The 57,671-nt window shown below is 29.0% G+C and carries 64 protein-coding genes and 4 tRNA genes (2 of these 68 cut by a window edge); 19 read left to right on the top strand and 49 right to left on the bottom strand.

The window, feature by feature from the left end; translation table 11 throughout:
• The 33 genes from ACTT90_RS03245 to ACTT90_RS03085 form a co-directional block, all read right to left on the bottom strand.
• Positions 1-191: part of an undecaprenyl diphosphate synthase family protein coding region (locus ACTT90_RS03245; protein ID WP_440937413.1), annotated on the bottom strand (this coding region is incomplete at its 3' end). 68 nt of the annotated region lie to the left of the window's left edge; the window shows 191 of its 259 annotated nt.
• Positions 188-739: a ribosome recycling factor gene (frr, locus tag ACTT90_RS03240; protein ID WP_440937412.1), complete on the bottom strand. Its 552-nt coding sequence runs from the start codon at positions 737-739 to the stop codon at positions 188-190. The genes ACTT90_RS03245 and frr, both read right to left, overlap by 4 nt.
• Positions 739-1,590, bottom strand: coding sequence for a translation elongation factor Ts (gene tsf / locus ACTT90_RS03235; protein ID WP_440937411.1), 852 nt, complete (start codon positions 1,588-1,590; stop codon positions 739-741). Before tsf ends, frr begins: the two co-directional genes overlap by 1 nt.
• A 1-nt stretch (position 1,591) precedes the next feature.
• Positions 1,592-2,395, bottom strand: coding sequence for a 30S ribosomal protein S2 (gene rpsB / locus ACTT90_RS03230; protein WP_440937410.1), 804 nt, complete (start codon positions 2,393-2,395; stop codon positions 1,592-1,594).
• 127 nt (positions 2,396-2,522) lie between these two features.
• A complete protein-coding gene (dnaE, locus tag ACTT90_RS03225; RefSeq protein ID WP_440937409.1) occupies positions 2,523-5,942 on the bottom strand; it encodes a DNA polymerase III subunit alpha in 3,420 nt (1,139 codons plus the stop codon).
• Positions 5,929-6,612, bottom strand: a complete 684-nt coding sequence (locus ACTT90_RS03220; protein ID WP_440937408.1) for an ABC transporter ATP-binding protein — start codon at positions 6,610-6,612, stop codon at positions 5,929-5,931. The genes dnaE and ACTT90_RS03220 overlap by 14 nt, the downstream gene beginning before the upstream one ends.
• A complete protein-coding gene (locus ACTT90_RS03215) occupies positions 6,605-7,837 on the bottom strand; it encodes a lipoprotein-releasing ABC transporter permease subunit (RefSeq protein WP_440937407.1) in 1,233 nt (410 codons plus the stop codon). The genes ACTT90_RS03220 and ACTT90_RS03215 overlap by 8 nt, the downstream gene beginning before the upstream one ends.
• Positions 7,834-9,168 (bottom strand): proline--tRNA ligase, encoded by a 1,335-nt coding sequence (gene proS, locus ACTT90_RS03210; RefSeq protein WP_440937406.1) that lies wholly within the window; start codon positions 9,166-9,168, stop codon positions 7,834-7,836. The genes ACTT90_RS03215 and proS overlap by 4 nt, the downstream gene beginning before the upstream one ends.
• A 1-nt stretch (position 9,169) precedes the next feature.
• Positions 9,170-9,415 (bottom strand): DUF1467 family protein, encoded by a 246-nt coding sequence (locus ACTT90_RS03205; protein ID WP_440937405.1) that lies wholly within the window; start codon positions 9,413-9,415, stop codon positions 9,170-9,172.
• The gene (locus ACTT90_RS03200) at positions 9,415-11,073 is read right to left on the bottom strand and encodes a ribonuclease J (RefSeq protein WP_440937404.1); all 1,659 of its coding nucleotides are present in this window, start codon (positions 11,071-11,073) and stop codon (positions 9,415-9,417) included. The genes ACTT90_RS03205 and ACTT90_RS03200 overlap by 1 nt, the downstream gene beginning before the upstream one ends.
• A gap of 1 nt (position 11,074) precedes the next feature.
• Positions 11,075-11,815: a type III pantothenate kinase gene (locus ACTT90_RS03195; RefSeq protein WP_440937403.1), complete on the bottom strand. Its 741-nt coding sequence runs from the start codon at positions 11,813-11,815 to the stop codon at positions 11,075-11,077.
• Between the two features lies 1 nt (position 11,816).
• Positions 11,817-12,350 (bottom strand): biotin--[acetyl-CoA-carboxylase] ligase, encoded by a 534-nt coding sequence (locus tag ACTT90_RS03190; RefSeq protein WP_440937402.1) that lies wholly within the window; start codon positions 12,348-12,350, stop codon positions 11,817-11,819.
• Positions 12,350-13,768 carry an NADH-quinone oxidoreductase subunit NuoN gene (gene nuoN, locus ACTT90_RS03185; RefSeq protein WP_440937401.1) on the bottom strand — a complete coding sequence of 473 codons (1,419 nt, stop codon included), beginning with the start codon at positions 13,766-13,768 and terminating at the stop codon, positions 12,350-12,352. Before nuoN ends, ACTT90_RS03190 begins: the two co-directional genes overlap by 1 nt.
• A 1-nt stretch (position 13,769) precedes the next feature.
• Positions 13,770-15,245, bottom strand: coding sequence for an NADH-quinone oxidoreductase subunit M (locus tag ACTT90_RS03180; RefSeq protein WP_440937400.1), 1,476 nt, complete (start codon positions 15,243-15,245; stop codon positions 13,770-13,772).
• A 3-nt stretch (positions 15,246-15,248) separates the two neighbouring features.
• Positions 15,249-17,159 (bottom strand): NADH-quinone oxidoreductase subunit L, encoded by a 1,911-nt coding sequence (gene nuoL, locus ACTT90_RS03175; protein ID WP_440937399.1) that lies wholly within the window; start codon positions 17,157-17,159, stop codon positions 15,249-15,251.
• Between the two features lie 4 nt (positions 17,160-17,163).
• A complete protein-coding gene (nuoK, locus tag ACTT90_RS03170; RefSeq protein WP_014953148.1) occupies positions 17,164-17,475 on the bottom strand; it encodes an NADH-quinone oxidoreductase subunit NuoK in 312 nt (103 codons plus the stop codon).
• Positions 17,468-18,100, bottom strand: coding sequence for an NADH-quinone oxidoreductase subunit J (locus tag ACTT90_RS03165; protein ID WP_440937398.1), 633 nt, complete (start codon positions 18,098-18,100; stop codon positions 17,468-17,470). Before ACTT90_RS03165 ends, nuoK begins: the two co-directional genes overlap by 8 nt.
• 1 nt (position 18,101) lies before the next feature.
• Positions 18,102-18,587, bottom strand: a complete 486-nt coding sequence (gene nuoI, locus ACTT90_RS03160; protein ID WP_440937397.1) for an NADH-quinone oxidoreductase subunit NuoI — start codon at positions 18,585-18,587, stop codon at positions 18,102-18,104.
• A gap of 2 nt (positions 18,588-18,589) precedes the next feature.
• Positions 18,590-19,588: an NADH-quinone oxidoreductase subunit NuoH gene (gene nuoH, locus ACTT90_RS03155; RefSeq protein ID WP_440937396.1), complete on the bottom strand. Its 999-nt coding sequence runs from the start codon at positions 19,586-19,588 to the stop codon at positions 18,590-18,592.
• 3 nt (positions 19,589-19,591) lie between these two features.
• On the bottom strand, positions 19,592-21,631 hold the full coding sequence (gene nuoG / locus ACTT90_RS03150) for an NADH-quinone oxidoreductase subunit NuoG (RefSeq protein WP_440937395.1): 2,040 nt from the start codon (positions 21,629-21,631) through the stop codon (positions 19,592-19,594).
• Positions 21,624-22,955, bottom strand: a complete 1,332-nt coding sequence (gene nuoF, locus ACTT90_RS03145; protein WP_440937394.1) for an NADH-quinone oxidoreductase subunit NuoF — start codon at positions 22,953-22,955, stop codon at positions 21,624-21,626. Before nuoF ends, nuoG begins: the two co-directional genes overlap by 8 nt.
• Entirely contained in the window at positions 22,948-23,556 is a 609-nt protein-coding gene (gene nuoE / locus ACTT90_RS03140) for an NADH-quinone oxidoreductase subunit NuoE (RefSeq protein ID WP_440937393.1), read from the bottom strand. Before nuoE ends, nuoF begins: the two co-directional genes overlap by 8 nt.
• The gene (locus ACTT90_RS03135) at positions 23,553-24,728 is read right to left on the bottom strand and encodes an NADH-quinone oxidoreductase subunit D (RefSeq protein WP_440937392.1); all 1,176 of its coding nucleotides are present in this window, start codon (positions 24,726-24,728) and stop codon (positions 23,553-23,555) included. The genes nuoE and ACTT90_RS03135 overlap by 4 nt, the downstream gene beginning before the upstream one ends.
• Positions 24,712-25,317, bottom strand: a complete 606-nt coding sequence (locus ACTT90_RS03130; RefSeq protein WP_440937391.1) for an NADH-quinone oxidoreductase subunit C — start codon at positions 25,315-25,317, stop codon at positions 24,712-24,714. Before ACTT90_RS03130 ends, ACTT90_RS03135 begins: the two co-directional genes overlap by 17 nt.
• A complete protein-coding gene (locus ACTT90_RS03125; protein ID WP_440937390.1) occupies positions 25,317-25,832 on the bottom strand; it encodes a NuoB/complex I 20 kDa subunit family protein in 516 nt (171 codons plus the stop codon). Before ACTT90_RS03125 ends, ACTT90_RS03130 begins: the two co-directional genes overlap by 1 nt.
• 3 nt (positions 25,833-25,835) lie before the next feature.
• A complete protein-coding gene (locus ACTT90_RS03120; RefSeq protein WP_014953138.1) occupies positions 25,836-26,204 on the bottom strand; it encodes an NADH-quinone oxidoreductase subunit A in 369 nt (122 codons plus the stop codon).
• A gap of 110 nt (positions 26,205-26,314) precedes the next feature.
• Positions 26,315-26,391 (bottom strand) — tRNA-Asp (locus ACTT90_RS03115).
• Between the two features lie 13 nt (positions 26,392-26,404).
• A tRNA-Val gene (locus ACTT90_RS03110) sits at positions 26,405-26,480 on the bottom strand.
• A gap of 48 nt (positions 26,481-26,528) precedes the next feature.
• Entirely contained in the window at positions 26,529-28,907 is a 2,379-nt protein-coding gene (lon, locus tag ACTT90_RS03105; protein WP_440937389.1) for an endopeptidase La, read from the bottom strand.
• 57 nt (positions 28,908-28,964) lie between these two features.
• Entirely contained in the window at positions 28,965-30,233 is a 1,269-nt protein-coding gene (gene clpX, locus ACTT90_RS03100) for an ATP-dependent Clp protease ATP-binding subunit ClpX (protein WP_440937388.1), read from the bottom strand.
• A 91-nt stretch (positions 30,234-30,324) separates the two neighbouring features.
• The gene (gene clpP, locus ACTT90_RS03095) at positions 30,325-30,936 is read right to left on the bottom strand and encodes an ATP-dependent Clp endopeptidase proteolytic subunit ClpP (protein ID WP_440937387.1); all 612 of its coding nucleotides are present in this window, start codon (positions 30,934-30,936) and stop codon (positions 30,325-30,327) included.
• A 32-nt stretch (positions 30,937-30,968) separates the two neighbouring features.
• Positions 30,969-32,402 carry a trigger factor gene (gene tig, locus ACTT90_RS03090; RefSeq protein ID WP_440937386.1) on the bottom strand — a complete coding sequence of 478 codons (1,434 nt, stop codon included), beginning with the start codon at positions 32,400-32,402 and terminating at the stop codon, positions 30,969-30,971.
• Positions 32,403-32,411: 9 nt separating this feature from the next.
• Positions 32,412-32,496, bottom strand: a tRNA-Leu gene (locus ACTT90_RS03085).
• Between the two features lie 103 nt (positions 32,497-32,599).
• On the opposite strand from ACTT90_RS03085, the gene ACTT90_RS03080 reads away from it, so the two are divergent.
• The 3 genes from ACTT90_RS03080 to ACTT90_RS03070 are packed head-to-tail and all read left to right on the top strand — an operon-like array spanning position 32,600 to position 33,432.
• Positions 32,600-32,851, top strand: a complete 252-nt coding sequence (locus tag ACTT90_RS03080; protein ID WP_014953133.1) for a DUF1289 domain-containing protein — start codon at positions 32,600-32,602, stop codon at positions 32,849-32,851.
• Positions 32,844-33,014 carry a hypothetical protein gene (locus tag ACTT90_RS03075; protein WP_014953132.1) on the top strand — a complete coding sequence of 57 codons (171 nt, stop codon included), beginning with the start codon at positions 32,844-32,846 and terminating at the stop codon, positions 33,012-33,014. The genes ACTT90_RS03080 and ACTT90_RS03075 overlap by 8 nt, the downstream gene beginning before the upstream one ends.
• 43 nt (positions 33,015-33,057) lie before the next feature.
• A complete protein-coding gene (locus ACTT90_RS03070) occupies positions 33,058-33,432 on the top strand; it encodes a hypothetical protein (RefSeq protein ID WP_440930173.1) in 375 nt (124 codons plus the stop codon).
• Here the strand turns inward: ACTT90_RS03070 and ACTT90_RS03065 are convergent.
• Both ACTT90_RS03065 and ACTT90_RS03060 read right to left on the bottom strand, forming a co-directional pair.
• Positions 33,429-33,554 carry a hypothetical protein gene (locus tag ACTT90_RS03065; protein ID WP_014953130.1) on the bottom strand — a complete coding sequence of 42 codons (126 nt, stop codon included), beginning with the start codon at positions 33,552-33,554 and terminating at the stop codon, positions 33,429-33,431. The two genes, ACTT90_RS03070 and ACTT90_RS03065, sit on opposite strands and share 4 nt — an antisense overlap.
• Before the next feature lie 4 nt (positions 33,555-33,558).
• Positions 33,559-34,116 carry a histidine phosphatase family protein gene (locus ACTT90_RS03060; RefSeq protein ID WP_440937385.1) on the bottom strand — a complete coding sequence of 186 codons (558 nt, stop codon included), beginning with the start codon at positions 34,114-34,116 and terminating at the stop codon, positions 33,559-33,561.
• A gap of 2 nt (positions 34,117-34,118) precedes the next feature.
• On the opposite strand from ACTT90_RS03060, the gene ACTT90_RS03055 reads away from it, so the two are divergent.
• Entirely contained in the window at positions 34,119-34,799 is a 681-nt protein-coding gene (locus tag ACTT90_RS03055) for a uracil-DNA glycosylase (RefSeq protein WP_440937384.1), read from the top strand.
• On the opposite strand, the gene ACTT90_RS03050 is transcribed toward ACTT90_RS03055, so the two are convergent.
• Entirely contained in the window at positions 34,789-35,211 is a 423-nt protein-coding gene (locus ACTT90_RS03050) for a YbgC/FadM family acyl-CoA thioesterase (protein ID WP_440937383.1), read from the bottom strand. The genes ACTT90_RS03055 and ACTT90_RS03050 overlap by 11 nt on opposite strands.
• A 56-nt stretch (positions 35,212-35,267) precedes the next feature.
• Between ACTT90_RS03050 and ACTT90_RS03045 the strand changes: the two genes are divergently transcribed.
• Positions 35,268-35,408, top strand: coding sequence for a hypothetical protein (locus ACTT90_RS03045; protein ID WP_440937382.1), 141 nt, complete (start codon positions 35,268-35,270; stop codon positions 35,406-35,408).
• Between the two features lies 1 nt (position 35,409).
• On the opposite strand, the gene ACTT90_RS03040 is transcribed toward ACTT90_RS03045, so the two are convergent.
• From ACTT90_RS03040 to ACTT90_RS03015, 6 genes are all read right to left on the bottom strand, one after another.
• Positions 35,410-36,060 (bottom strand): DUF3047 domain-containing protein, encoded by a 651-nt coding sequence (locus ACTT90_RS03040; RefSeq protein ID WP_440937381.1) that lies wholly within the window; start codon positions 36,058-36,060, stop codon positions 35,410-35,412.
• 210 nt (positions 36,061-36,270) lie between these two features.
• Positions 36,271-37,275 carry an alcohol dehydrogenase catalytic domain-containing protein gene (locus tag ACTT90_RS03035; RefSeq protein WP_440937380.1) on the bottom strand — a complete coding sequence of 335 codons (1,005 nt, stop codon included), beginning with the start codon at positions 37,273-37,275 and terminating at the stop codon, positions 36,271-36,273.
• Between the two features lies 1 nt (position 37,276).
• Complete coding sequence (locus ACTT90_RS03030; RefSeq protein WP_440937379.1) at positions 37,277-38,731, bottom strand: cytosine permease; 1,455 nt, start codon at positions 38,729-38,731, stop codon at positions 37,277-37,279.
• Between the two features lie 21 nt (positions 38,732-38,752).
• On the bottom strand, positions 38,753-40,087 hold the full coding sequence (locus ACTT90_RS03025; protein WP_440937378.1) for a TRAP transporter large permease: 1,335 nt from the start codon (positions 40,085-40,087) through the stop codon (positions 38,753-38,755).
• Positions 40,088-40,702 carry a TRAP transporter small permease subunit gene (locus ACTT90_RS03020; RefSeq protein ID WP_440937377.1) on the bottom strand — a complete coding sequence of 205 codons (615 nt, stop codon included), beginning with the start codon at positions 40,700-40,702 and terminating at the stop codon, positions 40,088-40,090. It abuts the gene before it with no gap.
• A gap of 70 nt (positions 40,703-40,772) precedes the next feature.
• Positions 40,773-41,870 (bottom strand): TRAP transporter substrate-binding protein, encoded by a 1,098-nt coding sequence (locus ACTT90_RS03015; protein ID WP_014953120.1) that lies wholly within the window; start codon positions 41,868-41,870, stop codon positions 40,773-40,775.
• Between the two features lie 150 nt (positions 41,871-42,020).
• Here ACTT90_RS03015 and ACTT90_RS03010 point away from each other — a divergent pair, with 150 nt between their 5' ends.
• Genes ACTT90_RS03010 through ACTT90_RS02985 form a run of 6 tightly spaced genes read left to right on the top strand, consistent with a single transcriptional unit; the run spans position 42,021 to position 47,306 of the window.
• Positions 42,021-43,616 (top strand): GMC family oxidoreductase, encoded by a 1,596-nt coding sequence (locus tag ACTT90_RS03010; RefSeq protein WP_440937376.1) that lies wholly within the window; start codon positions 42,021-42,023, stop codon positions 43,614-43,616.
• Positions 43,616-44,212: a TerC family protein gene (locus ACTT90_RS03005; RefSeq protein WP_440937375.1), complete on the top strand. Its 597-nt coding sequence runs from the start codon at positions 43,616-43,618 to the stop codon at positions 44,210-44,212. Before ACTT90_RS03010 ends, ACTT90_RS03005 begins: the two co-directional genes overlap by 1 nt.
• Positions 44,205-44,969: an SDR family NAD(P)-dependent oxidoreductase gene (locus ACTT90_RS03000; protein ID WP_440937374.1), complete on the top strand. Its 765-nt coding sequence runs from the start codon at positions 44,205-44,207 to the stop codon at positions 44,967-44,969. The genes ACTT90_RS03005 and ACTT90_RS03000 overlap by 8 nt, the downstream gene beginning before the upstream one ends.
• Positions 44,969-45,733: an SDR family NAD(P)-dependent oxidoreductase gene (locus tag ACTT90_RS02995; protein ID WP_440937373.1), complete on the top strand. Its 765-nt coding sequence runs from the start codon at positions 44,969-44,971 to the stop codon at positions 45,731-45,733. The genes ACTT90_RS03000 and ACTT90_RS02995 overlap by 1 nt, the downstream gene beginning before the upstream one ends.
• Entirely contained in the window at positions 45,734-46,522 is a 789-nt protein-coding gene (locus tag ACTT90_RS02990; RefSeq protein ID WP_440937372.1) for a peptidoglycan DD-metalloendopeptidase family protein, read from the top strand.
• A gap of 10 nt (positions 46,523-46,532) precedes the next feature.
• Positions 46,533-47,306 carry a fumarylacetoacetate hydrolase gene (locus ACTT90_RS02985; RefSeq protein WP_440937371.1) on the top strand — a complete coding sequence of 258 codons (774 nt, stop codon included), beginning with the start codon at positions 46,533-46,535 and terminating at the stop codon, positions 47,304-47,306.
• Here the strand turns inward: ACTT90_RS02985 and ACTT90_RS02980 are convergent, their stop codons facing one another.
• From ACTT90_RS02980 to ACTT90_RS02970, 3 genes are all read right to left on the bottom strand, one after another.
• Positions 47,307-47,870: a class I SAM-dependent methyltransferase gene (locus ACTT90_RS02980; RefSeq protein WP_440937370.1), complete on the bottom strand. Its 564-nt coding sequence runs from the start codon at positions 47,868-47,870 to the stop codon at positions 47,307-47,309. It lies immediately after the preceding gene.
• A gap of 8 nt (positions 47,871-47,878) precedes the next feature.
• Positions 47,879-48,649 carry an NAD kinase gene (locus tag ACTT90_RS02975; protein ID WP_440937369.1) on the bottom strand — a complete coding sequence of 257 codons (771 nt, stop codon included), beginning with the start codon at positions 48,647-48,649 and terminating at the stop codon, positions 47,879-47,881.
• Positions 48,650-48,656: 7 nt separating this feature from the next.
• Positions 48,657-48,742 (bottom strand) — tRNA-Leu (locus ACTT90_RS02970).
• A 301-nt stretch (positions 48,743-49,043) separates the two neighbouring features.
• On the opposite strand from ACTT90_RS02970, the gene ACTT90_RS02965 reads away from it, so the two are divergent.
• On the top strand, positions 49,044-49,565 hold the full coding sequence (locus ACTT90_RS02965; protein ID WP_440937368.1) for a hypothetical protein: 522 nt from the start codon (positions 49,044-49,046) through the stop codon (positions 49,563-49,565).
• 56 nt (positions 49,566-49,621) lie between these two features.
• Here ACTT90_RS02965 and ACTT90_RS02960 read toward each other — a convergent pair whose 3' ends face one another.
• Genes ACTT90_RS02960 through ACTT90_RS02945 form a run of 4 tightly spaced genes read right to left on the bottom strand, consistent with a single transcriptional unit; the run spans position 49,622 to position 53,160 of the window.
• Entirely contained in the window at positions 49,622-51,289 is a 1,668-nt protein-coding gene (locus ACTT90_RS02960) for an LIC_10190 family membrane protein (protein WP_440937367.1), read from the bottom strand.
• Between the two features lie 18 nt (positions 51,290-51,307).
• Positions 51,308-52,000, bottom strand: coding sequence for a glycosyltransferase family 2 protein (locus ACTT90_RS02955; protein WP_440937366.1), 693 nt, complete (start codon positions 51,998-52,000; stop codon positions 51,308-51,310).
• A gap of 3 nt (positions 52,001-52,003) precedes the next feature.
• A complete protein-coding gene (locus ACTT90_RS02950; protein ID WP_440937365.1) occupies positions 52,004-52,405 on the bottom strand; it encodes a gamma-glutamylcyclotransferase family protein in 402 nt (133 codons plus the stop codon).
• 5 nt (positions 52,406-52,410) lie between these two features.
• Complete coding sequence (locus ACTT90_RS02945; protein ID WP_440937364.1) at positions 52,411-53,160, bottom strand: competence/damage-inducible protein A; 750 nt, start codon at positions 53,158-53,160, stop codon at positions 52,411-52,413.
• 22 nt (positions 53,161-53,182) lie between these two features.
• Here ACTT90_RS02945 and sfsA point away from each other — a divergent pair, with 22 nt between their 5' ends.
• The 7 genes in view from sfsA to purL are tightly spaced (at most 8 nt apart) and all read left to right on the top strand, a layout consistent with a single transcriptional unit that may run on beyond the window.
• Complete coding sequence (gene sfsA / locus ACTT90_RS02940) at positions 53,183-53,881, top strand: DNA/RNA nuclease SfsA (protein ID WP_440937363.1); 699 nt, start codon at positions 53,183-53,185, stop codon at positions 53,879-53,881.
• Complete coding sequence (gene map, locus ACTT90_RS02935) at positions 53,874-54,644, top strand: type I methionyl aminopeptidase (protein ID WP_440937362.1); 771 nt, start codon at positions 53,874-53,876, stop codon at positions 54,642-54,644. Before sfsA ends, map begins: the two co-directional genes overlap by 8 nt.
• Positions 54,644-55,936 (top strand): adenylosuccinate lyase, encoded by a 1,293-nt coding sequence (purB, locus tag ACTT90_RS02930; RefSeq protein WP_440937361.1) that lies wholly within the window; start codon positions 54,644-54,646, stop codon positions 55,934-55,936. The genes map and purB overlap by 1 nt, the downstream gene beginning before the upstream one ends.
• A complete protein-coding gene (gene purC, locus ACTT90_RS02925) occupies positions 55,936-56,721 on the top strand; it encodes a phosphoribosylaminoimidazolesuccinocarboxamide synthase (protein WP_440937360.1) in 786 nt (261 codons plus the stop codon). Before purB ends, purC begins: the two co-directional genes overlap by 1 nt.
• Positions 56,718-56,951 carry a phosphoribosylformylglycinamidine synthase subunit PurS gene (purS, locus tag ACTT90_RS02920; RefSeq protein ID WP_440937359.1) on the top strand — a complete coding sequence of 78 codons (234 nt, stop codon included), beginning with the start codon at positions 56,718-56,720 and terminating at the stop codon, positions 56,949-56,951. Before purC ends, purS begins: the two co-directional genes overlap by 4 nt.
• Before the next feature lie 8 nt (positions 56,952-56,959).
• Positions 56,960-57,643, top strand: coding sequence for a phosphoribosylformylglycinamidine synthase I (gene purQ, locus ACTT90_RS02915; RefSeq protein ID WP_440937358.1), 684 nt, complete (start codon positions 56,960-56,962; stop codon positions 57,641-57,643).
• A protein-coding gene (gene purL / locus ACTT90_RS02910; protein WP_440937357.1) for a phosphoribosylformylglycinamidine synthase subunit PurL crosses the window boundary here: on the top strand, positions 57,643-57,671 show its start. It continues 2,164 nt past the right edge of the window; only the first 29 of its 2,193 coding nucleotides appear in the window; it begins with the start codon at positions 57,643-57,645; its stop codon lies off the right edge, out of view. Before purQ ends, purL begins: the two co-directional genes overlap by 1 nt.

Here is a 57,671-nt window from a genome sequence, read left to right as displayed (position 1 = left end):
GGTCGTTTCCAATTTTCTGTTGAAAATGTGTATAAAGTAAGAAATTTAATTTTTTGTTTTAAAGATTCATCAATAATGTTTTTTACTGTTTGAAGACCAGCTTTATGACCTGCATTTCTATTATTTTTATGTTTAACTCCCCATCTTCCATTACCATCCATGATAATAGCGACATGATTGACTGGGTTCATATAGTCATTATTTCTTTTTCTTTATTTAAAACTTTTTCGTCTACAATATTTATGTGTTTATCTGTTATGTTTTGAATTATTTTTTCATTAGATTTTTCATCATCTTCACTAATTTCTTTAGATTTAAGAAGTTTTTTAAGCTCTTCATTAGCCTCTCTCCTAATATTTCTTATTGAAACTTTGCATTTTTCTCCCATTGATTTAATCATTTTCTTCAATTCTGTTCTTCTCTCTTCATTAAGCTCTGGGATTGGTAATCTTAGCAATTGACCATCAATCTGAGGATTTAAACCTAGCTCTGATTTTTTTATTGCTGAATCAACTAATGGTACATTATTTACATCCCAAACTTGAATATTAATCATTCTTGGCTCTGGTGTAGTGATACTTGCAAGTTGGTTTATTGGCATTTGTTGACCATATACATCAACTTTAACTAGATCTAACATTGATGCGTTAGCCCTACCTGTTCTTAAAGATGCGAGTTCTTTTACAAAAACATCAATAGTTTTATCCATTTTAGAACTGTACGATTTTTCCTCAAACATTATTCACCAATTTTTATTCTTGAAAACTCTTTTATTTTCAAATCAGCAATACCTAATTCCTTAATTATATCTTGAACTTTTTTCTTTGGTTCCATTACCCAAGCTTGAGATAATAATGAATTTTCTTCTTTGAATTTATTCATTTTCCCAATGCTAATTTTTTTTGCAATGTCATCAGGTTTACCTGAATTTTTAAGTTCTTCAGTAACTAATTCTTGTTCTTTGTCTATTATAGATTGATCTAGTGAATTAGAATCTAATGCTAAAGGATTTGATGCTGCAATATGCATTGATAATTGTTTTCCAAATGTTTTTAGTGCCTCTGATTTATCAGATGTTTCTAAAGATACTAATACTGCAAGTTTTGATAAATTGTCTTTAACAACAGTATGCAAATAGTGGAAATTAGTTGATCCATTATTATTGATTGTTTTTACTTTTCCAATCGTAATTTTTTCACCAATTTTAGCAACTAATGCAACTAAATTGTCTGCAACTGTTTGGCCATTTTTCATTTTTGATGAATTTAGTTTTTCAATATTTGAATCATTTTCATTGTTCATTTCACTTAACTCTTTAACAAAATTTATGAAATCATCATTTTTAGCAACAAAGTCAGTTTCACAGTTAACCTCTATTGCTGATATTTTGTTTTCATCTCCTGAAACTGCAACAACACCTTCTTTTGCATCTCTAGACATTTTCTTTGAAGCTTTAGAGATTCCTTTTACTCTTAAAATTTCAACAGCTTTATCTAAATCACCACCTGACTCTTTAATTGCTAAATTGCAATCTTTAAATCCAGCACCAGTCGCTTCTCTTAGTTTTTTTACTTTTTCTATATCACTCATGTTAATTTAAGGTTTCCTTTTTATCTTTTGCAAATTTTTCATTAAGCTTTTCTCTGTCTAACTCTGCTAAAGTTTTTTCATCTTTTTTTGACTCAGCTTTAGGTTTTTCCAGTACAGGTATTGAAGATTTTGCATTATTGATTGTTTCTTTAATCAGATTACAATACAAATCAATTGATCTTCTAGCATCATCATTACCTGGAATTGGAAAATCAATTCCATCAGGATTTGAATTGCTATCTAATATCGCAATTATTGGTATTCCTAATTTAACTGACTCTTGAATTGCTAACGACTCATAATTTGTATCAATTATAAACACAAGATCAGGAACTTTCTTCATCTCTGCAATTCCACCTAATGATCTTTGTAATTTATCTTTCATTACACTCATTTTAAGTAATTCTTTTTTCGTAAATCCTCTGTTTTCAGAAGTTAGATCTGTTTCTAATTTTTTTAATTTTTTAATTGAATTTGATATAGTGCCCCAATTAGTCAACATACCACCTAACCATCTGTAATTTACAAAATATTGATCTGTTTCTTTAGCTACTTCTGCGATTGCTTCTGAAGCTTGTTTTTTTGTTGAAACAAATAAAATTTTTCCATTGTTAGCTATAGTTGAATAAACTTTCTCTAAAGCAACTTTTGTAAGTTCTAATGTTTGGGTAAGATCAATAATATGGATTGAATCTCTTTTCCCAAAAATATATTTTTTCATTTTAGGGTTCCATCTTAAAGTCTTATGACCTAAGTGAACTCCAGCCTCTAATAATTGTTGTATTGATAAGTTAGGTATTTTCATATTTATTCCCGGTTAAGCCACCACAGTAATTTCCATTTAAGGACCGGAGGTATAAAACCAAATACTGTGTGCGTATTGTTAGTTTAAACTTTTTAATACAATAAAATGCTTAATAAACAAGAAGTTTTTAATTGATTTCTGCTTGAATTTGTTGATTTTTAATCAAATTTAAGGTTTTACGATCTAGGTTTCTTGGATTTTCAAGTTTAAAGAACATTTTATTTTCACCATTATCCAACTCTATATTAACGTTTGTTTTTCCATTATCTGCCAATAAATTTGAAATTTTTTCAAGTTGATTTGGTGATGTAATTTTAAATAAAACTTCTGTAATAGGTTTATTAATTAAATCTTTTAGTGAAGCAATTTTTTGTACATTTATACGTTTAGTCTTATTTTCATCGTTTGAAATTGTTTTTACAAGTGTAAGTAATAGCGAACTTCCCTCTTTTAAGATTTCTCTATTCAATTCTAAAGTGTCTGAGAAAATGAATAATTCGAACACACTATTTAAATCAGTTAATTTTATTACACCATAAGGAGTACCTTTAGCTGTTTTTCTTTCAGCAAGTTTTAATAAAGTCGCTGAAATATTACATTCTTTTGATAAATCATTATTTGAAAATTCTTGGTAATCTGTGATGTTGTAATCATCAAATGTATCCTTAAATTGATTTAAAGGATGATCGGAAATAAAAAAACCAACAGCTTCAAATTCTTTAGAAAGTCGTTCTTCAAATTTCCAATCATCAATTTTTAAAATTAATTCTTCATCATTGTTTGATAATTCATCTCCGAACAAATCTATTTGATTAGCAATTTTATTTTCATATAAATTTTTTGATTTTAATATCAAATTTGGAATAGAATTGAATAATGCTTGCCTATTATTATCCAAACTATCAAAGGCACCTGCTTTAACAAGTCCTTCAAGTTGTAACTTATTTATGTCTTTTGGGTCTACTCTATTTACGAAATCATTTATCGAAACAAACTTACCATTCAGTTCTCTTTCCTTTACAATATTTGAAATTGCTTCAAATCCAACAGCTTTTATTGATCCTAATGCATAGTAAAATTTATCATCAATAGTTCTAAAATCAGCAAAACATTCATTTATGTCTGGACGAATAATTTCAACTTTCAGCCTTCTTAATTCCTCATAGAATTCACTTAATTTATTTTGGTTAGATAAATCCATTGTCATTGATGCAGCAATAAATTCTTTTGGAAAATATGTTTTTAAATATGCTGTTTGATAAGAAATAATTGCATAGGCAGCTGCATGACTTTTATTAAATCCATATTCAGCAAATGGTTCAATTTTTAAAAATATACTAGCTGCAATATCTTTGCTTATCCCATTATTAACAGCTCCATTAATGAAATTTTGTTTTTGTTTTTCTAATTCTGCTCTTTTCTTTTTTCCCATTGCTCTTCTCAGGATATCTGCTTGGCCGGCAGTAAAACCTGATAATTTTTGAGCAATTTGCATCACTTGTTCTTGATAAATGATAACACCATAAGTTGGTTTTAATATTTCCTCTAATAAAGGATGTAAGTAGTCTGGGGTCTGTCTTCCATGCTTACAATCATTATATGTTGGTATGTTACTCATTGGACCAGGTCTATAAAGAGCAACCAGTGCGATGATATCTTCAATATGATTTGGTTTCATTTGCAAAAGTGCTTCACGCATTCCAGCACTTTCAATCTGGAATAATCCAACAGTTTTGCCTGAAGATAATAAATCAAATACTTTTTGGTCATCATATCTAATTTGATCAATAATGAAATTTTTATCAATTTTTTTTATAAGTTTTTGTGTATTGTTTATTACTGTAAGTGTCTTTAAACCTAAAAAATCAAACTTAACCAAACCTGCATTTTCTGCAGAATACATATCAAACTGTGTTGATGGTAAAAGTAAGTCTGCTGAACTATCTTTATATAATGGAACTACATCAGTAAGTTTTCTATCAGCTATTACAACACCAGCAGCATGTGTCGCTACATTTCTATTTAATCCCTCAATTTGGAGAGAAATTTCTGCTAATTTTTTTACTCTTGGATCTTCTTTAATCATCTTTTGCAATCTTGGTTCTCCAGCTATACATTCAGATAAAGTTTGTGGTCTTGACGGATCAAATGGTATCATTTTTGAGATACTGTCTACAAAACCATAAGGTAAACCAAGAACACGACCAACATCTCTTATTGCCATTCTTGCTTTAAGTTTACCAAATGTGATTATATGTGCTACGCTGTTTTGATATTTTTCAGTAAGATATTTGAATACTAAGTCTCTTTTTTCCTCACAAAAATCTATATCAAAATCAGGCATTGAAATTCTATCTGGATTTAAGAACCTTTCAAAAATCAAATTAAATTTAATAGGATCAACATCGGTTATTGAGAGACACCAAGCTACTAGTGAACCAGCGCCTGAGCCCCTACCTGGACCAACTGGTATATCATTTTTTTTTGCCCATTTAATATAATCAGAGACAATTAAAAAATAACTAGAGTATTTCATTTCAATGATAATGCTTAATTCATGATTTAGTCTATCTTTATAATCTAAATATTTTTCATCTTTATCTAACTCATTTTCATTTTTCAAAAAAACTTCTTTAAATTTAATTTTTAAACCTTCAATAGAGTCTTTTTTTAATATTTCATCAGCACTACCATCTTTTTCAGAACTAATATCAGGTAATATTGGTTTTGATGAAGAGGGTTTAAAATTACATCTTAAAGGAAAATTATAATTATTTTCTAATGCTTCAGGTAAGTCAGAAAATAATTCTGACATTTCATTATCATTTTTTAAATAATGTTGATTTGAAAATTTAATTCGATTTTTTTCATTAACATAAGTTTTATTACCAATACAAATTAAGGCATCATGTGCTTCATGCATATTTTTATCAATATAGAAAACTTCATGAGTGGCAATAATTGCAATTTCTTCTTTTAATGATTGATTAAGATTAAATTTTTCAAATCCTTTTTCATTTTCATCACCATGTCTTTGTATTTCAATATAAAATCTATCTTTAAAATTTTTTTTTAGTAATTTATATAAATTCGAGATTTCAGAAAATTTTCCTTTATCAAAAAGTTTGCCAAATAATCCATTTATTGAACCAGAGAATATCGCTACACCTTCATTATTTTCCAATAAATCATCAAAATTAATATGGGGTTCAGACAAGTTATCATTTTCAAGAAATGATTTAGATGAAAGATAAATAATTCTTTTGTATCCTTCTTCGTTCATAGCAAATAGAGGAAGTAATCCGAAAGTATCACCATATTTTATAAAAATTTGTGTACTTAGAATTGGTTGCGTCCCAACTTTAGAAACTTTTTCAGAAAATTCTAAAGCTCCACATAAATTTGAAGTGTCACTTAAACCTAAGGATTTAATTTTATTATCTTTACAAATCGTATCAATGTCATCAATTTTTACTGCGCCTTCACAAATTGAATATTGAGAATGTATTTTTAAATGATTAAAATTTTGTAATTTAATTTCTGACATTAATGGTACTTATATTACCATTAACCATTTCTAATATGCAATCTGACTTATTAGCAAAATATCTATTGTGAGTTGCAAAAATAATAATTCTATCTTTTGATATTTGTTTTGTTAGCAGTGAAAAAATTTCTTTAGCAGTGTTTAAATCCAAACTTCCAGTAGGTTCATCTGCTAAAATAATCTTTGGTTTGTTGATCAAAGCTCTAGCTATAGCCACTCTTTGCATCTCACCACCTGATAATTCTGATGGATAATGATTTATTCTATTAGATAGACCAACTTCATTGATTATTTTTTTTGCATTATCTTTTGCATCAAATTTATTTTCACCACATGCTAAATTTGCAAGATATACATTTTCTAATGTGGTAAAATCACTTAAGAGATTATTTTGTTGATAAATAATACCTATATTATTAGCTCTAAATATATCATTTATATTTTTGTCATTATACCCGATGATTAAGTTATCAAACTTAAGTATTCCTTTATCAGGTCTATCAATCATAGATATAATATTTAGCAATGTTGATTTTCCTGATCCAGAAGGACCCATAATAGAATAAATTTTACCTGTTTTAAATTTGTAAGATAATTTTTTTAACACTGAAATCTTTTTATTCGTTGAAAAACTTTTTGAGATATCTTTTAGCTCGACAATATTATTCATATTTTAATGATTTGATTGGATCTAATTTTGCAGCTTTCATGGCTGGAAAAATAGATACGATTATTGTTATAAATATTGAACAAAGTGCAATAATAATAATTGATGAAATATTTATTTCTGATGGCATTTTACTTAAGAAATAAATTTCTTCTGGAAAAAGACTGATATTGAATGTGTTACTTAAGAATTGTCTTAAATTTTCAACATATAATGAAAAAGTAACTCCAAGAAAAATTCCAAATATTGTAGCAGATGTGCCTATTAATATCCCAACTAGGAAAAAAATTTTAACAATTGATTTATTTTGAACACCTATTGATTTTAAAATACCAATATCTTTTGTTTTATTTTTAACAAGAATTGTTAAACCAGAAATTATATTAAAAGCAGCTACAATTATTATTAATGATAGAATAATAAACATTACGTTCCTTTCAACTTTTAGTGCTGAAAATAAAGAACTATTCATATCAGCCCAACTATAGACAAACTCATCTTCAAAGATTCTTTGTGTAATTTCTTTTTGATTTTCAATATTTTGAGGATCTTTTAAAAATAATTCTAAATTTCTATCATCAGAAGAATAATTGAAAAATTCTTCTAAACTATTCAAATTTATAAATGCAACATTATTATCAAAATCTACTAAACCACTATCAAAAATTGAAGTTACAATAAAACTTTTTTGTCTAGGCAAACTTCCAATGATTGTGTCTAAGGAAGATGGAGACATGAGTACTACATTATCCCCAATTTCAAGATCTAATGAAAAACTCAGTTCTTTTCCTATTGAGATAGCATCTTTTTCTAAACCATTTTTAATACCATTAAAATTTTCATTATTAATTATTTCAAGTTTTTCAAAATCTAATTTTGAATAACCTCTTAGTAAAATTCCTTTTGTAGTATCATTTTTTAAAATGACAGCTTCACCAGAATTGCTCTCTAGAGAATGTTTTAAATTATTTAAAATCTTTTCATTTTGTAACTTATTTGTATCAATTTTTTTTGAGTACGGTTTAATTGTTAAATGAGAATTAAAGCCAATAATTTTATTAACTAATTCTGTTCTAAATCCATTCATAACAGACATCACAATTATAAGAACTGCTACACCAAGACCAATACCAATAAATGAAAAAATAGAAATTACGTTTAAGAAACCATCCTTTTTTCTGGATCTTAAAAACCTAAAAGTTATTTCTTTTTCTAATTGAGATATCAATTTTTATTTTTTTCTTCTGATACAATCTTGATAATATCTGATACAGATATATTTTGAGTTTCTTTTCCAATCTCCTTAAATTCAAAAAGATTTCCATCAGATTTGTTTCCAATTATTATTTGGTAAGGAGATCCAATTAAATTCATCTTTTTAATTTTAGAAGATAAATTTTCATCAGTATCATCAATAATTACATCAATATTTTGTTTGTTTAATTCAGCCATTAAATTGTTAGCTTTTTCTAAACTTGATGAGTCATTTTTATTCATCATTGGAATTATTGCTACATCATATGGAGCTACTGATAATGGCCATTTCATAACATCATTTTTATCATCGAATTTTGCTTCGATTATGGCACCTACAAGTCTTGAAACACCTATTCCATATGAGCCCATTTTTACGAAATCTTTTTTTCCACCAGGCAAATCAACTGAAGCACTCATAGGTTTTGAATATTTATCACCAAAATAAAATATATGACCAACCTCAATACCTTTAGTAATTAGCCTATTTTCTTCTGTAACTTTGTTTTCAAATTCTTCTTTATTAAATTTCTCATCAGTAACAGCATAAAATTGTTCATATTTTTTTCTTAATTCAATTAATGAGTCTTTATTTATTGGGGTACCCTCTCCACTTAGTTCAAAAATTCTTTTATCTGTAAAAATTTTACTTTCTCCCGTGTCAGCTAAAATAATAAATTCATGTGAAAGATTACCACCAATAGGTCCTGTATCAGCAGCCATTGGAATAGCCGTTAAATCAAGTCTTTTAAAAGTTTTTAGATAAGATAGAAAAAATTTATTGTATGAAAAAAATGCTTCATCATCATTTATGTCAAAAGAATAAGCATCTTTCATATAAAATTCACGACCTCTCATAATACCGAACCTTGGTCTTATCTCGTCTCTAAATTTCCATTGTATATGATACAGTAATTGAGGTAGTGATTTATAAGATTTTACTGAAGCTCGAAATATTTCTGTAACTAATTCTTCATTAGTTGGACCATACAACATTTCTCTTCCCTGTCTGTCCTTTATTCTTAACATTTCTTCACCATAGTCCTCATAACGTCCACTTTCTTTCCATATCTCACTAGATTGAATTGTGGGCATTAATATTTCTTGAACACCAATTCTATTTTGTTCTTCTCTTACTATTTGTTCGATTTTTTTCATTACTTTAAAGCCTAAAGGCAACCAAGAATAAATACCTGCAGAAGATTGTTTAATCATTCCAACTCTTAACATTAGTTGATGTGATTTAATTTTGGCCTCTGATGGATTATTTTTTAAAATTGGAATAAATGATTTTGAAATGTACATTTTAACTTATCATATTCCTTAAATTTAAATATTCAAACCTCATTAATACATAAAGAATTCCGAAAATTACTGATGTAATTAATGTGCAAAGAAAAAATTTTTTTAACATCTTTGGATTTTGAGGTGATCCAGAGTCTTCACCTTCCACTTCAATAGGTTTATTTCTATCTACATCAATTGGTAATATTGAAAAAAAAACGATCCACCAAATAATTACATATAAAATTGCAAGACCAGTTACGCTCATTAAATTTTAACTATATTAATATTTGTATATGGTTTTTTACCGGTTTTATCTTTCGAAAATTTTCTGCAAGCAATTTTAAGTGCATCAATCAAATTGTGTTCTTGTTGTTTACTTCCTAATTTGAAAGTTCTGGTAGTTCTTTCAATTTCATCTTCCATACCATATACAAATTCCTCTTTTTCAAAAATTGGAAGACCCTTAAAAGATACTATAGGGTTATTATGTATATTTCCTTTTGGAGTAACCATAATTGTAATTTCTAAATATCCATTAGCACTCAAATTTTTCCTTTCTTTTATTGATTGACTGTCTTCTTCAACACTTACAGATCCATCAAGATATAGTCTTCCGCTTGGTGCTTTATCGTAAATTTCTGGTTTATCTCCTGGAGCTAATTTTACTATATCACCATTCTCGACCTGAACGGGATATGGGACCTGCATTTCTTTTGCAAAATTAATATGTTCAATCAAATGTCTATGTTCTCCATGTACAGGAATAACGCACTTTGGTTTCACCCAATCATACATATCCTTTAAGTCTTCTCGATTTGGATGACCTGATACATGTATAAATTCACTTTCCTCCGAAATAACCTCAATACCATCTTTAACCAATTGATTATGAAGTTTATAAAGTTTCTTTTCGTTTCCAGGAATAATTTTTGATGAAAATATCACAGCATCTCCTTTTTCAATAAAAACATCAGGATGAGTGTAGCTTGAGATTCTCATCATAGCACCCATGGGCTCTCCTTGGCTACCTGTGCAAAGATAAACCATTTTTTCTCTAGAAATGTTTTTTGCTTCTCTTGGATCAATTGGTTCAATTGTGTTTTTCAAATATCCACATTGTCTTGCCGCTTTATAAATTCTATGCATTGATCTACCAACTAAAGAAATTTGTCTTCCCGTTTTTTCTGCACAATAAAAAGCTGTCTCCATTCTAGCAACGTTAGAAGCAAAAGATGTTATGATTATTCTTTTTTTTAATCTGCTCATAATATTCAACATATTTTTTCTAACATCTGCTTCAGATCCTGATCTTCCAGCGCTAAAAACATTTGTTGAATCACAAATCATTGCAAGAACTCCTTCGTCACCTATTTCTTTCAATCTTTTGGAATTAATATTGTCACCAATTAAAGGATTAGGATCAACTTTCCAATCTCCTGTATGTAAAACTACACCAGCTGGTGTTTTTATCTTAAGTCCATTAGGCTCTAAAATTGAGTGAGTTAAAGTAATATACTCAACCTCAAAAGGCTTCAAATCAACTTTTCCATTTAATTCTACAATCTGTAAGTCGTTTGTAACATCAATATGTTTTTCTCTAAATTTTTCTCTTATTAAAACAGCTGTAAATGGAGTTGCATAGATTTTACACTTTAGCTTTGGCCACAAATGTGCAACTGCACCGATATGATCTTCATGTGCATGGGTTAAAACAATTCCCAAAAGATTTTCTTTTCTTTCTTGAATAAATCCTGGGTCAGGATAAATCAAGTCAACACCTGGTATAGTATCATCAGCAAATGTTACCCCAATGTCTACCATGATCCATTTATGATTACCTGGCTGACCATAACCAAATAAGTTCATGTTCATACCTATCTCACCAGAGCCACCTAATGGGCAAAATAAAAATTCGTCTTTCATTCTATTTTATTAACTTTGAAGATTTAATAAGGCCATTGATTGTAATATTAGTATCTTGTTTTACTTTAGTTTTAATTGAATTTTTGTATAACTCAGAAAATCCACCAGTTAATATAATTTGAAAAGATTTTCTGGTTTCCTTCTTAATTAATTTTATCACATTGTCAATTAATCCAGCATATCCCCAAAAAAAACCTGATCTAACAGCTGAAATAGTGTCTTTACCTATAACTTTAGATATTTTTGTTAAATTTATTTTTGGAATTAGCGATGCTTTATCAGAAAGAGTTTTAAGCGATAATTCAATACCAGGTGAAATGATTCCACCTTTATAATTATTACCAATTAATACATCAAATGTAGTTGCTGTGCCAAAATCTAAAATAATAAAATTCTTTCTTTTATCAACAAGACTAATTGCATTAGCTAATCTATCTGATCCTACTTGTTTATAATTGACATCAATTTTTAAGAAAGATTTTAAATTTAATTCCTTTAATTCATAGCATCTAGTTTGAGTTTTTTTTGAAATAAATTTCTTTATTTCTTTATATGTTTTAGGCACAACACTACAAAAAAGAATTTTTTTAATTGGATTGAAATCAATGTGCTTAAAAAAAGAGTTCAATTCTCCTCTTTTAAATTTTTTACTCGATATAATAACTCTTTTAACAATCTTTAAGTTATCATTTATTAAGCAAATTTTTGTATCTGTATTTCCTATATCACCTAGTAATAACATTTTAAGATTTATAGTACTTTGATAAAAATTTCTCAAAAGTTATTTTTAATTGATTTTGAAACATTTTTTTATCAATTTTATATTTGGTTAACTCTAATAAATTAGTTGTGGGATAATTCTTAATTTTTGGGCTTCTAATTAAATTCAATCCTATTCCTACAATCAAATAGTTTTGATCTAATTTTTCAATTTTTTCTTGTAAAATTCCACATATCTTTTTTTTTTTGATCAATAAATCGTTTGGTGATTTAAATGATATTTTTTTCTTATAGTACTTAGATATGACTTTCTTCACTAATAAACAATTTGTTTTAGTTAATTTGTTTATTGTAAAATTAATCTTCTCAAGTTTGTAAAATATAGTTAAAAAAATATTTCCCTTATATGAAATCCATTTTCTTCCATATTGTCCTTTTCCTTTTTTTTGTGTTTCTGTAATGATTATACCAAAATCAGTATCAGATTTTTTTAATATCCTTATTGCTGTTTGATTAGTGCTGTTAACTTTAACAAAATTAAATTGTTTTAGTTTCATTAAATAATATTAATTCTTGAAACTACATCAATTATTTGACTTGGGAAGATGAAGTAAATCAAAATCAATATTGTTGAAACTGTAAGAGAAAATTTTAACCAAAAGCTATGATCTGAATCATATTTTTCTTTTTCTTGATCAAAGTAAATTATTTTTATTATTCTCAAATAATAAAATGCTGCAATTACTGTTGATAGCAAACCAACTATAGCTAAGAAATACATTGATTGTTCAATTACTGCCATGAACACATAAAATTTAGCAAAGAAACCTGCTAATGGCGGTATACCTGCTAGTGAAAATAGTATCACCAAAAGTGATAAAGATAATAATGGATGATTTTTAGACAAACCTGACAGATCATCTAATGTTTCATAATATTGATCATTTCTTTTTAACATTAAAAGACAAGAGAAAAGTCCTAAGTTCATTACAAAATAAATTGTTATATATATTACTGAACTTTGTATTCCTTCATTGGTACCAGTTGTTAATCCGGCTAATGCATAACCAATATGACTAATTGAACTATAAGCTATTAGGCGTTTAATATTTTTTTGTCCGATAGCTGCTACTGCTCCAAAGACCATTGAGGCAATTGAAAGAAAGATTAATATCATTTGCCATTGGTCGATCAGATTAATAAATGGTACATAAAGAAATCTAATAAATACAGTTAATGCTGCAATTTTAGGAACAATTGTAAAAAATAAGGTTACTGATGTTGGAGAACCCTCATAAACATCAGGTGCCCACATATGAAATGGTACTGCTGAAATTTTAAATGCAAGTCCAACTAAAATAAACACAATACCAAAGGTGAGAGCATATTGGTCTGAGTCTAAATTGTTAGCAATTATTTCAAAATTTGTTGATCCAGAAAAACCATAAATTAATGAACAGCCATACAATAAAAGGCCTGAAGATAATGCGCTTAAAACAAAATATTTCAAACCTGCTTCAGAAGATTTTACTTCATCTCTGTTAAATGATGAAAGGACATATAATGATAATGATTGAAGCTCTAAACCAATATAAAATACAATTAAATCGTTCGAACTAATCATAACCATCATTCCTAAAACGGCACAAATTACTAATATTGGGTATTCAATCTTTAATATTTTAAAAGTTTTCAAATAATTTGAGGAAACAATTAGAGCCATCAAAGCAGCAATAATCGTTATAAACTTCATAAATGATGCTAAATAATCAATTACAACACTTCCATTGAACAACAATGTATTTTCAACAGTTAAGGTTTCGTTAAAAATGATACCACCAGTAATTAGTAATATTATTAAAGAAAAGTTATGAATAAGTTTTGAACTATCTTTTTTAAATACTCCTAAAATCAATAAAAACATTATAGCTAAGGATATAAATATTTCAGGTAATACTAAATTTAAGTTTTCCATATTAATTTATATTAAAGTTATACATATCTATTAAATTTTTAACAGAAACCTCAATAGTGTTCATTAAAGGTTCTGGATAAAATCCAAAAAATAAAGTTGGTATTGCTAAAGATATTAAAATTACAATTTCTGATTTATTCAAATCTGTTAGTTTTTTTAATTCTTCATTAATTAATTTTCCAAAAACTACTCTTTTATATAACCAAAGCATATAAGCAGCTCCTAAGATTACACCTAAGCTTGCTAAAACTGCCACTAAGAAATTGTCTTTAAACGCACCCATCAAAATCAAAAATTCTCCGATAAATCCACTTGTGCCTGGTAAACCTAAAGCAGCTAGAGTGAAAATCATGAATAATACTGTATATTTAGGAACTAAAGTTACAATACCTCCATAAGTGCTTATTAATCTTGAGTGCATTCTGTCATAAACAACACCCACACATAAAAAGAGTGCAGCAGAAACTAATCCATGACTTATCATTTGAATAATACTTCCTTCAATTCCTTGCTGTTGTATTGTGAATATTCCTAAAGTTACAAAACCCATATGAGCGACTGAGGAATATGCAATAAGTTTTTTCATATCTTCTTGTATTAAAGCAATTAATGATGTGAATATGATTGCTATAACACTTAGAGTATAGATTAATGGTGTAAATATTTCTGAAGCTTCAGGAAATAAACCTAGAGAAAATCTAATAAAGCCATATCCGGCCATTTTCAAAAGGATAGCTGCTAGTAAAACAGAGCCAGCTGTTGGAGCTTCAACGTGAGCATCTGGAAGCCATGTGTGAACTGGCCACATTGGAGTTTTAACAGCAAATGAACTGAAAAATGCTAACCATAATAAATTTTGATATTTAGTATCAATGCCTAGTTCATACAGTTTAACTACATCTGTTGTTCCATTTATCCAATAAATTGAAATTATTGCAACTAACATCAAGACAGAGCCTAAAAGTGTGTACAAGAAAAACTTAAATGCTGAATATACTCTTCTCGGCCCACCCCATATTCCAATGATTAAAAACATAGGAATTAATCCTGCCTCAAAGAATAGATAAAAAATAACTAAATCTAATGCGCAAAATACACCTATCATAAAACTTTCCATGATGAGAATTGCTATTAGAAAATCTCTAAGTCTATTTTTGACTGTATTATTTACTGAAAGAATACAAAGTGGAGTGATAAATGTTGTTAAAACAATGAATAATATTGAAATTCCATCAATACCTACTTTGTAATTAATAAAACCTTTAATCCATTGTCTATCTTCTACAAATTGAAAATCAGATGTTGTTGGGTCAAATTGATACCATAGATAAACTGAAATTAAAAAATTAACTATTGATGTAAATAAAGCTACATATTTTATTGTTTGATTATTGTTCGGTTTATCTTTTGAAAAAAATAAAAATAGTGAACCAATTGTTGGTAATAAAATTAATGAAGAAAGGATAGGAAAATTCATTTTTTATTTTACAATCAATAAAGTTAATAAAGCAGAAAAACCTAATAACATTACAAATGCATACTGATATATAAATCCACTTTGAAATTTATTAGCTTTTTGTGAAAACCTTTTTATTAATGAAGAAATGCCGTCAGGGCCAAAGCCATCAATAATTTTAACATCACAGAATTTCCAAAGAAAAGATCCTATTTTTTTTGAAGATTTGATAAACAGAAGTTCATACAATTCATCAAAATACCATTTGTTCTTTAAAAATTTATATAATGGCTGATTAACTCTTACTATACCATCAACTATCTCTTTATTCTTAACAAATAAATAATACGAGATAGGTATTGATAAAGTGACTAAAATCGGTGTTAGTAATAAAAACCATGTTGGTGGATGTTCTGAACTTAAAGGTTCTAAAAAAAATACAGAATTTTTCCAAAAACTGTCAACACCATTGCTAACAAACAAATCTTTAAATAGCATACCTGCAAAAATTGCCCCTATAGATAAAAGAACTAAGGGTATCAACATCACTAAAGGGGACTCGTGTGTCTCTGAAATTTTCATTTTCTTATTATTGTATTCACCATGAAAAGTTTTAAAAATTAATCTCCATGAATAAATTGAAGTTAAAAACGCAGTAAAAATTCCTATACCAGCAGCATAATATCCAACAGTATTGTCCCTTAAATAAGCAAATTCAATAATTGCATCTTTTGAATAAAAACCAGACAACAAAGGGAAACCCGTTAATGCAAGAGTGCCAATGATCATCATTGCATAAGTGTAAGGTAAGTGTTTCCATACACCACCCATTTCATTTATGTCCTGCTCATCTTTAAATGCATGAATTACAGAGCCAGATCCTAAAAATAACAGAGCCTTAAAAAAAGCATGAGTAAATAAATGAAACATTGCAATATTATAAGCTCCAACACCTGTTGCAAAAAACATGTATCCAAGTTGGCTACAAGTTGAATAAGCAATAATTTTTTTTATATCTGTTTGAACTATAGCTACTGATGCCGCAAAAAGAGCTGTTGTCATTCCTACTATAGTAATCAAATTTAATGCTAATTCAGAATATTCATAAATAGGTGAGCATCTAACTACTAAAAAAACTCCTGCAGTAACCATGGTTGCTGCATGAATTAAAGCTGACACGGGTGTTGGTCCTTCCATTGCATCTGGTAACCAAGTATGTAATAATATTTGTGCAGACTTACCCATCGCACCTATAAATAAAAGTAAACAAATTAAATCGATTGCATTGATATCAAATCCTAAGAAGTTTAAATTATTTTCTGTAATTGTGGGAATTTGTTCAAAGACTTCTGAATAATTTACAGTTCCAAATAAATAGAAAACTAAAAATATTCCTAAGGCAAAACCAAAATCACCTACTCTATTAACAACAAATGCTTTTATTGCTGCAGCATTGGCAGACTCTTTTTTAAACCAAAAACCAATTAGAAAATAAGAACATAAACCAACTCCTTCCCAACCAAAAAACAATTGAATAAAATTATCAGAAGTTACAAGCATCAACATGGCAAATGTAAATAAAGATAAGTAAGCCATAAATCTTGGTTTATGTGGATCATGAGACATGTATCCAATTGAGTAAACATGAACCAAGGCCGATACTGAAGTTACAACAACTAGCATTACTGCAGAAAGTGGGTCTATATTCATTGACCAATTAACATTTAATTCCCCAGAGTTAATCCATGTAGCAATTACAATATTTTCTTGAAAACCATCAACCATTACTTGATAAAAAATATAAATAGAGAACAATGCTGAAATTGATACTAATAAACTTGTTACAATTTCTGAATTTCTATCGCCTATAAATCTTCCAAAAAATCCTGAAATAATTGATGCAATTAAAGGAAGAAATATTATTGCTAATTCCATTTTATTATCCTTTTAATTTATCAATTTCTTCAACTCTAATTGTTCCAGAGTTTCTATAGTAAACAACAATAATTGCTAAACCAATTGCAGCCTCTGCAGCAGCAACTGTTAAAATAAAAAGTGTAAAGACTTGACCAGCAATATCATTTAAAAAAATTGAAAAAGACACTAAATTAATATTTACTGCTAATAGAATTAGCTCAATACTCATTAGTATTACGATAATGTTCTTTCTATTAAGAAAAATTCCAATTACACCAATTGAAAAAATTACAGCTCCAAGAGTTAAATAATGTCCTAGACCTATCTCAGCCATCTATTTTAACTCCTTTGTTAGATTCTACTTCAACAACATCAACACCTTCAGATCTTTCTCTTGATATTTGTTTAAAATAACTTTGTTTTTTAATACCTGATCTTTGTCTAAATGTAAGAACAATCGCTCCTATCATTGCAACAAGTAGTATCATTCCACTTAATTGGAATATGTGGATATAATCTGTATACAAAACAGCTCCTAATGAATGAGTATTACTTACATCTTGAGAAACTGAAATATTGCTTATTTCTAATAGGTCAGGTTTATATTTCCATCCACCAATAACTATGATTAATTCAAAAAATATAACTGTGCTTATAATTAATCCCATAGGTATATGACCTGAGTTTTCTTGGGATGCGAACCATTGATTTTTCTGTTGTGCAACATTAAGCATCATCACAACGAATAAAAAAAGAACGGCTACAGCTCCTACATAAACAATTAGCATTATCATGCCTAAAAATTCGGCACCAATCATAATAAATAGACAAGAAATACTAATAAAATCTAAGATTAAAAAAAAAACAGAGTGAACTGTGTTTTTAGAGACAGTCACCATTATTGCTGAAACAACTGCAATTATTGAAAATATATAAAAAAATATCGTGTGAGCTAGCATTTTATCTATATGGATTATCTGCTTTAATATTTGCAGCTAAAACATTCTCCCATCTGTCTCCATTTTCTAAAAGTTTTTCTTTAGTGTAATAGAGTTCCTCTCTAGTTTCTGTTGAAAATTCAAAATTTGGACCCTGAACAATAGCATCAACAGGGCATGCTTCTTCACATAAACCACAGTAAATACATTTCATCATATCAATGTCATATCTTGTGGTTTTTCTGCTTCCATCTTCTCTTTGAGCAGACTCAATGGTAATTGCTTGAGCAGGACATACTGCTTCACATAATTTACAAGCAATACATCTTTCTTCTCCATTGGGATATCTTCTTAAAGCATGCTCGCCTCTAAATCTTGGGCTAATTTTTCCTTTTTCAAATGGATAGTTAATAGTTTTTTTGGAAGAGAATAATTCTTTTATAGCAATCAATAATCCAGAAATAAAATCTACCATGAATATTGTTTTAAAAAATCTAGATAACTTCATAATTAATTTGTTGGTAAAAGGTTAAAATAAAATAAAAAACTAGCTGTTAATACAACATATATTAAGGACAATGGTAAAAATATTTTCCATCCTAATCTCATTAATTGATCATATCTATATCTGGGAACTATTGCTTTTACCAAAGCAAACAATATGAATAGTAATAGAATTTTCAATATTAACCAAATTGCACCTGGAACTAAATTAAATGGGTAAATTTCAATAGGAGAAAGCCAACCACCTAAAAATAAAATTGAACCTAATGCACACATTAACAATATGTTGGCGTACTCACCCAACCAAAACATTGCATACATCATTCCTGAATATTCTGTTTGATAACCAGCAACTAATTCTGCCTCAGCCTCAGGTAAATCAAATGGAGGTCTATTGGTTTCTGCAAGTGCTGAAATAAAAAATATCACAAACATTGGAAATAATGGGATAACAAACCACATATTTTGTTGTGCAATGACAATATCATTCAAATTTAATGAACCAACACAAAGTAATACATTTATGATAATTACTCCTATAGAAACTTCATAGGAAACCATTTGAGCTGCAGATCTAATTGAACCTAAAAAAGGATATTTTGAATTTGAAGCCCAGCCGCCCATGATTATTCCATAAACACCTAATGAAGAAACTGCAAAGATATAAAGAATACCAACATTGATATCTGCTAATACTTGAGTTTCGCTAAAAGGAATAACGGCCCAAGCAATTAATGCTAATGTCATAGTTACAATTGGAGCCAAAATAAAAATAACTTTATTTGAACTTGCAGGAATTATAATTTCTTTAAAAATGTATTTAAGCGCATCAGCTAAAGATTGAAGCAAGCCAAATGGTCCTACAACATTTGGTCCTCTTCTCTTTTGAACAAAAGCCCAAACCCTTCTATCGAGCCAAACAATCATTGCAACTGAAACTAATACTGGAACTAATAAAAATAGAATTTTATAAACTTCATTAAATAAAACATTAAAATATTCCATTTATTATCCTTCAGTCCCTGTTTTTTTAATTTCCATTTTAGAATTATTGCACTCAACCATAGTTTTTGATGATCTAGCAATCACATTTGAGAAGTAATAATCTTTTACATTTATATTAATTGTTTCATCAACAAAGTTACTTACTGAAACTTCAGAATTTTTATTTTTTTCTTTTTTAAGTTTTAAATAATTGAGCATGCTGCTTTCTAATTCATCTTTGTCGTTAAATAGTTTACGATTATTCATTTGTTCGGCTAAATTATTTATAATTTCCCAATCTTCCTTTGATTGATTTGGTGGATAGGAAGCTTTATATGCTTTTTGCAATCTACCTTCTAAATTTGTAAAATAACCTGATTGTTCTGTGTAAGCTGAACCTGGTAAAATTACATCTGCTATCTCCGCACCTTTATCTCCATGACTTCCAATATAAATAACAAATTCATTTGTTTTTTTAAAACTTAAATTATCTTGGCCAACAAGAAATACAATTTCGTACTGATTATTTTTTAAATTGTCTAAAATATTATTTTTAAAATATCCTTTTTCTAAATTAATTAAATCTAAATCAATGTTGCCAACTGTTGAGGCATCACATGTTAAAATATTAAATGAATTCCAATTATCGTTGATTTTATTATTATCTGTTAAAAATTTTTGTAATGAAGTCATTACATATTCAGAAGAATCAGATTTTAATAATGACTCTCCAATTATAATTAATGGATTTTGTGCATCTTTAATTAATTTTGAAACATCATGATTGTCTTCAATAATATTTTTGATTGTTGAAGTTTTTCCATCTAATTGAGTGTAAGGATAAGTTAAATCTCCAGCATCGTTTAAGGATATTATTTTTGTTTTATTATTTAGAAATGCTTTTCTAATTCTTGCATTAACTATTGTTGCTTCAAATCTTGGATTTGCTCCAACTAAAAATATTAAATCTGAATCCTCTATTCCATTAATTGTTGAGTTAAATAAATAATTTTTTCTATCAGAATTATTTATATATCTATCTTCTGATCTTGTTTCGTAAGCTTTTGTCTCTAAAACTCTATCAAAAAATTCTTTAAGTATAAATGATGTTTCCATGTTTGTTAGATCACCTACAAAACCACAAACTTTTTCTTTTGAAGTATTTTTTAGTTTATCGACAATTATTTTATTTACTTCATTCCAACTACTCTCCTCAAATTTTACATTTTTCTTTATGTAAGGTTTGTCTAATCTTTGATTTAATAAACCGTCACAAGCATATCTTGTTTTATCTGAAATCCATTCTTCATTTATATCCTCATTAATTATCGGTAAAACTCTTTTTACTTCCCACCCATAAGTGTCTACTCTAATATTGCTTCCTACTGCATCCATCACATCTACAGTTTCAGTTTTTTTTAGTTCCCAAGGTCTAGCTTCAAACACATAAGGTTTAGAAGTAAGCGCTCCAACAGGACATAAGTCTACAACATTTGCTGATAATTCTGACTGCATTGATTGTTCTAAGTATGTGGTTATTTGCATATCTTCTCCTCTACCAATCGCTCCAATTTCTGGAACACCGGCAATTTCAGTTGCAAATCTCACACATCTTGTGCAATGTATACATCTTGTCATCTGAGTTTTGATCAAAGGACCCATATTTTTATCTGGTACTGATCTTTTATTTTCTTTAAATCTAGATTTATCAACACCATAAAACATTGATTGATCTTGTAGATCGCATTCACCACCTTGATCACATACTGGACAGTCTAAGGGATGATTAACTAACAAAAATTCCATAACTCCCTTTCTTGCTTTTTCAACTTTAGGAGTATTAGTTTTTATATTCATTCCTTCAGCTGCAGGCATTGCACATGATGCAATAGGTTTGGGAGATTTTTCCATTTCAACTAAACACATTCTGCAATTTCCGGCTATAGAAAGTTTTTCGTGATAGCAAAATCTTGGAATTTCTACACCTGCTTTTTCACAAGCTTGAAGAACCGTTAAACCATCTTCTACTTCAACTTCAATGTCGTTAACTTTTAATTTAGGCATTTTTTTTATCCAATAAATGTTGATCAACTAAATATGGTATATCCTTGTTCTCACTAATAATTGGATCAAACTTATTTCGTTTCTCAACTTCTTTTTTAAAGTGTCTTAATAATCCTTGCACTGGCCATGATGAGCCTTCTCCAAAAGCACAAATAGTGTGACCCTCAATTTGCTTTGTAACATCCATTAACATATCAACCTCATCTCTAGACGCTTCTCCTTTAGCCATTCTTTCAAGCATTCTCCACATCCATCCAGAACCTTCTCTGCAAGGAGTACATTGACCACAACTTTCATGTTTGTAAAATCTTGCAATTCTTGCCATACACTTAATTATGTCTTGATCATTATTGATAACAACAATACCTGCTGTACCTAATCCACTCTTTTCAGCCATTAATGAGTCAAAATCCATTGTGATTGTGTCACAAATATTTTTTGGTAACAAAGGCATTGAGGAACCACCAGGAATTACAGCTTGTAGATTATCCCATCCACCAATAACACCACCTGCATGCGTTTCTATTAACTCTTTCAGTGAAATACCCATTTCTTCCTCAACATTACATGGGTTGTTCACATTACCTGATATACAAAATATTTTTGTACCAGTGTTTTTAGATTTTCCAATATTTGCAAACCATTTCCCACCTCTTCTTAAAATTGTTGGAACAACTGCTATCGTTTCTACGTTATTAATAATTGTTGGACATCCGTATAATCCAATTAAAGCTGGAAATGGAGGTTTTAATCTTGGTTGACCTTTTTTACCTTCTAAACTTTCTAGTAAAGCTGTTTCTTCACCACAGATGTAAGCACCTGCACCATAATGGATATAAATATCAAAATCCCATCCAGTGCCACTTGCGTTTTTTCCAATAACTTTATTTTCATATGCTTCATCAATAGCTTTTTGTAATTTTTGTCCTTCATTATAATACTCACCTCTAATATATACGTAACAAGCGTGAGCATTAACTGCAAAAGATGCTATTAAACAACCTTCAATTAATTTATGAGGTTCAAACCTCAAAATATCTCTATCTTTACAAGTACCAGGTTCGGACTCATCTGCATTAATAACTAAATAATGTGGCCTTGAACCAACCTCTTTTGGTGCAAAAGACCATTTTAATCCTGTAGGAAATCCTGCTCCACCTCTTCCTCTTAATTCTGAAGATTTAATTTCTTCTATTATCCATTCTCTTCCTTTAGCACAAATTTCTTTTGTATTCGACCAATCACCTCTTTTTAATGCTGATTGATAATCAGCACCACTATCATTATATAAATTTTTAAATATTCTATCTTCATCTCTAAGCATTTTTTACATCCAATAAAGTTTTTCTATTATTTTCAGGTTCTGAATTTAATCTTCCTCTAAATGAACCATGTTTAGGTGTTTTACCTGCTATTACATCATCTAAAATTTTTAGAGCTTTTTCTTTATCTAAATCTTCATAATAATTTTCATTTATTTGCATCATTGGGGCATTAATACAAGCTCCTAAACATTCTACTTCCATCCAAGAACAATTTTTTTCTTTAACTAATTCATTTTCATTTTCTGAAATTTTTTCTTTGCAAGCTTCTACAATTTTATGAGCACCTCTAATCATACAAGGTGTTGTAGTACATACTTGCACAAAATGTTTACCCACAGGTGAAAGATTATACATTGTATAAAATGTTGCTACCTCATAAACTTTTACATAAGGCATATCCAATAGTTTACCTATATACTTCATTGCTGATAAAGGGATCCAATTATCATGTTGTTTTTGAGCTATGTATAGTAAAGCCATTACTGCACTTTGTTGTTTTCCGTTTGGATATTTTGAAATTATTTTGTTTGCTTCATCTAGGCTATTTTTTGTAAATTCAAAATTTTCAGGTTGTTCTTTTGAAATTCTTCTTAATGTCATCTATCTACCTCTCCGAAGACGATATCAAGTGAACCAAGAATTGCAGGAACATCAGCCAGCATGTGCCCTCTAATTAAGTAATCCATTGATTGAAGATGAGAAAAACCTGGCGCTCTTATTTTGCATTTATATGGTTTATTCGACCCGTCAGAAATTAAGTAAACTCCAAATTCACCCTTTGGAGCTTCAACTGCAGTATAAATTTCATCTTTTGGTACTCGGTAACCTTCAGTAAATAATTTAAAATGATGTATTAAAGCTTCCATAGATTGCTTTAAATCTTTTTTTGATGGAGGACTTATTTTTCCGTCTAAAGATTTAATTGGTCCCTTTTCCATTTTTGATAAACATTGTTTTATTATTGATATACTCTCTTTCATTTCTTCAATTCTGCATAAATATCTGTCGTAGCAATCTCCATTTTTACCTACTGGTATTTTGAATTCTAACTGATCGTAACAGTCATAAGGTTGAGATTTTCTTAAATCCCAAGGAATACCAGAGCCTCTAATCATAACTCCAGTAAATGAATGATCTAACGCATCTTCTTTTGTAACTACACCTATATCAACATTTCTTTGTTTAAAAATCCTATTATCAGTTAGTAAATTTTCTAGATCATTTATTATTTTTGGAAAAGTATCACAAAATTTTGCAATGTCTCCTTCAAGACCATTAGGAAGATCTTGGTGAATGCCACCAGCTCTAAAATAATTTGCATGTAATCTTGATCCTGAAGCTCTTTCATAAAAAGTCATTAAGGTTTCTCTTTCTTCAAATCCCCATAATGAAGGCGTTAATGCACCAACGTCTAAAGCTTGAGTTGTGACATTTAAAATATGACTTAATATCCTGCCAATTTCACAGAAGATAACTCTTATAAACTGAGCTCTAATAGGAACCTCAACATCTAAAATTTTCTCAATTGCCAATGCAAATGCGTGCTCTTGGTTCATGGGAGCTACATAATCAAGACGATCAAAATATGGAACTGCCTGCATGTAAGTTTTATTTTCAATTAATTTCTCTGTTCCCCTATGCAGCAAACCAATATGTGGATCAGCTTTTTCTACAACCTCTCCATCTAATTCTAAAATTAATCTCAAAACACCATGTGCTGCTGGATGTTGTGGACCAAAATTTAAATTTAAATTTTTAATTTTTTTTGTCATTTTTTTCAGTTATTTCTTTTATATATTTTGTTCCTTCCCACGGACTTTCATAATCAAAATTTCTAAAGTTTTGTTCTAATTTAACTGGTTCTGTAACAACTTTTTTCATATCTTCGCTATATCTTACTTCTGTATGACCCGTTAATGGAAAGTCTTTTCGTAAAGGATGTCCTTCAAAACCATAATCTGTAAGTATTCTTCTTAAATCAGGATGATCTTTAAAATTAATACCATACATATCAAAAATTTCTCTCTCCATCCAATTGGCTGAAGGGAAAACAGATGTCAAAGATGGTATAATTTCATTTTCATTTATTAGATAACTTAAAATTATTCTCTGATTAAATTCATGACTTAGGAATAAGTAAACAACTTTAAATCTTTTAGAGTTTTCTGGATAATCAACTGCTGTTATGTCAATCAATTGTTTAAATTTTGTATCTTTATTTGTTTTCAGAAATAAAACTACATCTAGGAGGTCTTCTTTATCAATTTCAATATAAACTTGATTATGTTTTACAATTGTTGAATTAATTTTTGTAGTTAACTCCGAATTAATTTTTTTTTCTAAATCTATTGAGCTTAACATTATCTAGTTATTGAACCTTTGTTTCTAATTTTTTTTTGCAATTGCATCACACCGTACAATAAAGCTTCAGCAGATGGGGGACATCCGGGTACATACACATCTACTGGAACAATTCTATCACAACCTCTAACTACTGAATATGAGTAATGATAATAACCACCACCATTCGCACAGCTTCCCATAGAAATTACATACCTTGGTTCTGGCATTTGGTCATAAACTTTTCTTAAAGCTGGAGCCATTTTGTTTGTTAGAGTTCCCGCAACAATCATTACATCAGATTGTCTTGGTGATCCTCTTGGAGCAGCTCCAAATCTTTCCAAATCATATCTTGGCATTGCAGTTTGCATCATTTCAACAGCACAACATGCAAGACCAAATGTCATCCAGTGAAGTGATCCTGATCTAGACCAATTAATTAAGTTATCTAAAGATGTTGTAATAAAACCATTTTTTCCAAAATCTTCAGCTAATTGTTTAAATTCTTCAGGTACTTGATCTAACTTATTATTCATATTCTATTCCCAGTCTAACGCACCTTTTTTCCACTCGTAAATGAAACCAATTGTAAGGATAAATAAAAAAATCATCATCGATGTAAAACCTAAAATTCCAATACTTCCAAGTGATACAGCCCAAGGAAACAAAAAAGCAATCTCTAAATCAAATATAATAAAGAGTATTGCTACAAGATAAAATCTCACATCAAATTCCATTCTAGAATCTTCAAATGGTTCAAATCCACACTCATATGCTGATAGTTTTTCTGGATCTGGATTTTTAGGTGAAAGCACAAAATTAACCAAAACAAATGCACAACTTAAGCCAAGCGCAATTATTAAAAATAATATTATTGGTAAATAATCTTTTAAAAATTCGGATAACATTGAAATCTATATATCATTTTTTTTTACTTGATGAAGTGTAGATAGGTCACATTATTAGTTATAGTGAATAACAATTTGATGTTATTTTGTGTGCTTTTATAGGAATAAAGTGGCGGGAGTGAAGGGACTCGAACCCTCGACCTATCGCGTGACAGGCGATCGCTCTAACCAACTGAGCTACACCCCCACTTTTAGGTTTTTGGTGGGCAGTAAAGGACTCGAACCTTTGACCCCCTCGGTGTAAACGAGATGCTCTACCAACTGAGCTAACCGCCCAAAAACCAGCTACTAATACATCAACGATTAGAAAATGTAAATTAATTATTATTGAATACTTGCTTGTGATTTATCATCTTTTTTAGATAAATCTACTTCTACCCACTCAGTTTTTTTCAGTTCTTTTGTTAAAGCAATCTTTAAAACCTCATCAGCATATTCAACTGGAGTAATCTTGATTTCATCAATTATTTTTTTAGGCATGTCTACTAAATCTTTTTCATTTTCTTTAGGAATTAATACTTCTTTAATACCAGCTCTATGAGCTGCTAATAATTTTTCTTTTAACCCTCCAATTGCTAATACTTGTCCTGTTAATGTTACTTCACCAGTCATTGCCACATCTCTTCTTACAGGGATGTTTGTAATTGACGAGACAATTGAAGTTACCATTCCAATACCAGCTGAGGGACCATCTTTTGGAGTTGCTCCCTCAGGTACATGGATATGGAAATCTTTCTTCTCAAATATAGGTGGAATAATTCCATACTGCAGACACTTTGATCTTACAAATGATTTTGAAGCTTTAACTGACTCTTGCATTACATCACCAAGCTTACCAGTAATTTGCATTCTACCTTTGCCAGGCATGGTTACTGTTTCAATCTTTAATATTTCACCACCATATTCTGTCCAAGCAAGTCCCGTAACAATTCCTACTTTATCTTGCGATTCTAATTCACCAAATTTATATTTAGCAACACCAAGAAAATCTGAAAGATTCTTATTACTTATTGTCACTTCTTTTTCTTCACCAGCTACAACTTTCTTAACAACTTTTCTTGCTAACTTTGATATTTCTCTTTCTAAATTTCTAACACCTGACTCTTTAGTGTATCCTCTAATGACTTCTTTTATTAAGTCATCTTCTAATTTCATTTCGTTCTCTTTAACACCATTGTCTTTAATTTGTTTAGGAAGAAGATATTTGTTAGCAATACTGATTTTTTCATCTTCTGTGTATCCAGCTAATCTAATCACTTCCATTCTATCTAATAATGGAGGAAGAATATTTAATGTATTTGCAGTAGTTACAAACATGACATCTGATAAATCATAATCAACTTCCAAATAATGATCATTGAAAGTAACGTTCTGTTCTGGGTCTAATGCCTCAAGCAATGCTGAAGAAGGATCACCTCTATAGTCGTTTCCAATTTTATCTATCTCATCCAATAAGATTAAAGGATTTTTCGTACCAGCTTTTTTCATCATCTGAATAATTTTTCCTGGTAATGAACCAATGTAAGTTCTTCTATGACCTCTAATTTCTGCTTCATCTCTCATACCGCCAACAGATATTCTTACAAATTCTCTATTAGTTGCTTTAGCTATAGATTTTCCTAAAGAAGTTTTACCAACACCTGGAGGACCAACTAGACATAAAATCGGTCCTTTTATTTTTTCCATTCTTTTTTGAACAGCAAGAAACTCAACTATTCTCTCTTTAATTTTTTCCAAACCATAATGGTCTTTATCTAAAATATCTAACGCTTTAGCCAAATCTATATCTACTTCACTTTTTTTATGCCATGGTAATTCAGTCATCCAATCTAAATAGTTTCTAACAACTGTTGCTTCAGCTGACATAGGACTCATATTCTTTAATTTCTTAAGTTCTTGAAGACATTTCTTTTCAACTTCTTTAGGCATTTTCGCCTTTAGAATAGCTTTATTTAAACTTGTACTCTCATCCTTTCCATCTTCAATCTCACCAAGTTCCTTTTGAATGGCTTTCAATTGTTCATTTAAATAGTATTCTCTTTGAGTTTTCTCCATTTGAGTTTTAACTCTTCCTCTAATTCTTTTTTCAACTCCAATAATACTTGTTTCATTTTCCATAATCTTAATGATTGCGTTTAATCTCTTCTTAATATCTGCTGTTTCAAAAATCTGTTGTTTCTCTGAAATTGTAGCTGTTAAATGAGACGCAATATTATCAGCAATTTGCGATGGGTCTTTTAATTGTTTAATAGTATTTATTGTTTCGTTAGAAATTTTTTTATTTATAGATGTAAGTTTTTCTAATCTTCTTACTGCTGTAACAGCTAAAGGATATAAATCTTCATTTTTTTCATTCTCATCATTAAAGTGAGAGTAATCACAAGTGATAAATTTTTCATTATCTTTAAAATCTAAAATCTTTACTCTTTTAATTCCTTCAACTAGAACTTTGACTGTGCCATCAGGAAGTTTAAGTAATTGAAGAATGTTTCCTTCACAACCGTACATAAAGATATCAGTTTTTTTAGGATCATCTATTTCTGAATTTTTTTGTGTAACTAAAATAATTTTTTTTTCTTTTTTCATCACCTCATTAAGTGCTGAGATAGATTTATCTCTTCCAACAAATAATGGAATAACCATACTTGGAAACACAACGATGTCCCTTAAAGGTAATAATGGTAACGAATGCTTTACTTCCATGGCTTAAATATGGAGATTAAATTTAAATTTGCAATAGGTTTTTATTAGTTATTAAGACTAAGCAGCTGAAGTTTTGCCAGATTTTGACTTTGAATCACCTTTGGCATGTACGATTATAGGCTGAGATTGTCCTTTAGCTGCACCAGAATCAACTATTACTTCCTCAACATTATCCATACTTGGAAGATCATACATAGTTTTTAATAAAATATTTTCCAAAATCGAGCGTAAGCCTCTTGCCCCTGTTTTTTTTCTTATAGCTTTCAGAGCTATTTCCTTAAGTGCATTGTCTTTGAATATTAGTTTTGCACCATCTAATTTAAACAATTCTTGATATTGTTTTGTAAGTGAGTTTTTTGGTTCTTGTAAAATTTTGATTAAAGATTTTTCATCTAAATCTTCTAAAGTTGCAATCATAGGCAGTCTTCCAATAAACTCGGGTATCAAACCATACTTAAGCAAATCTTCTGGTTCCAAGGTTTTCATCCACTCACCAGTTTTCTTATCTTGAGTATTTTTTACATCCGCACCAAATCCAATTGAAGTACCTTTGTCTCTTTGTGAAATAATTTTATCTAAACCTGCAAATGCACCACCACAAATAAATAATATATTTGTTGTATCTACTTGTAAAAATTCTTGTTGAGGATGTTTTCTTCCACCTTGAGGAGGAACGCTTGCAACAGTTCCTTCCATAATTTTTAATAATGCTTGCTGAACTCCCTCACCTGATACATCTCTTGTAATTGAAGGGTTTTCAGATTTTCTACTTATCTTATCTACTTCATCAATATAAACTATTCCTCTTTGAGCTTTTTCTACATTATAATCCGCTGCTTGTAGTAATTTTAGAATAATATTTTCTACATCTTCACCAACATATCCTGCTTCAGTTAAAGTTGTTGCATCTGCCATTGTGAAAGGAACATCTAAAATTCTTGCTAAAGTTTGTGCAAGTAATGTTTTTCCACATCCAGTCGGACCAACTAACAATATATTTGATTTTGAAAGCTCAACATTTTTACTCGTTTTGCTCTCATAGTTTAATCTTTTATAATGATTGTGCACAGCTACAGATAAAACTTTTTTAGCATGTGCTTGGCCAATTACATAATCATCTAAAACCGTACAAATCTCTTTAGGTGAAGGTAAGCCATCTTGATGTTTTACAAATGTATCTTTACTTTCTTCTTTAATAATATCCATACATAACTCAACACATTCATCACAAATGAAAACTGTTGGGCCAGCAATTAATTTTCTTACCTCATGTTGGCTCTTGCCACAAAAAGAACAGTAAAGAATATTTTTATTATTTGTGTTCATAAATTTTTTTTAACGAATCAATAGTTATACTTTATTATAAATGACTCTCTTAGATCAAGTTCTATTGATAGTTGATTCAATATATTGTGTATTAAGATCTTTTTTCAACAACTTCGTCTATTAAACCAAATTGTTTTGCCGCATCTGCGGTCATAAAGTTATCTCTTTCTAAAGCAGATTTAATTTCCTCTACTGATTTACCAGTATGTTTTGAATAAATTTCATTTAATCTTTTCTTGAGAGATAAAACTTCGTTGGCATGAATTTCTATGTCTGTTGCTTGGCCTTGAAAACCTGCCGAAGGTTGATGAACCATAACTCTCGAATTAGGAAGTGAAAATCTTTTACCTTTGCTGCCCGCTGATAACAAAAAAGATCCCATTGAAGCAGCTTGACCAATGCATAATGTAGAAATTTCGGGTTTAATATATTGCATAGTATCGTAAATTCCCAAACCAGCAGTAACTAAACCACCAGGGCTATTAATATAAAGATAAATCTCTTTCTTTGGATCTTCCGCTTCTAAAAATAATAATTGAGCAGTAACTAATGATGCTACGTTGTCATTAATTTGACCAGTTAAAAAAATAATTCTTTCCTTAAGAAGTCTTGAATAAATATCATAAGCACGCTCACCTTTGCTAGATTGTTCCACTACCATTGGAACTAATGTATTCATATATTCAGATAAATTTGTTGTCATAAGTTGATTCTCTTTACTTATACAACTTGTGCTTACTTTTTGCTAACTTTTTTTGTTTTTGGCTTCGCTTTAGTTGTTTTTGCTGGAGCTTTCTTAGTAGGTGCTTTCTTAGCTGGGGCTTTTTTCTCTGATGATGTTTTTGGTTTTTCTTCTTTTGCTGAAGAAGATGTTTCAATTTTTTGACTTTCTTTTAATATTTTTTCAGCTTCATCTTTACTTACTTCTTTTTTATTAGTTTTAGCTTTTTCTTTTATAAGCGAAATAATTTTTTCTTCGTAAACAGTTCCTCTTAAACTTGAAATTGCAGATGGATTTTTTTGATAAAAATCCATAACCATTTTTTCTTGACCAGGCATCATTCTTACTTGTTTTTGAACTTCAGCTTGCAACTCTTGTTCTGTAACTTTTACTTGATTTTGCTCACCGAACTCATTTAAGATTAATCCAACCTTAATTCTTTTTTTTGCAATATCTTCAAAATTCTTTCTACTTTTTTTTGCATCTTCTTCTGACATTCCTTGTGATAAAATCTTTACTTCCTCTTCAATTAAATTTTCAGGAATTTCATCAACTTTAAATTTTTCAATTTCTTTTAAAATTTGATTCTTTGATAATCTTTCTAAAGAATTTTTGTATTCATCATTAATTTGTTTTGTAATTAATGTTTTCAAATCTGCTAAATCTTTAGCTCCTAAATTTTTTGCAAATTCATCATTAATTTCTACTGGTTCAGGTTTTTTAACTGCAGTAATTTTACATACAAATTTTGCTGTTTTATTAATTAAATCTTTTTCTGGAAAATTTTCAGGCAAAACAGCTTCAACTATTTTTTCATCATCCTTCTTAACTCCAGTTAACTGTTTATCAAATCCTTTTAAAAATAAATCTTTACCGAGAGTTAATTGTGTATTTTTACCCTCACTACCTTTAAATTCTTTTCCGTCAACTGTTGCTTTATAATCAAAGACAACAAGATCACCATCTTTTGATTTAACATCTTTATCTACATCTTTAAAATTTGGTTGATTTTTAGCTATCTCTTTAATTCTAGTGTCACTTTCTTTTTCATCAATTTTAACACTGTATTCATCAAATTTAATATTCTCTATATTCTTCACTTCTACCTTTGGAAGTTCTGTTACAGAAATTATATATTCAAGCTCTTTGTCTTCACCGTAAGTTTTTAAGTCTAATTTTGGTTGGCCAGCTGGTTTAATTTTATTTTCTTCTAAAGCTTTTGTTGATGTATCTTTTAAAACTTTGTCTAAAACTTCACCAAATATTGCTTTACCAAATTGTCTTTTTAAAATTTCTTTTGGAACTTTACCTGGTCTAAATCCTTTTAAATTTACTGTACCTTTAATTTCTTCATACTTTTCATCCATATATCCATCCATTGTCTTTTTATCGACGAATACCTTGATATCTTTATTAAGACCTTTTTTATTTTCTACAGTAACTTTCATAATTTTAAGTGGTAGGGCGAAAAGGACTCGAACCTTCACATGTTGCCATATTGGTTCCTAAGACCAACGCGTCTACCAATTCCGCCATCGCCCCACAAATTTAGTGGGTTTATATATTATTGAAACTATTTGTCCAATGACAATTCTAATGAAAAACGTTATTTTTTTTATATAAATACCAACTATATTTATTAATTATGATTATCTCACCATGCATAAGTATATGTCGAACTGACCCGAAAACAGGTTATTGTTATGGATGTGGTAGAAGCAATGATGAAAAAAAAATTTGGAAAGCAGAAGATACGACAGACGATTGGAAAGACAATAATATTAAAGAAATAAGATCAAGATTAACAGGATGGCAACTTGAAAGTTTCAATGAATCATATGAATACAAAATTCAAAATGGTATATCTTTATTTAAAAAAAAATTACTAAATGAATAAATCTACAATCTTAATAATTGTTTATATAGCAGGATTAGTATTTGGTGCATTAGTGCTAGATTTATGGAGCGCAAATACAAGTCCAAAGGCTTTAATAGGTATTATATGGACTGCTTTTCTATTAGTTGGTTTGTTCTTAGTTGAAAAAGATGAGAGACAATAAGTTTTTCATCTACTTATCTTTTATCACACTTTTTATATCTAAAGTGAGTATAGCAAATTCTGAAATTATTGAATTAAGTTCATGTGATAACTTCAAAGATGGTTTTTTAAAAAATGAATATATTCTTGATTTAGAGAAACTCACTATGACAAGAAATTATGTATTTAACGAAAAAACTTATCAAAGATATAGAATAACCGATTTAAGCACAAAGAAGAAAAATACTATAGAGAGCTTTATATATATTGAAGGAGAAAATATATTAACTGATAGAATGGGTTATCCTCAATTTTTTACACAATTGTTATTTAAAAAAGATAGCAAAGATATATTCATAAAAACTGTAATTAATAATGAAGAAGGTATTACAAAAATATCTTCTTGTAAAAATTTAGAGAGATATAAAAAAGAAAGCTAATTCTTTTTTTTATTTTTGGAAAATTTTGATTTCTTTGAATTAAATCTACTATTTGTAATATTGCTTCTATGTTTTGCGTAGGCTTGTTTTTGCGCTTGTTTCATTGCACGTTTTGAAGACATAATCTTAATAATTTATTTTAATACTTCCTACTTTATTAAATTTTTTATCAGAAACAACAATTTCTCCTGAAGAAGGTGCATAACCTAAAGCTTCGGTTATTACTACATAATGGGTTACTAAAACTAGATTTTTATTTCCATCCCAATTTTTAATATAACTTTTTAGATCTTTCATTTGTGGTTCACGGTTATGGGCAAATTTAGAGCTAAAAAAAGAATTTAAAAAATTTACTGTTTTATAATTTTTAAAAGCAAGTTTGGCTGTATCTTTACATCTGCACCAATTACTGGAAAGTACCTCATCAATCGGTATTTCATTAGATAAAAAAAAGTTTCCAATTTTTACTGATTGTTTTCTACCGTTATCATTTAGATTTCTTTGCGTATCACAATTGTTGATATTAAAATCTTCTGGATCTCCCCCACCAGGAGCATAAGCATGTCTTATAAAAATTAGATTTCCACCTTTTTGTAAAATATTTATAGTTTGATCTTTTTCATTTGCTTTTATTGAATTAGTAAAAGATAAAATAATTAATAATGTAAAATAAAAAATTCTCATTAATGAGTATTAAATTTAAAAATCTTAATAAAACAATAATTAATTGTAAAAAATGTCCACGACTAAATAAATTTATTAAAAAAATTGCTAAAGAAAAAAGACCTCAAAATATTAACGAGAAATATTGGGGTAAACCTGTTACAGGTTTTGGCAAAGAGAATTCAAAACTAATGATTATAGGTTTAGCCCCTGCTGCTCATGGTGGCACAAGAACAGGAAGGGCATTTACAGGAGATAAATCAGGAGATGTATTATTTGAGTGTCTTTATGATGCTAGAATTTCAAATCAAAATTATTCAAAAAATTTAAATGATGGATTAAAATTAAAATATACTTATGTGACAAATGTTTTAAAATGTGTACCTCCTGAAGATAAACCCAAAATCAATGAACTCACAAATTGCTCCAATTATTTCAATTCAGAAATAGAAAGTCTTAAAGCATTAAAAGTAATTGTGACACTTGGAAAAGTTGCTTTTGATAATTGTGCTAAAATTTATAAAAAAAAGTTTAATCAATTAGAAAATTTTAAATTTAAACATGGTAAAAAATATTTATTACCAGATGATAAAATTATTATTGCTTGTTATCACCCAAGTCCAAGAAATATAAATACAAAAGTTGTCACAAGAAAAATGATTACTAATTTATTTGTTGAGGCTAAAAAAATTGCTAAGTTTTAATGCTGTCACAAAAATATGGTTTAAATTGTGAATAAATTTCATCTGGAATTTTAACTGGTTTTCCATTTTCATTTACAAAAACCAAGTGTATTTGCGCCTCAACAATTATTTCCTCATCTCTTGAAATAATCTGGTTCATAAAAAAAGAAGTTTTTGTAATTGATTTGACAAAAGATCTAATCTTTAACTCATCTTCAAGATTTGCAGATTTTTTATAATCAATATTGCATGATTTAACGATTATTAAAGAATTAAATTTTTCCTTAATTTTTTTATTACTATAACCTATAGAAAATAATGCTTCGGTTCTGGCTCGTTCTAAAAATTTTAAATAATTTGCATAATAAACTACCCCACCTGAGTCGGTATCTTCATAATAAACTTTTATTTTATGAAAAAAATTTTCGTGCATAATTAATTATATCAAAAAATTAAACAAATTATACAAAGTAAGATATAGTCTCAGGTATGAATGTATTTATAGTTTGGTTAATTTTGGTCATTGCATGGAATTTTGGTTATCCAAATGCTACACCTTTGGAAGATGTTGTGATCGCTGTATTGTTATCTTTCCTTTCAATTATATTAAAAAAAAAATTTAAGATGTAGTTTACTCTGCCGAGAAAAAAATATCTTGGTAATAAGCGACTGAGTTCAATTTAGAATTATCTGTGTCAGCCATTAAAGCCACACCATCTAAATTTTTAAGATCTAAATCATGTAATTGTTTAAATAACTCTTTTACATTTACTTTTGCACTAACCCACTCGTTTAAATGTTCTTTTGTTGATGATAGGACATAGTCAATTGACTTACTGAAATATGGGCTTGGCCAAAATTTATTTACATCCTCATTACTAGAAAATACAAAATTTATAGCTCTATTAGATAAAGGTGTAGCACCAGTTTTTTTTACAACAAACATTCTAGCCGCAAAATCATGGCCTTTTTTACTTTTTTCATCTATTCCTGATAAATCCTTTTCAACTTTCCAAGTTATGTTTAAAAATGGGGTCTTTTCTAAGTCTATCTCAATTTCTTTTCCTATTCCTGATCCACCATTTGAAGATACTGCTTTAAGAAAATTTCCATTATCATTATTTCCAACAGAAAAAATAGTCTTGTTTTTTGCTCCTCTAACCTTTTTTTCTTCAAGATTAGACAGTTCACTCTCAGTAAATTCAAAAACTTTTATAACCTCTCCATAAGATGGGGAGGATAAAAATAAAAGACCAAAGACTAATAATATTTTTTTGAACATGTGATGCTTATATTAAAAATTTATTTAATTTCAACATTTAGACATAATTTAAACATTCAATCTTCAAAATTTTTTTCTAAATATGACTTGTGAAGACAATCTCAATTTTTATACTTTTAATTTATTGGTCAGTAATTCTTTTTGCACCTGTGGTATCTAAAGATTTCAAATTAAGCAGAGCTAAATATAGTAAAAATGAAACTTATTTTTCTAAGGTAACAGAATAATTTTAGGCGCAATACATGTTCCATCATGGATCTGTCTAAACGCATCTCCACCATTTTTTAAGTCTCTAAATTCAATCCAATTTAATGGTCCAATCTCTTTTTTTGATAAAATTGATAATGTTTGCTCAAAATCTTTGTTTGTATAACAATAAGTACCAATAACAGTTACTTCTTGGAGTGTCATTTTTCTAAAGTTAAAAGTACCAGCTGGTTGAGTAAGCCCTATATGAATAATTGAGCCGCCTGGCTTCACCACTTCAATTGCTTGTTGTCTTGATATTTCTAAGCCTACTGTATCAAATACGATATCGAAGCTATTGCTTTGAATTTCTTTATGGTTAGGAGCAACAAAGTTTGCATCTAAATACTTTGAACACTCATCTAATCTAAGCTTATTAGGATCAGATAAAGTAATATTTTTGTTACCTTTAATTTTTGAGAGTATCAATCCACAAAGTAATCCAATAGCACCCCCGCCTTGAATTAAAGTACGGCACTCAGATAATGGTTTTTTTAATGATTGTTCACCAATCAAAACAGCATGTAATGAAACAGCTGTAGGTTCTGCAATAGGTGCATCATTTTTATCTAAACCATCGGGAATTTCATAGATATTTTTATCAGGTGTTGAAACATATTCAGCAAACACCCCTTGTCTTTCTATAGGTTTGCTCATACCCAAAATCATTCTCTCTGGGCACAAATGTTCTCTTCCTGATTTGCAATACTCACATTTCCCACATGTAATTAAAGGATTTAATACAACATCTTTGCCTTTGAATTTTCCATTTTGAACTTCACCACTTACTTCATGACCAAGTATTAATGGTGGAATTCTTCTTTCGTCATGACCATGATAAGCATGCATATCAGATCCACAAATACCTGAGGCATGCACTTTTAAAATACTTTCCCCATCAACTTCAATTGGATTTTGTTCTTCACGGTAAACTAGTTCTTGAGTTCCTGTGTAAACTAATGCTTTCATATTATTTTTTCGCTAATAGATAATAGGTTAAAGAAGTTATAAATGCACCAATTATCCATGAAAAAGATTGAAGATACATCAAGTTATAATTCCAAATAGTTGATGCAGCAAATACAAAACCTAAAATTAAACAATAAATTGCTTTAAGATGCCAACCGTTAGAGAAATAATAAGTAGAATTTTTTTCTATTGAATAAATATCCTTGCTTACAATTTCTTTATTTTTAACAAGATAATAATCAGTGATCATTAAACCAAACAATGGACCAAAAAAAGATCCAAACGTATCAACAAAAGCTAAAATTCCTATTTGACTAAAAAGAGGTAACCATAATATGCCAATTAATAAACCTAAAATTGAAATCACATAACTAGAACTTTGTAAATTCAATTTTTTTGGTAAAAAATTGATTAATGTAAATTGGCAAGGTATAAAATTTGCAACTAGATTTGTAGATGCTGAGGCAAATATTATAAACAATAAAGCTATTACCGTTAATTGAATGTTATTAAATTTACCAATAATATCTGTTGGATTAGTAAGTATCTTAACGATGCTATTTGCATCATCTTTAAGAAAAATATCTGATCCAATAGTTATAAAAACAGCAAAGAAAGAAAATATAACCAAATTAATTAAAATTGATAAGTTTCCTCTACTCAATTCTTTTTCATTTTTTACATATTTTGAAAAATCACCAAAACTCAATATCACGATTGAAAAGTAAGCAAAAACCGTTCCACCAACTGTTAGTAAAGGAATTATACTTTGACTTGATAAAAAACCTCTAAAATTTAAGCTCTCTAAAAAAACATTAAGTGTCAGTTTTATATCGCTAAAAAAAACTATTAAGAAAAATAGTATTAAGCCAGAATAAACAGTTATAGCTGAAAGTTTTATAATTTTTTTACTATATACGACACCATATTTAAAAAAATATGTCTGTAAAATAATTGTAATAATAATTGAAAACCAATCAATTATATTAAGACCAGAAAGAAAAATCAAAAATATATCTTTATTTAAAAACTCATTATCAATTGAAAAAAACAATATCCTTATCAAGTAGCTAAAAGCTTTAGATAAAAAATAAGTTTGTATACCAAACATAAAAATGCCAACTAAAAATCTTAAACCACCAAAATATTTTGCCCCTCTGAAACCAAGTGAGGTTCTCAAAAGTACAACAAAAGGAATTCCATGTATTTGAGAAGGTTTGCCTATTAAATTACAAAAAAACCAAACTAATATTGAGCCAAGTATAGATCCTAAGAAAACAACACTAGTATTTAGTTGGTATATTAAATAGAGAGATGCAATTAATGAGAAACCTATTACACTTTGAATATTTACACCCCAATAGTAAAAAAGATCCTTCCAATTCCAAGATTTATCACTTGGATTTGTTGCTACAAGCTCCCAATTAATAAGTTCATTTTTATCTGAATTCGCCACAACTATTTTTTAATCTAAAATTTATGATGCGTAAAGGACACTTGGAAGCCAAAGAACAATTTTTGGAAATATTATAATTAAAATTAATCCAATTACTTGAATTACCATAAATTGCATCATTCCATAATAAATATCTTTTAAATCCCATTCTGGGACTACTCCTTTTAAGAAATAAGCAGACAAAGCGACTGGAGGTGAGAGCCAGGCGGTTTGTAAATTGACGGCGACTAATATAGCAAACCACGTAAGGTTGAAACCTAAAGCTTCAATCAGAGGTAAAATAATTGGAACTATAATCATAACAATTGGAACCCATTCTAATGGCCATCCTAATAAAAAGATTACAACCATAACTATTGCTAAAATTAAATATTTATTCATTTCAAGACTTAATAAAAAGTCAGTAAGCAACATCGGAGTTCCTAATCTAGAAAAAACTGCACCAAAAAAGTTTGAAGCTGCGACTAAAACCATGATTAAAGCTGAAATTTCTAAAGTCTTTACTAGCGAGTCTTGAAGTTTTTTTAATGTTAATTTTCTATATGCTATTGCCAATAATAATGATCCCATTGCACCACAACCTGCTGCTTCTGTTGGTGTAGCAAAACCAAATAAAATACTACCAAGTGCAGCAAAAACTAATGCGGCTGGTGGAACAAGCCCTAAGAAAAATTCTATCCAAACGTGTTTCATACTAGTTGCTCTAAGCTCTGGTGGTAACACGGGACCTAATTTGGGATTAATAATACATCTAACTGTAGTGTAACCTGCATAAAGTACAGCAAGTAATACTCCTGGTAAAATTGCAGCTGCAAACAAATCAGTAACCGGGATTTCCATTATTGGCCCCATTACTACAAGCATAATACTTGGTGGAATTAAAATTCCTAAAGTTCCACCCGCTGTAATAGTACCTGCAGCAAGTCTAACATCATAGCCAGATCTATTCATGGATTTAGCAGCCATAATTCCAAGAATAGTTACAGATGCCCCTACTATTCCTGTAGCAGCTGCAAAAATTACAGATACAAATAAAACAGCGTAATAAAGAGATCCTCTTACTTTAGCTAAAATCAATTGAAATGCTGAAAACAATCTCTCCATCAATCCACATTGCTCCATCATAATACCCATAAAGACAAAGAGCGGGACGGCGGCCAAGGTTTGTTCTGTCATGACCATAGAAAACTGTAAGGTCATTAAATAAAATACTAATTTTCCAAAACCTAGATAACCAAACACAAATCCTAAAAATATGAGAGTAAATGAAATTGGAAATCCTACAAATATAGAGAATAACATTACGCCAATTAATATAAAACCAAGTATGGCTGGGTCTACAAACTCTGCTAACATCTATTCTTCATCTCCTGGCCATTTACCTTTTGTGGAAGCCCAATAACTTTTTAAAATTTCTGATACACCTTGAACTAATAAAAATAATATTCCTATCCATAGACAAGCTTTTATCGGCCACATTAATGGCATCCAAGCTGTATCCATTCCTCTTTCACTCCTCGTAATAGACTCTTGAACGAAGCCTGTTGTCATATAAAGAAAGACAATCAATCCTGGAAAGTAAAACAATAAATATAACCAAAAGTCTATTAGACCTTGTGTTTTTGTTTTAAAATTTCTGTATAAAAAATCAGCTCTGATATGAACTCCTTTTGAAAGAGCATATCCTGCGCCTAACATAAATAAAGCTCCATACATAAATCTACTCATGTCATAAGCCCACATAGTTGGAGCGTTAAAAAGTTTTCTTGCTAGAACTTCATAAACCATTGCAAAAATTAATGGAATTGTTATCCAGCAAACTATGTTTCCAATAATCTTATTTATTTTATCAATATTTACGATTGTTGATGCCATCCAACCTGGCATATCGCTTGGCATTTTTCCAGAACCACCTCGCCTTTCAGCGATCATTTCATCAGTTATATCTAATTTATTTGGTTCCTCAGCCATAAGAATTCTATAAAAAAAACCAGAGCGGATTTTAAACCCGCTCCAGTTATTAATTATTATTATCTAAATACTACTTAAGAGTAGCAGCGTGAGCCATTCCTAGCTTCGCATTAGACATTTGAGATCCAGACCAGAAAGGTACTGCTATATCAGCAAATGCTTTTTGAGAGTCCCATACTTTTTTGAAGAAAGGATTCTTAGCAGCATTTGTTTCTAAACTTTTCTTAGCAGCAGCCATATATGCTGGGAAATAGTCAGCTGGAGTGTCTTGTAAAATTACACCATGCTTAGTTGTTAACTCAGCAAGAGCTTTTCCATTTTCATATATTCTGTAACTCATTGATTTTGATAAAGAAGCGTTTGCAGCAACTTCTAAAGCTTTCTTCTCAATAGCAGACATTTTCTTATATTTGCTACCATTTAAATAGAAGTCAGCATTTACTACTACTTGGTGAAGACCTTGTAAGTAGTAATTTTTTAGAACTTTGTGTAAACCGAAAACCATGTCAGGCTTTGGACAGCACCATTCAGCTGCATCGATTGTTCCTGCTTCAAGAGCTGGTAGAATATCTCCACCACCCATTGCAACAGATGCTACACCGATATCTTTATAAGTTTGACCAGGAATTCCTGGAGGAGTTCTGAACTTATATTTTCTAAAGTCAGCCATACTATTAATCGGCTCTTTGAACCAACCTAAAGCTTCTGGACCAACTGGTTGTAACATGAAACCTTTGATGTCTCTTCCCATCTCGCTCCATAATTGGTCGTAAAGTTCTTTACCACCACCATATTGGAACCAAGATAAGAACGCGATGTTGTCAATACCAACACCTGCACCTGCTACTGGCGAACCAAATAACATTGCAGCTGGGTGATCACCTGACCAATAGTGAGTCCATGCGAAACCACAATCGATCAAACCTTTATCAACAGCGTCTAGAGTTTCTTTCACACCAACAACTGCTCCTGCTGGCATAATTTCAAACTTAAGTGAACCTTGAGTTAGTTCAGTTACTGTGTCAGTAAAATCTTTTAACATTTTTACTTCATCAGCTTTTGCACTAATTACAGTTTGGCACTTAAGAGTTTGTGCAGAATTCGCTCCTGTAACTGTCATAACAGTTAAAAGAAGAGTTCCTACAACTAATGATATGATTTTTTTCATATTTATTTTTCCCTTTTAAGTTTTTATATATATAAAGTCATTAACCTTTCAAAAATACATTAAGACTACAAGTGTCAAATTAGCACAAACTAAAGATTAAAAAGATTCTAATGTAGAAATTTAGTTATTTATCACTATAAGTGTTCATCAATGGACACTTTTGATTATGTCATTCTTGGAGCAGGATCAGCAGGATGTGTTCTTGCTAATAGATTGTCTGAAAACCCAAATAACAAAGTTTTATTAATTGAAGCTGGTGGAAAAGATACATACCCATGGATCCATATTCCTGTCGGCTATTATAAAACAATGCACAATCCCAAAACAGATTGGTGTTACAAAACAGAACCTGATGAAACAATGGAAGGTGTATCTATTCCCTATCCTAGAGGTAAAACATTGGGAGGTAGTTCATCAATAAATGGTTTACTTTATATTAGGGGTCAAGAAGAAGACTATAATGTTTGGAGACAATTAGGAAACACTGGCTGGGGTTGGAATGATGTACTGCCATATTTTATTAAGGCAGAAAATCAAGAGCGTGGAGAAAATGAATTTCATGGTGTTGGTGGGCCTTTATCAGTGTCAGATATTAGAGTTAAACTTCCTATCTTAGATGTATTCAGAAATGCAGCTAAAGAAGCTGGTATACCAAGTGTTAAAGATTTTAATACTGGAGACAATTTTGGTTGTGGGTACTTTCAGGTTACTGAAAAAAATGGATTAAGATGTAGTACGGCTGTTGGGTACTTAAATCCAGTTAAACATAGAAAAAATTTAAAAATTGAAACTAATTGTCATGTAGAAAAAATAAATTTTGAGGGAAAAAAAGCTACAGGTGTTTCATATTGGAAAAAAGATAAATCATTCACTGTAAAATCTAATAAAGAAATAATCCTAAGCGCTGGATCTATTGGCTCAACTCAATTATTACAAGTTTCTGGAATTGGTGAGGCATCAAAATTAAAACAGTTTGGTATTGATGTTATCAATGATTTAGTAGGTGTAGGTAAAAATCTTCAAGATCATTTAATGTTTAGGCCAGTTTATAGAGTTAAAAATATTAAAACACTAAATAAAAAAATTAATAGCATTTTTGGTAAATTGATGATCGGAATGGAATATGTTTTTTTAAGAAAAGGTCCGATGACAATGGGTGCAAGTCAACTTTGCGCCTTTGCAAAAAGTGATAGTTCAAGAGCAACTCCGAATTTACAGTTTCATGTTCAACCAATTAGTCTTGATAAACTTGGCGCTTCAGATCTTCATGATTTTGACGCTTTTACTCCAACAGTTGCAAATATTAGACCTACAAGTAGAGGTGAGATAAATATTACAAATAAAGACAGTAGAGAATATCCGAAAATAAAAATGAATTACTTATCTACTGATGATGACAGAAAAGTTGCAGCAGATGGATTAAGGTTAGCGAGAAAAATTGTAATGGAAACTGAAGAGTTTAAACAATACGAGCCAGAAGAACATAGACCAGGAATACATTTAAAAGATGATGAAGAGCTTGTGAAAGCATCAAGTCATTTTGCTCAAACTATTTTCCACCCAGTTGGTACATGTAAAATGGGAAATGATGAAAACTCTGTTGTTAATGATCAACTTAAAGTTCATGGGGTTGAAAATTTGAGAGTAATAGATGCATCTATAATGCCAAATATTACATCTGGAAATACAAATGCACCAACTATAATGATTGCAGAAAAAGGTGCTGATATGATATTAGGAAAATAATGTTAGCTGAACTTTTTTCACCAGAACAACTTGCAATTTTAAGTCAAATTATCTTTATTGATTTAGTATTAGCTGGAGATAACGCAATTATTATTGGAATGGTTGCATCTAAATTTCCACCAGATCAAAGAAAGAAAGTAATTTTTTGGGGTATAGGTGGTGCTGTAATATTAAGAATTATCTTAACTCTTTTAACTGCTTACTTGCTGCAAATAACAGGATTAAGATTAATTGGAGGATTACTTTTACTTTATATAGTCTACAAACTTTATGTTGATGTAATCAAAGGCGCAGAACAAGAAGAAGATATTAAGGTAGATAACTCAAGTTTTTTAAAAGCTATTTGGACTGTTTTACTAGCAGATTTTACAATGAGTTTAGACAATGTTTTAGGTGTAGCTGGTGCTGCAGGTGATCATTATGGTTTACTTATTTTTGGTTTAGCTTTGTCGATAGTTTTAATGGCAACAGCTGCAAATTTAATATCTGGTTGGATTAAAAAATATAAATGGATTGCATGGGTTGGTTTATTTGCAATTTTAATTGTTGCGGTTCAACTAATCTATACAGATATTAGAATAATTTTTAATGTTTAAAAAAATAGATCTCAAAGGCAAAACAGCAATGGTTACCGGTGCTGGAAAAGGTATTGGTAAAGCATGTGCAATTGCATTAGCAGAAGCTGGAGCAAAAGTAGTAATAATCAGTAGAACTCTTTCAGATTTAATTAAAGTTGAAAAGGAAATAAAAAAAACTAAAGGATCATGCTTAAAATTTGAGTGTGATGTAACTGATTTAGATAAATTTAGAAATATTTTAAATAAAATAAATAAATTGGATATTTTAGTTAACAATGCTGGAAATAATAGACCAGAGCATTTCACTAAAATTAAAAAAGAAAATATGGAATATTTAGTCGAACTAAATATGAAAGCTGCATTTAACGTTGCTCAACTTTGTTCAAAAAAAATGGTTCAATTAAAGAACAGAAAAAAAGTTGGTGGATCAATAATCAATATGTCATCCCAACTTGGTAGAGTTGGAGCGCCAATTAGAAGTGTATATAACATGACTAAATTTGGTCTAGAGGGGTTAACTAGAGGAATGGCTTTAGAACTTGGAAAATATAACATCAGAGTAAATAGTGTTTGCCCTACTTTTGTGGAAACACCAATGGTTAAAGCATTCTTTAAAGACAAAAAATTTAAAGAGCAGATGATTAAAAATATTCCTCTTGGAAGGGTGGCTCAAGAAAATGATGTATCGACTGCTGTGGCCTTTTTGGCGGCAGACAGTTCTAATTCAATTACAGGCACTTCTTTAATGGTTGATGGAGGTTGGACTGCACAATAATGGGAAAATTTCTTAAAGATATCAATCTCAAAAACAAAGTAGCTGTCGTAACTGGTGCCACAAAAGGAATTGGAAGAGCAACAGCGATTGCATTACATCAAGTTGGTGCAAATGTTATAACAATCGGAAGAAATCAAAGAGAATTAAATACTTTAAAAAAAAAATTAAAAACAAGAATTAAAATATTTTCGTGTGATGTTAATGATTATGAAAAAATCAAAAAAATTATCTATGGATTGAATAGAGTTGATATTTTAGTCAATAATGCAGGAACTAATCTTCCAGAACCTTTCTTGAATGTAAAAAAATCATCATTAGAAACATTATTAAATGTGAATACTAAATCAGCATTTAATATGGCTAAACTCTGTACAGATAAAATGCTTAAAATGAGAAATAGAAAAAAAATTGGTGGAAGTATTATACATACATCATCTATGTTTGGATTAGTTGGAGGACCTAACAGAACAGTTTATAGTATGACTAAATTTGGTTTAGAGGGTTTAACTAAAGGTATGTCTATTGACTTAGCTTCATCAAATATTAGAGTGAATAGTGTCTGCCCTACTTTTGTGGCAACTCCTAGAGCAAAAAAATATTTAGCGAATAAATCTTTCAAAAAATATGCATTATCAAATATCCCATTGGGGAGAATTGCAACCGAAAGTGATGTTGCAACTGCTATTACTTTTTTAGCTTCAGATTCTGCATCAATGATAACTGGAACTTCGTTAATTATAGATGGAGGGTGGACAGCTAAATAAATGAAAAAAATATTACTCTTTATATTCTTATTCTATACATATCCTTCATATTCAATTGAATTTAATGGTAAATTTATCCAAGGTCATTTCATAACTGGAAAAACAGAACCTGGTTCTAAAATTATAATAGAAAAAAAAGAAGTTAAAGTTTCAAAGAATGGTTTTTTTGTTTTTGGGTTAGATAGAGATAGAAAAAATGATGTTTTAATCACAAAAATTACTAACGGAAAAAAAGAAAAAATAATTAAGAAAGTTTTTAAGAGAAAATATAACATTCAAAGAATAGATGGTTTGCCAGAAAACAAAGTAACTCCTCCAGAGTCAGTTTATATAAGAATAAAATCTGAAAATAATAAAATTGGTAAAGCAAGAGCCATTAATTCAAATTTAACATTTTTTAAAGATCAATTTATTATGCCAGTTGAGGGAATAATTAGTGGGGTTTACGGAAGTCAGAGAATATTAAATGGCAAACCTAAATGGCCTCATTATGGTATTGATATTGCTGCAAAAAAAGGAACAAAAATAAAATCCTCTGCGTCTGGAGTTGTTACGATGGCTGAACCAGATTTATATTATACAGGTGGAACTATTATAATGGATCATGGTCATGGCATTTCAACGATATACTCTCATTTAGAAACATTGAATGTAGATGTTGGAGATGAAATTAATCAAGGTGATATAATTGGAACAGTTGGATCAACCGGAAGATCAACAGGTCCTCATTTAGATTTTAGAATTAATTGGTTTCAAACAAGACTTGATCCAATGTCAGTAATCAATTAAGAAAATAAATATGAAAACTTTAATTGAAAAAACTTCTGATAAATTAGTTAATGCTTTTATAAAAAATAAAATAATTTCACCATTACCATTAAAATTTACAAAAAAATTAAAAGACGCAGAAAAATTTAGAAAACTATGTGAGAGTAAAGTTAAAGATCCAATAATTGGTTTTAAAGCAGCAGGAACTGGTTTTCCTTTAATGAAAAAATTTGGAGAAAAAGAACCCTTTTACGCATCAATATTTAAGAGAAATTTTGATAAATCAGGAAAGAAAATTAAAATTAATAACTCTACTTTAGGCATAGAGCTTGAAGTTTGTTACTTAGTAAAAAAAGAATTTTTTAAATCTAAAGGTAACATTACAATTAAAAATATCTCAAAATACATTTCTCATATGGCTCCATGTATTGAGGTGATTGGTTATAGACAAAGAAAAAAAGGTGTAACTGGATTTGGAGACTTATGTAGTGACTTTGGAGCAAACGTCAAATTTTTAATAGGAAAAAAAATTAAATATAAAAGAATAAATATTGGAAACTTAAAAACCAATATCCAAAACAAAAAAATCAAACAATCTGTAGATGGAAACACTAATACTGTTTATGTAAATCCATTAAACTCGTTAAGATTTGTTCTTAATAAAATTAAAAAAGATAAAATAAATTTAGACAAAAATTTTTATGTTTTTACAGGTTCAACGGTAGGAGTGGTACCAATACTTGGAAAAGGCATTTATGTTGGCAAAATTCATAGATTAGGTTCTGTCAAAGCGCTTATCAATTAGCTAAAAAGATAACAAAACTTGCTCATTAGTCTCATTAATTATTTTTAAATTATTTTTTTTCATATAATCAATTGATAAATTAGTTTTGCTACCTTTATCATCTAGCAAAACTAAGGAATCTTTATGTAAATATTTATAAGCAACAGTGATCTCTTTTAATTGATGATCTGAAGCTTCTTTGAAATGCCCATCTAATGAGTCTAGATAAAGAAAATCAATTTTTTTGTCATAATTTTCTAAAAAATTTAAGCTGTCATCTACAACAAATTTTACAAAATCTTTATTTTTCTTATTTATAAACTTTTTGGCATTTTCTATATTTTTTTTTTCAATATCACACGAGGTTAAGTAGCCATTCATAAATTTTACATAATCAGAAAATATCATAGTGCTCATTCCATCTTTCCAGTTTATTTTTGTAAAAAATAAAAATTTAACTTTTCCTCGAGCAACACCGGTTTCAACAAAATTCTTTAAATTCCTTTTCTGAGCTTCAATTAATGCAAATTTAAATGAGGAGAATCTTATATTTTTTTTATGATTATAATTTTCAAGAAAATCCATAAGAAAAATTATTTTGTTTCTCTTTTTAATTGTTCAATTTTTATTTTTTTTTGAAGACTTCTACTTTTATCATATAGCAAATTAAACTTGATTTTTTTGTTTGATTTAATTGAAACAACTTTTGCATTTCTTATTTCAATATTATCTGCAACTGCCATAACAGGTCTTTTAGAAGGATTAAGATTTTTTATAACAATTTTAGATTTATCACTTACAATTTTTGCTTTCCACCTTCTAGGACTAAAAGTGCTTATTGGTGCAATTGAAAGCTTTTTTGAATTCAAACTCAAAATTGGTCCGTGAACTGATAAATTATAAGCAGTACTTCCAGCTGGTGTTGAAACAAGAACTCCATCGGATACAAGTTTTTTTATAATATAATTTGAATCTTTTTTAATTGATATTGAAGCAGTTTGTCTGCTTTGTCTTAAAATTGAAACTTCATTAATTGCCAAATATTTTTTTATTATATTATTTTTATTTTTAACTATCATTTCTAAAGGTGAAATAGATATGAGTTTTGAATTTATGATGTTTTTATATAAATTTTTAGATGTAAATTTATTCATTAAAAAACCATAATTGCCTGAATTAATTCCATAAAATCGGATTTTTTTATTTTTATTTTTTTTTAATGTTTGAAGCATAAATCCATCACCACCAATTACGATTGCAATGTTACTGAATTGATTTTGAAAATTTTTTACTTCTTTAGATACTAAATTTTTTAACTTTAATGACTTTGAATTTTTATCAGAGATGACTAATAATTTAGACATTTTTTAGTGGTGCCCTCGGCCAGACTCGAACTGGCACTCCGCAAGCGGCAAGGATTTTAAGTCCTTTGTGTCTACCAATTTCACCACGAGGGCATTAGAAAATTTCAATGTTTCTATCACTTTTTTATATAACAACAAGTCCAAACTGGTTGCAAGTTATATTGGTATTCGACTGTCTATTTTTAGATGGATAATTTTTTTAAAATATTTAAATAAATAAAGTAATTTTTAAAAAAAAAATACCAAAGTATTCTTAAAGTATTCTTAAAGTATTCTTAAAGTATTCTTAATGAAAAAAATTATCTCATTATCCATTTTTTGTCTATTTTTTTGTCTTCGACCGTTCAAGCAGAAATATACAAATTAGATTGCAAACATGGCAAAGGGATAATAGGTGAAGGAAATAGAAACTATCAAAGTACAACCTGGTATATCAATTTTGATAAAAAAAAGTGGTCTTGGAAAAATTAATAACAAAAAAGTGAAGTACGTGTCAAAAACCTGGAAATCATCTGAAGAAAACATAGGTTTAAAAAAAAATGGTGCAATAATTCTTGGTCATATAGAAATGAACATAAATGGAATTTTATGGGGAGTAGTATTTCATCCTAGGGACAAAGAGGGAACTAAAGATAACATGATAGCATACGCTTTTAGTCTAGATGGAGTTGATAATGATCCTCAACATATAAGGTATATGAGCCAACTAGATAAGTTGGTAAAAACGATGGGGAAAAACAAGAAAGATTATGAAAAATATTTAGCAGTAGACAAAGAGAGACAAAAAATTATTACTAAATATAACATCACTCAAGATTGTTCAGTTCCAACAAAAATAAAAGCTGGAAAAACTAAAGCTAGTGAAAGTAATTTAACTGACAAGATTAAAAAAAGTATTACTGATTTGGTAAAGTAGTATTAACAATATGGTAATTTAAAATAATAATTAGATTATTTTACTAATATCTTTTATCATTTATCGTAATAAACCTTATAGCCAAATATATTTTTTAGATTTAGTTCTTTATCATAATTAGTGCATGGTGAATTAGAATACCCGCACTCTCCTCTAATGCTTTTGTAATGTGTAAATTGTTTCTCTGAATTAAAAGTCTTAATTAATTTTTGATCCTTTAAGATGTTTGGAAATACTCCATTTTCAAAATTTTTATTAATTCTTAATAAATTTTTTGATACTACACCCACTACTAAAATAATTAAAAATACATTTAAATATTTCGTATATTTAACAAATCTTTGATCTTTAATATCTTTAAAAAAAAATATGAAGGACAATGAGACTATTAATACGTAAATTTGAGAAATTCCTAATCGATAAACTGGAAATTTAAATAACCAAAAAAGAAAAAATAAAACACTAAATAGACAAAAATAAATATGATTTTTTTCTAATCTTTTTTTTTCAAAAATTTTTAAGTAACTAAATATTATTATATTGATAAAAATAAATACAATTATTGGTAAAACTTTTTCTAATACAAAAATAAAATGATTTTTTGACCATATAAAAAGCCAATCAAAACTATTCACATATTCTGTCATAGAATATCCGTGATTGTTATTTAAGTCTGGCCATCCTTTAGACCAAGCTTCATTTATCAAAATATTTTGGTTTAAATCTTTCGAAAACCAAAAGACATTATCTACACACGTTTGTAGTATCGGGTAAACAAAACATCCTGATATTAAAAAATTTTTGAAAACCCAACTAAAAAATAAAAGACAAATAATTATAGTAAATTTTGATCTTAAAAAATTTATTTTATCACTATTATATAAAAAAATTAGTATTGGAATTAAAGCAACAAAAATAAATGTTGGTTTCATTAAGAATAAAAATAAACTCAATAAAGATAATTCTTTTAAGTTATCTTGCAAATTTTTTTGATAAAGTGATTTAAAAAGTATGAAGGTAAAAAAGATATAATAAAGGTGTGGTTGAGCATCATTACCAAATTCGCTATATCTGTTAAAAGAATAGATCGATATTACTAAAAATAAAAAAGCAATATAAGAAATTAAATTTGAATTATTAACTTTAGATCTATCTTTAAATTCATAATAAAAATAAACAAAAAAAAAGGAGGTTACTAAAGATGTTGGTATTAATATTCCTTTTTCAAATAAGAAATAATTATTAAAAAAACTAGCTATATATTGAAATATGGATATGTGAGCAAATCTCTCATGAATGTTTGCTACTCCAATAATTATTTTGTGATCATTAATTATTTTACTATAAGGCAAATGATACAACCATGCATCTGGCCTGTTAACTGTAGAATAAACAATCAATATAAAACTAATTGAACAAACAAAAAAACACTTAATTAGAAAATCTTTTTTATTAATATTATTAATTAAGCCTAAATTAATTGATAACAATATAACTAATATAAAAATTATAGTATTTACTAATGGGTTAAGTTGGGTAAAGAAATTTAAAAATAGAGACAACGTTCCAATTAATATGAATCCATAGAAACCATCTTCTAAAAAGTTTAATTGATTATTACTATTTAAAAAGATTCTACGTAGTAAAAAACCACTTGAGGAAACAAAAATAACAGAAATAAAAACTTGAAAATAAAAAAGAAATAAATCTAAAAATAATGTCATTAAATTTTAAAGTTATTATTATTTAAATAAATTATAATAAACTATGCATCTAAGGGCGCTAAAACCATCTTTCCAAGTAATTTTTTTTCCATCTGAATAAGTTCTGCCAAAATATTTAACTCCAACTTCATAAATTCTTATATTTTTAATTTTAGCAATTTTAGCAGTAACTTCAGGCTCAAAACCAAATCTATTTTCCTCTAAATTGATGTTTTTAATAATCTCAGATTTAAACACTTTATAACACACTTCCATGTCAGATAAATTTAAATTGGTGAACATATTTGATAAAAGTGTCAAAATATTATTACCAATCATATGCCAAAAATATAAAACTCTTTTTTCTTCTGAACCTATAAATCTAGATCCATAGACCACATCTGCGACACCATTTTCTAAAGGTTTTAATAATTTTTCATAATCTGATGGGTCATATTCTAAATCAGCATCTTGAACTAATATATAATCACCTGTGGCTGCATTGATACCTTGTTTTATGGAATATCCTTTTCCATAATTTTTATCATTAAATATTAGTTTATCTATTTGGTCTTTAATTTCATTTTTTAAAATTTCTCTAGTACTATCATTAGAAAAATCATCAATGACAATTATTTCTTTGTCGAATTTTGATTGTGCATGAACTTTTTTTAAAATCTCTTTTATTGTAGACTCTTCATTGAAACAAGGAATAACAATACTTAATTTCATAAATTAACCCTTTAGAGCTTTTCTTAGATAGCTATTATCTAGATTACAATCTTTGTAACCTCTTTTTACTATATTAAGATACCTTTCTGTTGGATATTTAAAAATAGTTTTTTTTGTCATTGTATAAGTCATCACTTTTTTTCCATAATAATTAAAATAGTATTTTCTATATAAATTTGGAAAATCCTCATATACATCGAGTTTTTTTTCATCACTCTTAGAAATTTCAAATAAACCTCCTGGAACGATTGAGTTTCTTTTTGGTTCAATGTCTGCAGCTCGATATTTACTTCGAAATGTTAAACGAAAATCTTTTAAATTTATTTTCTTTAAAAAAATACTATCTTTGCATCTTCTTTTCATTTGAAAATGATGAAGATTACTACCATAAGCAAAATATAACATTAAAACTATCTTTCCACGATTTCAATTTTTTTTTTATTAACGAATTCAAGTATTTTTAAATTGCATTCATCAATTTTACTTTGATTTTCAGATCTTAGAACAATTGAGACCCCAAGTTTTCCAGCTTGAAAGAAAGGATAGCTTCCTATTTCTACATCTTGATTGTCATTTTGAACTTTTGTTAATGAGTCTGCTATTTCACTCTCAACAGTTCGTAAACTTATTGTTTTACTAATTATAGGATCGCCACCAACAATATCATTTTTCAATCCACCTAACATTGATTTTAAAATTGAAGGAACTCCTGGAAGACAATAAACATTCTCAACATTAAATCCTGGTGCACCACTTGTTGGGTTTAAAATCAAATTTGCATTTGAGGGCATCCATACCATTTTTTGTCTACCTTTGTTAAATTCTCCTGGTTTGTAGTATGTCTCTAAAATTTTATAAGCTTTTTTATGAATTTCGTACTTTAATCCAAATGCTTTTGAAACTGACTCTGCTGTAATATCATCATGAGTGGGCCCTATACCTCCAGTAGTAAAAACATAATTATAAATTTTCCTTAAATGATTAAGGGTTGAAATTATTGTTTCTTCAACATCAGGTATTACTCTAACTTCTCCAACTTTAACACCTATTGAATTTAACCAAGTTGCAAGAGTGCTTGTATTTGTATCTTGAGTTCTTCCAGAAAGAATTTCATTACCAATTATTAATATAGCGGCATTAACTTTAGTTTCTTTGGTCATTTTAAGAATGTATAATCTATATATGAAATTTACCAAGCCTTTAATCAAAGGCAAATTAATTAAAAGATATAAACGTTTTTTTACAGACGTTAATATTGATGGAGTTACGGTAACAGCACATTGCCCTAATACTGGATCAATGAAAGGTTTACTTGAAGAAGGTAATGAAGTTCATTTACTTAAACATGATGATCCAAAGAGAAAACTTAAATATGGTTTGGAAATAATTAAAGCAAATAAAAATCTTGTTGGTGTTAATACACACTTGGCAAACAAAATTGCGAAACATGCTTTAGAGAATAACCTCATTAAAGAATTTCAAAATCTTGATCAAATAAAGAGTGAGGTATTTTTTAATGAAGAAACAAGATTTGATTTTTATTTAGAGAAAAAAAAAACAAAGATCTTTTTAGAGGTTAAAAATGTCACTTTGTTTAGAGATAAAAAAACTTCTGAATTTCCTGATGCTGTGACTTCTAGAGGCTCAAAACATTTATTAACTCTTATTGATGCCACAAAAAAAGGTTATAAATCTTACTTATTATTTTTAGTTCAAATTCAAAATATGGAAAACTTTAAAATAGCTAAAGATATTGATAGTGAATATTACGAAAATTATTTAAAAGCAAAGAAAGCTGGTGTTAGTTTTTTAGCTTATAGATGCAAAATAAACTCGAAAGAAATTTTTGTAGAAAAAAAATTGAATATTATTGATGAGTAGTTATACAGAAAAATTTGAGAAAATGAGGGTTGCTGGAAAACTTGCGGCTCAAACTCTTGATATGTTAACAGACAACGTAAAAGAAGGAGTTTCAACTGATCAAATAGATAAACTTGGATATGAATTTATAAGAGACAACGGTGGATATTCTGCTCCACAATTTTATAGAGGTTTTAAAAAGTCACTGTGTACTTCTTTAAATCATGTCGTTTGTCATGGTATCCCTGGAGATAGAGTTTTAAGAGATGGCGATGCGATAAATATAGATGTAACTGCTATTGTTGATCATCATTATGGCGACACTAGTAGAATGTTTTGTGTTGGTGAAACTTCAATTAAGGTAAATAATTTGATTGATGCAACTTATAATTCTATGATGAGTGCTATAAAGATATTAAAACCAGGATTAAAATTAGGCGATGTTGGTTATACAATTCAATCTTATGTGGAAGAAAAAGGTTATTCTGTTGTAAGAGATTTTTGTGGTCATGGAATAAGTACTATTTTTCACGAACCTCCAAATGTTTTACATTATGGAAGTAAAAATTCTGGAATGGAGCTTAGACCAGGAATGACATTTACTATCGAACCAATGATTAATTCAGGTAAATTTCAAACAAAAATGCTAAATGATGGATGGACAGCTGTCACAAAAGATAAATCTTTATCAGCACAATTTGAGCATACTGTGGGTATTTCTGAAAATGGATATGAAATTTTTACAGAATCTGCTAAAGGTTATACGAAGCCTCCATATAAATAATGATAAAACGATATTCTAGAAAAGAGCTCACTGATATTTGGTCAGAAGAGAATAAATACAAAATTTGGCTAGATGTTGAAGTTGCTGCGGCCGAAGCAATGGAAAAACTAGGTCATATTCCCAGAGGTGTTTCATCAGTTGTTAAGAAGAAAGCAAAAATTAATGTTAAAAGAATTCATCAAATAGAGACTGATGTAAAACATGACGTAATTGCCTTTTTAACTTCAGTTACAGAAAAAGCTGGTATTAAAGCAAGATACCTTCATCAGGGTATGACATCATCTGATGTCTTAGATACAAGTTTTAATATTCAACTTGTTCAATCTGGAAAAATTTTACTCCAAGATCTTGATAAAATTCTTAATGTTTTAAAAAGACAATCTAAGAAATATAAATTTACTCCATGTATGGGTAGAAGCCATGGAATTCATGCTGAACCAGTTACTTTTGGATTAAAGCTTGCATCTTTCTATGAAGAATTCAAAAGAAACAAAATTAGATTAAACAGCGCGATTGATGAGGTTTCAACATGTGCAATTTCAGGTGCTGTTGGAACATTTGCTAATATAAATCCCAATGTAGAAAAATATGTTGCAAAAAAATTAAAAATGAAAGTAGAACCTATTTCTACTCAGGTTATACCAAGAGATAGACACGCATATTATTTCTCAGTTTTAGGAATTATTGCAGGATCAATTGAAAGAGTTGCAATTGAGATAAGACATTTGCAAAGAACTGAGGTTTATGAATTACAAGAATATTTCTCAAAAAAACAAAAAGGCTCATCAGCAATGCCTCATAAAAAGAATCCAATATTAAGTGAAAACTTAACTGGACTTGCAAGAATGGTAAGAAGTGCAGTAATCCCTGCCCTTGAAAATATTGCTCTATGGCATGAAAGAGATATTTCACATTCTAGTGTTGAAAGAAACATTGGGCCAGACGCTAATATTACTTTAGATTTTGCATTAGCAAGGCTTGCTAATCTTTTAGATAATATGATCATTTATCCAAAAAAAATGCTTGAAAACTTAAATTTAACTAAGGGGCTAATTTTTTCTCAAGAAGTAATGTTAGAGTTAACAAAATCAGGTTTAAGTAGAGAAAAATCTTATAGAATTGTGCAAAATTATGCAAAAAAATGCTTTAGTGAAAATCTAAATTTAATTGATGTAATTAGACAAGATAAATTCATAATGTCTAAAATTTCTGAAAAGAAATTAAAGACTATATTTAGTTACGCGAAACATTTCAAAAATGTGAATATAATATTTAGAAGAGTATTTAAATAATGAAAAAAGGTAAAAAACTTTATGAAGGAAAAGCTAAAATAATTTATGCTACATCTGACAAAAATTTAGTAATTCAATATTTCAAAGATGATGCAACGGCTTTTAATAATCAAAAAAAATCTCTTATTGAAGGTAAAGGTGTTTTAAATAATAGAATTTCAGAACATATCCTTACAAATCTTAAACAAATTGGAATAAAAAATCATTTAGTAAAAAGATTAAATATGCGTGAACAGATTATCAAGCATGTTGAGATTATTCCAATTGAATTTGTATTAAGAAATGTTGCAACTGGTTCAATTACCAAAAGGTTAGGTATTGAAGATGGAACAGTTCTTAAAGAACCTTTAATTGAATACTGTTTAAAGGATGACAAATTAGGTGATCCATTGATTTCTGAAGAACATATTTTAGTTTTTGATTGGGCAACTAAAAAAGAAATAGAAAAAATAAAAAAAATGGTTCTTCGTATTAATGACTTTATGGTTGGTATGTTTAGAGGTGTAGGAATTAAACTGATAGATTTCAAATTAGAGTTTGGGAGAATTAAGTTAAATGGAAAAAATGAAGTTATATTAGCTGATGAAATAAGCCCTGATACTTGTAGATTATGGGACAGTATTACAGATAAAAAAATGGATAAAGATAGATTTAGAAAAGATCTAGGTGATTTAATCCCAGCTTATACAGAAGTAGCACGAAGATTAGGTATCTTACACGAGCAATCTAATGTATCAGCAGTAAACGTAACAAAACTTTCAAGCGTTAAGAAAAAAAGGAAATGAAAATCTCAGTAATCATTACTCTAAAACAAGATGTATTAGACCCCCAAGGTAAAGTTATAAACCAAACTCTTACAGGTATGGGTTTTGATAATATAGACGAAGTAAGACAAGGAAAATATTTTGAAATTAATGTTAATGAACAAGATGAAAATAAAGCTAAAGCTCAGGTTGAAGAAATGTGTAAAAAACTTTTAGCTAATCTTGTAATTGAAAATTATAAAATTCTTTAAAATTAATAATGAAATCAGCAGTTATTACTTTTCCAGGTTCAAATTGTGATAGAGATATGCATGTCGCTTTAAACAAATTTGGCTTTAAGAATAAAATGGTATGGCACAACGATAATGAGATTCCAAAGTCTGATTTGGTAGTACTTCCAGGAGGTTTTTCTTATGGAGATTATTTAAGATGTGGAAGTATGGCGTCAAAATCTAAAATAATGAAATCTGTAATAGAATTTGCAAAATCAGGTGGATTAGTTATGGGAATTTGTAATGGGTTTCAAATTTTAGTTGAAACAGGTTTAGTTCCGGGTGTTTTACTTAGAAATAAATACTTAGAATTTATTTGTAAAAATGTATTTGTAAAAGTTAATGATAAAGATAGCTCGTATTTTAAATATCTTGATAAAAAAGTACTAGAATTTCACATAGCTCATAATGAAGGAAATTATTTCTGTAGCAAAGATCAATTAAAAGAAATTGAAGATAACAACCAAATTGCAGCTTATTATTGTAATGAACAAGGTCAAGTTGATGAACAATATAATCCAAATGGATCAATAAAAAATATAGCAGGAATTTTTAATAAAGAAAAAAATGTACTTGGAATGATGCCTCATCCAGAAAGAATGATTGATAAAAGTTTATCAGGCGAGGATGGCTCAATATTTTTTGAAAATTTAATGAATAATATCAAGTAATGGAAGTAAACGAACAAGTAGCAGTAGA

Origin of the sequence: Candidatus Pelagibacter sp., from assembly GCF_052049935.1 — a bacterium.
Lineage (GTDB): Bacteria > Pseudomonadota > Alphaproteobacteria > Pelagibacterales > Pelagibacteraceae > Pelagibacter.
Note: the sequence above shows the minus strand (reverse complement) of the source record. Positions and strands in the feature narration are given on the sequence as shown.

Excerpts from the sequence above, each read along its gene's own strand:
- ACTT90_RS03200 (WP_440937404.1), bottom strand. The coding sequence starts at position 11,073 with ATGAAAGACGAATTTTTATTTTGCCCATTAGGTGGCTCTGGTGAGATA.
- tig (WP_440937386.1), bottom strand. The coding sequence starts at position 32,402 with ATGAAAGTTACTGTAGAAAATAAAAAAGGTCTTAATAAAGATATCAAG.
- ACTT90_RS03195 (WP_440937403.1), bottom strand. The coding sequence starts at position 11,815 with ATGTTATTACTAGGTGATATAGGAAATACAGATACAAAAATTTGCTTA.
- ACTT90_RS03010 (WP_440937376.1), top strand. The coding sequence starts at position 42,021 with ATGGACACTTTTGATTATGTCATTCTTGGAGCAGGATCAGCAGGATGT.
- ACTT90_RS03165 (WP_440937398.1), bottom strand. The coding sequence starts at position 18,100 with ATGCTAGCTCACACGATATTTTTTTATATATTTTCAATAATTGCAGTT.
- ACTT90_RS03180 (WP_440937400.1), bottom strand. The coding sequence starts at position 15,245 with ATGAATTTTCCTATCCTTTCTTCATTAATTTTATTACCAACAATTGGT.
- proS (WP_440937406.1), bottom strand. The coding sequence starts at position 9,168 with ATGTACATTTCAAAATCATTTATTCCAATTTTAAAAAATAATCCATCA.
- ACTT90_RS02975 (WP_440937369.1), bottom strand. The coding sequence starts at position 48,649 with ATGTCTAAATTATTAGTCATCTCTGATAAAAATTCAAAGTCATTAAAG.
- ACTT90_RS03190 (WP_440937402.1), bottom strand. The coding sequence starts at position 12,350 with ATGAAACTAAAACAATTTAATTTTGTTAAAGTTAACAGCACTAATCAA.
- ACTT90_RS02995 (WP_440937373.1), top strand. The coding sequence starts at position 44,969 with ATGGGAAAATTTCTTAAAGATATCAATCTCAAAAACAAAGTAGCTGTC.
- nuoG (WP_440937395.1), bottom strand. The coding sequence starts at position 21,631 with ATGCCTAAATTAAAAGTTAACGACATTGAAGTTGAAGTAGAAGATGGT.
- ACTT90_RS03120 (WP_014953138.1), bottom strand. The coding sequence starts at position 26,204 with ATGTTATCCGAATTTTTAAAAGATTATTTACCAATAATATTATTTTTA.
- ACTT90_RS03025 (WP_440937378.1), bottom strand. The coding sequence starts at position 40,087 with ATGTTAGCAGAGTTTGTAGACCCAGCCATACTTGGTTTTATATTAATT.
- sfsA (WP_440937363.1), top strand. The coding sequence starts at position 53,183 with ATGAAATTTACCAAGCCTTTAATCAAAGGCAAATTAATTAAAAGATAT.
- purB (WP_440937361.1), top strand. The coding sequence starts at position 54,644 with ATGATAAAACGATATTCTAGAAAAGAGCTCACTGATATTTGGTCAGAA.
- ACTT90_RS03130 (WP_440937391.1), bottom strand. The coding sequence starts at position 25,317 with ATGTTAAGCTCAATAGATTTAGAAAAAAAAATTAATTCGGAGTTAACT.
- nuoL (WP_440937399.1), bottom strand. The coding sequence starts at position 17,159 with ATGGAATTAGCAATAATATTTCTTCCTTTAATTGCATCAATTATTTCA.
- ACTT90_RS03065 (WP_014953130.1), bottom strand. The coding sequence starts at position 33,554 with ATGTCTTCAAAACGTGCAATGAAACAAGCGCAAAAACAAGCCTACGCA.
- purQ (WP_440937358.1), top strand. The coding sequence starts at position 56,960 with ATGAAATCAGCAGTTATTACTTTTCCAGGTTCAAATTGTGATAGAGAT.
- ACTT90_RS02985 (WP_440937371.1), top strand. The coding sequence starts at position 46,533 with ATGAAAACTTTAATTGAAAAAACTTCTGATAAATTAGTTAATGCTTTT.
- purS (WP_440937359.1), top strand. The coding sequence starts at position 56,718 with ATGAAAATCTCAGTAATCATTACTCTAAAACAAGATGTATTAGACCCC.
- nuoF (WP_440937394.1), bottom strand. The coding sequence starts at position 22,955 with ATGCTTAGAGATGAAGATAGAATATTTAAAAATTTATATAATGATAGT.
- ACTT90_RS03220 (WP_440937408.1), bottom strand. The coding sequence starts at position 6,612 with ATGAATAATATTGTCGAGCTAAAAGATATCTCAAAAAGTTTTTCAACG.
- ACTT90_RS03055 (WP_440937384.1), top strand. The coding sequence starts at position 34,119 with ATGAGTATTAAATTTAAAAATCTTAATAAAACAATAATTAATTGTAAA.
- ACTT90_RS02945 (WP_440937364.1), bottom strand. The coding sequence starts at position 53,160 with ATGACCAAAGAAACTAAAGTTAATGCCGCTATATTAATAATTGGTAAT.
- ACTT90_RS03005 (WP_440937375.1), top strand. The coding sequence starts at position 43,616 with ATGTTAGCTGAACTTTTTTCACCAGAACAACTTGCAATTTTAAGTCAA.
- ACTT90_RS02955 (WP_440937366.1), bottom strand. The coding sequence starts at position 52,000 with ATGAAATTAAGTATTGTTATTCCTTGTTTCAATGAAGAGTCTACAATA.
- ACTT90_RS03125 (WP_440937390.1), bottom strand. The coding sequence starts at position 25,832 with ATGAATAATAAGTTAGATCAAGTACCTGAAGAATTTAAACAATTAGCT.
- ACTT90_RS03040 (WP_440937381.1), bottom strand. The coding sequence starts at position 36,060 with ATGTTCAAAAAAATATTATTAGTCTTTGGTCTTTTATTTTTATCCTCC.
- ACTT90_RS03035 (WP_440937380.1), bottom strand. The coding sequence starts at position 37,275 with ATGAAAGCATTAGTTTACACAGGAACTCAAGAACTAGTTTACCGTGAA.
- nuoI (WP_440937397.1), bottom strand. The coding sequence starts at position 18,587 with ATGAAGTTATCTAGATTTTTTAAAACAATATTCATGGTAGATTTTATT.
- ACTT90_RS03020 (WP_440937377.1), bottom strand. The coding sequence starts at position 40,702 with ATGGCTGAGGAACCAAATAAATTAGATATAACTGATGAAATGATCGCT.
- nuoK (WP_014953148.1), bottom strand. The coding sequence starts at position 17,475 with ATGGCTGAGATAGGTCTAGGACATTATTTAACTCTTGGAGCTGTAATT.
- lon (WP_440937389.1), bottom strand. The coding sequence starts at position 28,907 with ATGGAAGTAAAGCATTCGTTACCATTATTACCTTTAAGGGACATCGTT.
- ACTT90_RS02950 (WP_440937365.1), bottom strand. The coding sequence starts at position 52,405 with ATGTTATATTTTGCTTATGGTAGTAATCTTCATCATTTTCAAATGAAA.
- purC (WP_440937360.1), top strand. The coding sequence starts at position 55,936 with ATGAAAAAAGGTAAAAAACTTTATGAAGGAAAAGCTAAAATAATTTAT.
- ACTT90_RS03050 (WP_440937383.1), bottom strand. The coding sequence starts at position 35,211 with ATGCACGAAAATTTTTTTCATAAAATAAAAGTTTATTATGAAGATACC.
- map (WP_440937362.1), top strand. The coding sequence starts at position 53,874 with ATGAGTAGTTATACAGAAAAATTTGAGAAAATGAGGGTTGCTGGAAAA.
- nuoE (WP_440937393.1), bottom strand. The coding sequence starts at position 23,556 with ATGACATTAAGAAGAATTTCAAAAGAACAACCTGAAAATTTTGAATTT.
- clpP (WP_440937387.1), bottom strand. The coding sequence starts at position 30,936 with ATGACAACAAATTTATCTGAATATATGAATACATTAGTTCCAATGGTA.
- ACTT90_RS03075 (WP_014953132.1), top strand. The coding sequence starts at position 32,844 with ATGAATAAATCTACAATCTTAATAATTGTTTATATAGCAGGATTAGTA.
- nuoN (WP_440937401.1), bottom strand. The coding sequence starts at position 13,768 with ATGGAAAACTTAAATTTAGTATTACCTGAAATATTTATATCCTTAGCT.
- ACTT90_RS02980 (WP_440937370.1), bottom strand. The coding sequence starts at position 47,870 with ATGGATTTTCTTGAAAATTATAATCATAAAAAAAATATAAGATTCTCC.
- ACTT90_RS03135 (WP_440937392.1), bottom strand. The coding sequence starts at position 24,728 with ATGACAAAAAAAATTAAAAATTTAAATTTAAATTTTGGTCCACAACAT.
- nuoH (WP_440937396.1), bottom strand. The coding sequence starts at position 19,588 with ATGGAATATTTTAATGTTTTATTTAATGAAGTTTATAAAATTCTATTT.
- ACTT90_RS03080 (WP_014953133.1), top strand. The coding sequence starts at position 32,600 with ATGATTATCTCACCATGCATAAGTATATGTCGAACTGACCCGAAAACA.
- ACTT90_RS03060 (WP_440937385.1), bottom strand. The coding sequence starts at position 34,116 with ATGAGAATTTTTTATTTTACATTATTAATTATTTTATCTTTTACTAAT.
- ACTT90_RS03205 (WP_440937405.1), bottom strand. The coding sequence starts at position 9,415 with ATGAGCGTAACTGGTCTTGCAATTTTATATGTAATTATTTGGTGGATC.
- rpsB (WP_440937410.1), bottom strand. The coding sequence starts at position 2,395 with ATGAAAATACCTAACTTATCAATACAACAATTATTAGAGGCTGGAGTT.
- ACTT90_RS03000 (WP_440937374.1), top strand. The coding sequence starts at position 44,205 with ATGTTTAAAAAAATAGATCTCAAAGGCAAAACAGCAATGGTTACCGGT.
- ACTT90_RS02960 (WP_440937367.1), bottom strand. The coding sequence starts at position 51,289 with ATGACATTATTTTTAGATTTATTTCTTTTTTATTTTCAAGTTTTTATT.
- frr (WP_440937412.1), bottom strand. The coding sequence starts at position 739 with ATGTTTGAGGAAAAATCGTACAGTTCTAAAATGGATAAAACTATTGAT.
- tsf (WP_440937411.1), bottom strand. The coding sequence starts at position 1,590 with ATGAGTGATATAGAAAAAGTAAAAAAACTAAGAGAAGCGACTGGTGCT.
- ACTT90_RS03015 (WP_014953120.1), bottom strand. The coding sequence starts at position 41,870 with ATGAAAAAAATCATATCATTAGTTGTAGGAACTCTTCTTTTAACTGTT.
- dnaE (WP_440937409.1), bottom strand. The coding sequence starts at position 5,942 with ATGTCAGAAATTAAATTACAAAATTTTAATCATTTAAAAATACATTCT.
- ACTT90_RS03045 (WP_440937382.1), top strand. The coding sequence starts at position 35,268 with ATGAATGTATTTATAGTTTGGTTAATTTTGGTCATTGCATGGAATTTT.
- clpX (WP_440937388.1), bottom strand. The coding sequence starts at position 30,233 with ATGAACACAAATAATAAAAATATTCTTTACTGTTCTTTTTGTGGCAAG.
- ACTT90_RS02990 (WP_440937372.1), top strand. The coding sequence starts at position 45,734 with ATGAAAAAAATATTACTCTTTATATTCTTATTCTATACATATCCTTCA.